General features: G+C 72.3%; 51 protein-coding genes (1 of these 51 running past the window's edge). 20 read left to right on the forward strand and 31 right to left on the reverse strand.

Annotation, left to right across the window (positions count from 1 at the left end; all coding sequences use genetic code 11):
- Positions 1 to 145 precede the first annotated feature (145 nt).
- Positions 146 to 673, reverse strand: a complete 528-nt coding sequence (locus V6V47_RS21780) for a M48 metallopeptidase family protein (RefSeq protein ID WP_334630144.1) — start codon at positions 671 to 673, stop codon at positions 146 to 148.
- Positions 674 to 1185: 512 nt separating this feature from the next.
- Here V6V47_RS21780 and V6V47_RS21785 point away from each other — a divergent pair.
- The 3 genes from V6V47_RS21785 (at position 1186) to V6V47_RS21795 (ending at position 4021) form a co-directional block, all read left to right on the forward strand.
- Entirely contained in the window at positions 1186 to 1356 is a 171-nt protein-coding gene (locus V6V47_RS21785) for a DUF5679 domain-containing protein (RefSeq protein WP_167457767.1), read from the forward strand.
- A 209-nt stretch (positions 1357 to 1565) separates the two neighbouring features.
- The gene (locus tag V6V47_RS21790; RefSeq protein ID WP_334630145.1) at positions 1566 to 2678 is read left to right on the forward strand and encodes a TOMM precursor leader peptide-binding protein; all 1113 of its coding nucleotides are present in this window, start codon (positions 1566 to 1568) and stop codon (positions 2676 to 2678) included.
- On the forward strand, positions 2675 to 4021 hold the full coding sequence (locus V6V47_RS21795; protein ID WP_334630146.1) for an ABC1 kinase family protein: 1347 nt from the start codon (positions 2675 to 2677) through the stop codon (positions 4019 to 4021). Before V6V47_RS21790 ends, V6V47_RS21795 begins: the two co-directional genes overlap by 4 nt.
- A gap of 303 nt (positions 4022 to 4324) precedes the next feature.
- Here the strand turns inward: V6V47_RS21795 and V6V47_RS21800 are convergent, their stop codons facing one another.
- The 3 genes from V6V47_RS21800 to V6V47_RS21810 all read right to left on the reverse strand — a co-directional run bounded on the left by V6V47_RS21800 (position 4325) and on the right by V6V47_RS21810 (position 7364).
- Positions 4325 to 4690 carry a WhiB family transcriptional regulator gene (locus V6V47_RS21800; RefSeq protein ID WP_334630147.1) on the reverse strand — a complete coding sequence of 122 codons (366 nt, stop codon included), beginning with the start codon at positions 4688 to 4690 and terminating at the stop codon, positions 4325 to 4327.
- Positions 4691 to 4824: 134 nt separating this feature from the next.
- Positions 4825 to 5079 (reverse strand): hypothetical protein, encoded by a 255-nt coding sequence (locus V6V47_RS21805; protein ID WP_334630148.1) that lies wholly within the window; start codon positions 5077 to 5079, stop codon positions 4825 to 4827.
- Between the two features lie 122 nt (positions 5080 to 5201).
- A complete protein-coding gene (locus tag V6V47_RS21810; protein WP_334630149.1) occupies positions 5202 to 7364 on the reverse strand; it encodes an ATP-dependent DNA helicase UvrD2 in 2163 nt (720 codons plus the stop codon).
- A gap of 93 nt (positions 7365 to 7457) precedes the next feature.
- Here V6V47_RS21810 and V6V47_RS21815 point away from each other — a divergent pair, with 93 nt between their 5' ends.
- Positions 7458 to 7700, forward strand: coding sequence for a mycoredoxin (locus tag V6V47_RS21815; protein ID WP_334630150.1), 243 nt, complete (start codon positions 7458 to 7460; stop codon positions 7698 to 7700).
- Positions 7701 to 7768: 68 nt separating this feature from the next.
- On the opposite strand, the gene V6V47_RS21820 is transcribed toward V6V47_RS21815, so the two are convergent.
- The gene (locus V6V47_RS21820) at positions 7769 to 9064 is read right to left on the reverse strand and encodes an MFS transporter (protein WP_334630151.1); all 1296 of its coding nucleotides are present in this window, start codon (positions 9062 to 9064) and stop codon (positions 7769 to 7771) included.
- 219 nt (positions 9065 to 9283) lie between these two features.
- On the opposite strand from V6V47_RS21820, the gene V6V47_RS21825 reads away from it, so the two are divergent.
- The 3 genes from V6V47_RS21825 (at position 9284) to V6V47_RS21835 (ending at position 11067) form a co-directional block, all read left to right on the forward strand.
- Positions 9284 to 10264, forward strand: a complete 981-nt coding sequence (locus V6V47_RS21825) for a helix-turn-helix domain-containing protein (protein ID WP_334630152.1) — start codon at positions 9284 to 9286, stop codon at positions 10262 to 10264.
- Positions 10265 to 10338: 74 nt separating this feature from the next.
- Positions 10339 to 10578, forward strand: coding sequence for a DUF397 domain-containing protein (locus V6V47_RS21830; RefSeq protein WP_334630153.1), 240 nt, complete (start codon positions 10339 to 10341; stop codon positions 10576 to 10578).
- A 213-nt stretch (positions 10579 to 10791) separates the two neighbouring features.
- Positions 10792 to 11067: a hypothetical protein gene (locus tag V6V47_RS21835; RefSeq protein ID WP_334630154.1), complete on the forward strand. Its 276-nt coding sequence runs from the start codon at positions 10792 to 10794 to the stop codon at positions 11065 to 11067.
- Positions 11068 to 11191: 124 nt separating this feature from the next.
- On the opposite strand, the gene nudC is transcribed toward V6V47_RS21835, so the two are convergent.
- The 4 genes from nudC to V6V47_RS21855 are packed head-to-tail and all read right to left on the reverse strand — an operon-like array spanning position 11192 to position 15979.
- On the reverse strand, positions 11192 to 12151 hold the full coding sequence (nudC, locus tag V6V47_RS21840) for an NAD(+) diphosphatase (RefSeq protein WP_334630155.1): 960 nt from the start codon (positions 12149 to 12151) through the stop codon (positions 11192 to 11194).
- The gene (locus V6V47_RS21845) at positions 12148 to 13488 is read right to left on the reverse strand and encodes a M16 family metallopeptidase (RefSeq protein WP_334630156.1); all 1341 of its coding nucleotides are present in this window, start codon (positions 13486 to 13488) and stop codon (positions 12148 to 12150) included. Before V6V47_RS21845 ends, nudC begins: the two co-directional genes overlap by 4 nt.
- Before the next feature lie 55 nt (positions 13489 to 13543).
- Positions 13544 to 14854, reverse strand: coding sequence for a M16 family metallopeptidase (locus tag V6V47_RS21850; RefSeq protein ID WP_334630157.1), 1311 nt, complete (start codon positions 14852 to 14854; stop codon positions 13544 to 13546).
- Between the two features lie 9 nt (positions 14855 to 14863).
- Positions 14864 to 15979 carry an LLM class flavin-dependent oxidoreductase gene (locus V6V47_RS21855; protein ID WP_334630158.1) on the reverse strand — a complete coding sequence of 372 codons (1116 nt, stop codon included), beginning with the start codon at positions 15977 to 15979 and terminating at the stop codon, positions 14864 to 14866.
- 174 nt (positions 15980 to 16153) lie between these two features.
- Between V6V47_RS21855 and V6V47_RS21860 the strand changes: the two genes are divergently transcribed.
- From V6V47_RS21860 to V6V47_RS21875, 4 genes are read left to right on the forward strand one after another with little or no spacing between them, the layout of a single operon-like run.
- Positions 16154 to 17218 (forward strand): ABC transporter substrate-binding protein, encoded by a 1065-nt coding sequence (locus V6V47_RS21860; protein ID WP_334630159.1) that lies wholly within the window; start codon positions 16154 to 16156, stop codon positions 17216 to 17218.
- Positions 17215 to 17994, forward strand: a complete 780-nt coding sequence (locus V6V47_RS21865) for an ABC transporter ATP-binding protein (RefSeq protein ID WP_334630160.1) — start codon at positions 17215 to 17217, stop codon at positions 17992 to 17994. The genes V6V47_RS21860 and V6V47_RS21865 overlap by 4 nt, the downstream gene beginning before the upstream one ends.
- A complete protein-coding gene (locus tag V6V47_RS21870) occupies positions 17984 to 18868 on the forward strand; it encodes an ABC transporter permease (RefSeq protein ID WP_334630161.1) in 885 nt (294 codons plus the stop codon). Before V6V47_RS21865 ends, V6V47_RS21870 begins: the two co-directional genes overlap by 11 nt.
- Position 18869: 1 nt before the next feature.
- Complete coding sequence (locus tag V6V47_RS21875; protein ID WP_334630162.1) at positions 18870 to 19307, forward strand: RrF2 family transcriptional regulator; 438 nt, start codon at positions 18870 to 18872, stop codon at positions 19305 to 19307.
- A gap of 109 nt (positions 19308 to 19416) precedes the next feature.
- Here the strand turns inward: V6V47_RS21875 and V6V47_RS21880 are convergent, their stop codons facing one another.
- The 7 genes from V6V47_RS21880 to V6V47_RS21910 all read right to left on the reverse strand — a co-directional run bounded on the left by V6V47_RS21880 (position 19417) and on the right by V6V47_RS21910 (position 30395).
- On the reverse strand, positions 19417 to 19617 hold the full coding sequence (locus tag V6V47_RS21880) for a hypothetical protein (protein ID WP_334630163.1): 201 nt from the start codon (positions 19615 to 19617) through the stop codon (positions 19417 to 19419).
- A 265-nt stretch (positions 19618 to 19882) separates the two neighbouring features.
- A complete protein-coding gene (locus V6V47_RS21885; RefSeq protein WP_334630164.1) occupies positions 19883 to 21205 on the reverse strand; it encodes a DEAD/DEAH box helicase in 1323 nt (440 codons plus the stop codon).
- Between the two features lie 227 nt (positions 21206 to 21432).
- Entirely contained in the window at positions 21433 to 21636 is a 204-nt protein-coding gene (gene cspE, locus V6V47_RS21890) for a transcription antiterminator/RNA stability regulator CspE (protein WP_007464836.1), read from the reverse strand.
- A gap of 226 nt (positions 21637 to 21862) precedes the next feature.
- The gene (locus V6V47_RS21895) at positions 21863 to 25279 is read right to left on the reverse strand and encodes an ATP-dependent helicase (protein ID WP_334630165.1); all 3417 of its coding nucleotides are present in this window, start codon (positions 25277 to 25279) and stop codon (positions 21863 to 21865) included.
- 37 nt (positions 25280 to 25316) lie between these two features.
- Positions 25317 to 28817, reverse strand: coding sequence for an ATP-dependent helicase (locus tag V6V47_RS21900; RefSeq protein ID WP_334630166.1), 3501 nt, complete (start codon positions 28815 to 28817; stop codon positions 25317 to 25319).
- 169 nt (positions 28818 to 28986) lie between these two features.
- The gene (locus V6V47_RS21905; protein WP_334630167.1) at positions 28987 to 29532 is read right to left on the reverse strand and encodes a TIGR00730 family Rossman fold protein; all 546 of its coding nucleotides are present in this window, start codon (positions 29530 to 29532) and stop codon (positions 28987 to 28989) included.
- Positions 29532 to 30395, reverse strand: coding sequence for a TIGR00730 family Rossman fold protein (locus V6V47_RS21910; RefSeq protein WP_334630168.1), 864 nt, complete (start codon positions 30393 to 30395; stop codon positions 29532 to 29534). Before V6V47_RS21910 ends, V6V47_RS21905 begins: the two co-directional genes overlap by 1 nt.
- A gap of 154 nt (positions 30396 to 30549) precedes the next feature.
- On the opposite strand from V6V47_RS21910, the gene V6V47_RS21915 reads away from it, so the two are divergent.
- Complete coding sequence (locus V6V47_RS21915; protein ID WP_334630169.1) at positions 30550 to 30723, forward strand: hypothetical protein; 174 nt, start codon at positions 30550 to 30552, stop codon at positions 30721 to 30723.
- 59 nt (positions 30724 to 30782) lie between these two features.
- On the opposite strand, the gene dapE is transcribed toward V6V47_RS21915, so the two are convergent.
- A complete protein-coding gene (gene dapE, locus V6V47_RS21920) occupies positions 30783 to 31856 on the reverse strand; it encodes a succinyl-diaminopimelate desuccinylase (protein ID WP_334630170.1) in 1074 nt (357 codons plus the stop codon).
- A gap of 101 nt (positions 31857 to 31957) precedes the next feature.
- Between dapE and dapD the strand changes: the two genes are divergently transcribed.
- Positions 31958 to 32917: a 2,3,4,5-tetrahydropyridine-2,6-dicarboxylate N-succinyltransferase gene (gene dapD / locus V6V47_RS21925; protein ID WP_334630171.1), complete on the forward strand. Its 960-nt coding sequence runs from the start codon at positions 31958 to 31960 to the stop codon at positions 32915 to 32917.
- Between the two features lie 51 nt (positions 32918 to 32968).
- On the opposite strand, the gene V6V47_RS21930 is transcribed toward dapD, so the two are convergent.
- A complete protein-coding gene (locus V6V47_RS21930; protein ID WP_334630172.1) occupies positions 32969 to 36265 on the reverse strand; it encodes a S8 family serine peptidase in 3297 nt (1098 codons plus the stop codon).
- A 159-nt stretch (positions 36266 to 36424) separates the two neighbouring features.
- Here V6V47_RS21930 and V6V47_RS21935 point away from each other — a divergent pair, with 159 nt between their 5' ends.
- Positions 36425 to 36982, forward strand: a complete 558-nt coding sequence (locus V6V47_RS21935) for a sugar O-acetyltransferase (protein ID WP_334630173.1) — start codon at positions 36425 to 36427, stop codon at positions 36980 to 36982.
- Between the two features lie 12 nt (positions 36983 to 36994).
- On the opposite strand, the gene V6V47_RS21940 is transcribed toward V6V47_RS21935, so the two are convergent.
- The 5 genes from V6V47_RS21940 to fdxA are packed head-to-tail and all read right to left on the reverse strand — an operon-like array spanning position 36995 to position 40833.
- Positions 36995 to 37642: a nucleoside/nucleotide kinase family protein gene (locus V6V47_RS21940; protein ID WP_334630174.1), complete on the reverse strand. Its 648-nt coding sequence runs from the start codon at positions 37640 to 37642 to the stop codon at positions 36995 to 36997.
- Complete coding sequence (locus V6V47_RS21945; protein WP_334630175.1) at positions 37642 to 38283, reverse strand: SIMPL domain-containing protein; 642 nt, start codon at positions 38281 to 38283, stop codon at positions 37642 to 37644. The genes V6V47_RS21940 and V6V47_RS21945 overlap by 1 nt, the downstream gene beginning before the upstream one ends.
- 10 nt (positions 38284 to 38293) lie before the next feature.
- Positions 38294 to 39388 (reverse strand): prephenate dehydrogenase, encoded by a 1095-nt coding sequence (locus V6V47_RS21950; protein WP_334630176.1) that lies wholly within the window; start codon positions 39386 to 39388, stop codon positions 38294 to 38296.
- 15 nt (positions 39389 to 39403) lie between these two features.
- Positions 39404 to 40510 (reverse strand): succinyldiaminopimelate transaminase, encoded by a 1107-nt coding sequence (gene dapC / locus V6V47_RS21955; protein WP_334630246.1) that lies wholly within the window; start codon positions 40508 to 40510, stop codon positions 39404 to 39406.
- Complete coding sequence (gene fdxA, locus V6V47_RS21960) at positions 40507 to 40833, reverse strand: ferredoxin (protein ID WP_007464872.1); 327 nt, start codon at positions 40831 to 40833, stop codon at positions 40507 to 40509. The genes dapC and fdxA overlap by 4 nt, the downstream gene beginning before the upstream one ends.
- Positions 40834 to 40930: 97 nt before the next feature.
- On the opposite strand from fdxA, the gene V6V47_RS21965 reads away from it, so the two are divergent.
- Positions 40931 to 42082: a GNAT family N-acetyltransferase gene (locus V6V47_RS21965; RefSeq protein ID WP_442934282.1), complete on the forward strand. Its 1152-nt coding sequence runs from the start codon at positions 40931 to 40933 to the stop codon at positions 42080 to 42082.
- A 153-nt stretch (positions 42083 to 42235) separates the two neighbouring features.
- On the opposite strand, the gene V6V47_RS21970 is transcribed toward V6V47_RS21965, so the two are convergent.
- From V6V47_RS21970 to mshB, 3 genes are all read right to left on the reverse strand, one after another.
- The gene (locus V6V47_RS21970) at positions 42236 to 42700 is read right to left on the reverse strand and encodes a hypothetical protein (RefSeq protein ID WP_334630178.1); all 465 of its coding nucleotides are present in this window, start codon (positions 42698 to 42700) and stop codon (positions 42236 to 42238) included.
- 78 nt (positions 42701 to 42778) lie between these two features.
- Complete coding sequence (locus V6V47_RS21975) at positions 42779 to 43159, reverse strand: hypothetical protein (protein ID WP_442934283.1); 381 nt, start codon at positions 43157 to 43159, stop codon at positions 42779 to 42781.
- Positions 43160 to 43230: 71 nt separating this feature from the next.
- A complete protein-coding gene (gene mshB / locus V6V47_RS21980) occupies positions 43231 to 44157 on the reverse strand; it encodes an N-acetyl-1-D-myo-inositol-2-amino-2-deoxy-alpha-D-glucopyranoside deacetylase (protein WP_334630180.1) in 927 nt (308 codons plus the stop codon).
- A gap of 86 nt (positions 44158 to 44243) precedes the next feature.
- On the opposite strand from mshB, the gene V6V47_RS21985 reads away from it, so the two are divergent.
- Positions 44244 to 46388, forward strand: coding sequence for a S9 family peptidase (locus tag V6V47_RS21985; protein ID WP_334630181.1), 2145 nt, complete (start codon positions 44244 to 44246; stop codon positions 46386 to 46388).
- Positions 46389 to 46672: 284 nt separating this feature from the next.
- Here the strand turns inward: V6V47_RS21985 and V6V47_RS21990 are convergent, their stop codons facing one another.
- The 5 genes from V6V47_RS21990 to V6V47_RS22010 form a co-directional block, all read right to left on the reverse strand.
- Positions 46673 to 48415, reverse strand: a complete 1743-nt coding sequence (locus V6V47_RS21990; RefSeq protein ID WP_334630182.1) for an ABC transporter substrate-binding protein — start codon at positions 48413 to 48415, stop codon at positions 46673 to 46675.
- A gap of 155 nt (positions 48416 to 48570) precedes the next feature.
- Positions 48571 to 49557, reverse strand: a complete 987-nt coding sequence (locus tag V6V47_RS21995) for an ABC transporter permease (protein ID WP_334630183.1) — start codon at positions 49555 to 49557, stop codon at positions 48571 to 48573.
- 10 nt (positions 49558 to 49567) lie between these two features.
- Entirely contained in the window at positions 49568 to 50575 is a 1008-nt protein-coding gene (locus V6V47_RS22000; RefSeq protein WP_334630184.1) for an ABC transporter permease, read from the reverse strand.
- The gene (locus V6V47_RS22005) at positions 50572 to 51597 is read right to left on the reverse strand and encodes an ABC transporter ATP-binding protein (RefSeq protein WP_334630185.1); all 1026 of its coding nucleotides are present in this window, start codon (positions 51595 to 51597) and stop codon (positions 50572 to 50574) included. Before V6V47_RS22005 ends, V6V47_RS22000 begins: the two co-directional genes overlap by 4 nt.
- Positions 51594 to 52649 (reverse strand): ABC transporter ATP-binding protein, encoded by a 1056-nt coding sequence (locus V6V47_RS22010; protein ID WP_334630247.1) that lies wholly within the window; start codon positions 52647 to 52649, stop codon positions 51594 to 51596. The genes V6V47_RS22005 and V6V47_RS22010 overlap by 4 nt, the downstream gene beginning before the upstream one ends.
- A gap of 277 nt (positions 52650 to 52926) precedes the next feature.
- Here V6V47_RS22010 and V6V47_RS22015 point away from each other — a divergent pair, with 277 nt between their 5' ends.
- The 4 genes from V6V47_RS22015 to V6V47_RS22030 all read left to right on the forward strand — a co-directional run.
- Positions 52927 to 53475, forward strand: coding sequence for a Uma2 family endonuclease (locus V6V47_RS22015; protein WP_334630186.1), 549 nt, complete (start codon positions 52927 to 52929; stop codon positions 53473 to 53475).
- Between the two features lie 33 nt (positions 53476 to 53508).
- Positions 53509 to 54945, forward strand: a complete 1437-nt coding sequence (locus V6V47_RS22020) for a TldD/PmbA family protein (RefSeq protein WP_334630187.1) — start codon at positions 53509 to 53511, stop codon at positions 54943 to 54945.
- Entirely contained in the window at positions 54942 to 56354 is a 1413-nt protein-coding gene (locus tag V6V47_RS22025; protein ID WP_334630188.1) for a TldD/PmbA family protein, read from the forward strand. Before V6V47_RS22020 ends, V6V47_RS22025 begins: the two co-directional genes overlap by 4 nt.
- A gap of 245 nt (positions 56355 to 56599) precedes the next feature.
- On the forward strand, positions 56600 to 57089 hold the 5' portion of the coding sequence (locus tag V6V47_RS22030; RefSeq protein WP_334630189.1) for a hypothetical protein. 317 nt of this gene lie beyond the right edge of the window; 490 of the gene's 807 nt are visible here — the first part of the coding sequence; it begins with the start codon at positions 56600 to 56602; the stop codon falls past the right edge of the window.

Genomic DNA, 57089 nt, shown 5'->3' on the forward strand with positions numbered 1-57089 from the left:
TCCCGCCCCGGCGGCGCGGCCCGGCCCGGCGGCGCGGCCCGGCCCGGCGGCGCGGCCCGGCCTGGCGGCGCATGATCGACTCCGCTTCGGCGATGTCGCGGTATCCCCGAGCCCAGACACCGCGAGATCGCCGATCTCGAGTCGATCAAGGAGATCCCGGTCCGGAGGCGGCGGCTACGCCTTCGAGATAGCCGCGGGCTCGTTCCGCCTTGGGGTAGCGGCCGACCAGCGCCCAGAACCGGGCGTTGTGGCTGGGCACGATGAGATGTGCCAGCTCGTGCAGCAGCACGTAGTCGATCACCCACTCGGGCATGTCCTGCACGCGGTGCGAGATCCGGATGCTGCGGTCGGCGGGCGTGCAGGAGCCCCACCGGCCGTTCTGGTTGGTGACCCACCGGACGCTGGCGGGCACCGCCTTCGCGCCGTACCCGCCGAGGTGCAGCTCGATCAGCCGGGTGGCCCGGGCCAGCAGGTCGGCGTCGGAGCGGGCCAGCCGGCCCTCCCGGGCGGCGAGGCGGGCCAACATCCGGTCGACCCACTCGCTCTCCTCGGCACGGGAGAACTGGTCCGGGATGAGGACGACGACCCGTTCACCGTCGCGGTACGCGGACACCGTGCGTCGTCGACGCTGGCTGCGCCGCACCTCGACGACCGGCTTGCGCGCTGCCGCCATCACTGGCCCGCGCAGCCTCGGCTACGTGTCACGAAGGAAAGCTAATGCGTACTGACCAGGGGTCCGCAAGGGTCAACCAGCCGACACACGCCCGGAAAATGGTGATTGGTCGCCCAGCGTCCCGAAAATTTCTTGGCCAGGGTGCCGCGAAGCCATCTCGTCACCCTTGGTGAACACCACCGGCGGCGCCTCGCGGTCCTCCCCCACCGTAGGTGATCACCGTGCCCGGCGCCGCCGTGGGGGCACCCGCACGGGTGGCTGAGGGCTTTTGGCCGGCGTGTCCCCGCCAAACTGACTTATCCGACCTATTTCGCCATGCACACTCTCGACGTCGACTAGCTCACAGTGTCGATGCACAGCTGACATGGAGCCGCCCAGACCTGGGTAGGGTCCGCGGACCAGCGGTCACGAGCGTGGCCGCGGAGTGAGACCAGCGCCGGAGCCCCTGGTGGCCCGCCGCCGGGCACCCCGCCGGGACGGCATTGACCGGCGGACGAGACGAGGAGGACACCGTGGCCGACCAGGCCCAGACGACCTACAACGGTTACTGCGTGAAGTGCAAGGAGAAGCGGGACTTCGAGGGGCACGTCGAGGTCTCGAAGACCGGTATGAACATGGCCAAGGGCAAGTGCCCGGTCTGCGGGACAACAGTGAACCGCATCCTCGGCAAGGCCAAGGTCTGACCCGTACGGGTGGACGGGGGCGGGATGGCCGTCGGCCATCCCGCCCCCGCCGCTCCAGCAGGGCGTAACCATCGCCTGTCGGGTGCCCGACAGTGTTACCGGCCGGTTGTGGATAACCCGCCAAATCCTGTGGACAGCGCTGGACAGCGGCCCGACCGCCTGTGGACAACGATCGACGCACCGCACGGACACGGTCACGATTCGTCATCATGAGCCGTACCGCGCTGCCCCGCCCCACGCTCCTGCCCGGCCTCAGCCGGCTCTGGCGGGACCGGCACACCCTTCAGCTCGGCGTCGGCCCCGGGCCTGCCGCGCTGCTGGAGCTGGCCAACCCACGCGCCGCCCACCTGCTCGACCTGCTGGACGGCACCCGCAGCGAACGCGCCGTGCTGACCCAGGCCGCTGCGGCCCAGGTGACCACCGACGAGGCCCGTGGCCTGCTCGACGCCCTGCGCGCGGCGGGCCTGCTGGTGCCGGCACACAGCCTGCTCCCCCGGGACCTGACCGGCCCGGTCCGCGCCCGACTCGGCGCGGAGGCCGGTGCGCTCGCCCTGGCCAGGGCCCGACTACCCGGCACCCCGGCGCAGGTCCTGCGCCGGCGCCGGGCCGCCCGGGTGCTGCTCACCGGCGCCGGGGCGCTCGGCGGGCCGCTGGCGGTGGCTCTGGCCCAGGCCGGCGTCGGGCAGGTGTTCCCGCAGCTCAACGGCCCGGTCCGCCCCGTCGACCTGATCGGCACCGGCATCACCGCCGACGAGCTGAGCCAGCCGCTGGCCCCGGCGGTGCGGGCCGCCGTCAGCCGCGCCGCGCCGGGCACCAGCACTCGTCCGGGCCGGGTCACCCGCGTCGACCTGGTGATCCAGCTCGGCACCGATCGGCCGCCCGCACTGGTCGCCGCCGGTCTCGCCCAGCGTCGCCAGCCGCACCTGCTGGTCACCGTGCGCGAGGGCGTACCAGTCATCGGGCCGCTGGTCCGCCCGCCCGCGGGGCCCTGCCTGCACTGCGTGGAGCTGCACCGGGCCGACCGCGACCCGGCCTGGCCGCGGCTCGCCGCCCAACTCGCCACCGCCGAGCCGGTGGCCGCCGGCGCGACCGGCACGCTGCTCGCGGCCACCGGGTACGCGCTGGCCGAGGCGCTGGCGCAGCTCGACGGCGGCAGCCCGGAGACGCTGGGCGGTGCCATGGAGATCAGCGATGCCGGCCGGTTCCGCCGTCGAGGCTGGCCACCGCACCCGGCGTGCGGGTGTTCGCGAAGCCGGGTGTCCGCACCAGCCCAGCCGCAGAGCAGCAGCGGGGCCCTCCGGTCGGTAACAATGACCGAGTGACCGACATCCCGCGCCGGGCCGTGTCCCGGACCGCCAAGCTCGCCGCTCTGCCGCTCGGCTTCGCCGGGCGGACCGTCCTCGGCATGGGCAAGCGCGTCACCGGGCTCGCCTCCGACGTGATCTCCGCAGAGATCCAGCAGCGTACGGCCGAGCAGCTGTTCAGCGTGCTGGGTCAGCTCAAGGGCGGGGCGATGAAGTTCGGCCAGGCACTGTCGGTCTTCGAGGCCGCGCTGCCGGAGGAGATCGCGGCGCCGTACCGCCAGGCGCTGACCAAGCTCCAGGAGGCCGCACCGCCGCTGCCGGTCGCCAGCGTGCACAAGGTGCTGACCGAGCAGCTCGGCCCGGACTGGCGGGACCGGTTCGTCGAGTTCAACGACACCCCGGCCGCAGCGGCCAGCATCGGCCAGGTCCACCGGGCGCGGTGGCGGGAACCGGGGCACGACTCGTCGGGCGAGCCGAACAGCCGCGACGTGGCCGTCAAGATCCAGTATCCGGGCGCCGGTGACGCGCTGCTCGCCGACCTCAAGCAGCTCTCCCGGCTGGGCGGAATGTTCCGGGCCATCCAGCCCGGCCTGGACGTCAAGCCGCTCCTGGTCGAGCTGCGGGAGCGGATCACCGAGGAGCTGGACTACGAGCTGGAGGCGGAGTCGCAGCGCACCTTCGCTGCCGCGTACGCCAATGACCCGGAGATCTACATCCCGGCGGTGATCTCCACGTCACCACGGGTGCTGGTCACCGAGTGGGTGACGGGCACTCCGATGGCCGACATCATCCGGGAGGGCACCGAGGAGCAGCGGGACGAGGCGGGCCGGCTGATGGCCACCCTGCACCTGTCCGCGCCGCAACGGGCCGGGCTGCTGCACGCCGACCCCCACCCGGGCAACTTCCGGCTTCTGCCGGACGGCCGGCTCGGGGTGATCGACTTCGGCGCGGTGGCCCGGATGCCGGAGGGCACGCCCGAGCCGATCGGTCGCATCGCCGCGCTCGCCCTGCGGGGCGACGCCGACGGGGTGGTCGCGGGGCTCCGGTCAGAGGGCTTCATCGGCCCCACCGAAGAGATCGACGCCGCGGGGGTGCTCGACTTCATCCGGCCGATGCTGGAGCCGATCGCAGCCGACGGGTTCCGGTTCACCCGGGCCTGGCTGCGGGCCGAGGCAGCTCGACTGGCCAGCCCTCGCTCCCCCACCTACCAACTGAGCCGGAAGCTCAACCTGCCGCCGTCGTACCTGCTCATCCACCGGGTGACGCTCGGGTCGATCGGGGTGCTCTGCCAGTTGGAGGCGAAAGCTCCGTACCGGGGCATCCTGGAGCGCTGGTTGCCGGGTTTCGCGTCGGTCGGCTGACCGCGGACGAGACACCGAGGGGCGGGTGGCCGGAGAACCGGCCACCCGCCCCTCTTTCGGTGGTACTACAGAACGCCCAGGTCGCGGGCCGACCGGTTACGGCTGGTCAGGGCGACGGTACGGGCGGATCGGGTTGCCTCAGTGCTCGTGGTGGTACGACCGGCCTGAGGCCGGCGCATTCGAGCCCGGGACAACGCTTCGTGGAGTAGTTGCATCTCGAAAGCTCCGTTCGGGACGTGCAGCATGGTCTTCTCACTCGCTGCCGGTGTGACACCGGCGTAGTTGGGACGGATCGGGAACATGTCAGGCCGCCAGCCGGACCGCACTACGCACCTCGGACAGCCCGGTGGCTGCCAGGCGCGCCTCGGCCTCGACCCGGAGCGCGGCGTCGCGGGCAACGTCCTCCTTGCGCGGACGGCCACGGGGCCGCTTGCGCGGAACGACCGCGCCACGCTCGAAGATCTCGCCGCCCCAGACGCCCCACGGCTCCGCTCGCTCCACCGCTCCGGACAGGCACTCGACGCGCAGCGGGCAGTCCCCGCATTGCGACTTGGCCATCTCGAGCTCGGCGGGCGAGTCGGAGAACCACAGGTCGGGGTCGAACTTCCGGCAGGGCAGGTTCGCCTCCATTTCGACGCTCACGTCGAGGGGGGCCAACGCCAGACTCATCGCCCGGTCACCTCTCTCTCACACTTCGATCTTGTGGATCGCATTCCGACGTACTTCGGCAGGGCAAAAAACTGAGGCCGCGGATCCCGGTAAGCGGGTTCCGCGGCCTCGAGGTGAGCCGGTTGGTCTGATGGTCAGACCGGTCTACCTCGAGGTGGAACGCCGCGGACATCCATGCGCTTCTTGGCGACCTGAATGCCCATGCCCGTGGAGCCACTGGTCCCCTCGACTCCGACTGGCGCGACGGTCAGATTCAGCTCGGCCTGAACCTGGACCTGGTGCACCTGCGGAACCGACGGTCGTGCGGCCGTAAGGGCCACCCGGACAGCCGACAGCGGAGCGTGGACAGCCGGCATCACCGCCAGACGCTCATAGGTGAAGATCTTCACGGGTGCCACCTCCCTCACGTTCCTCGAATCGACCGGACCAACCCCCGTGAGCAGCCGGAATGGCGCCGCTCGCGAGGTGTGTCCTGAGGTTATTCCTCGCGCTGGTGCGAGGGCAAACGAATTTACGACGAGATTTCGAAAGTTTTCTCTGGGCAGACGTCGTCCACCCCCGCGCCCCCCACGAGCGCCAGCACCGATTCGCCGTATAGGCCCAACTTGCGGGGACCGATGCCGGCGATGGCGATCAACTCCTCCGAGCGGCCGGGCCGCCGCTCGGCCAGCGCGATCAGCGTGGCGTCGGTGAAGACCACGTACGCGGGGACCTTCTGCGCCCCGGCCACCCGCTGCCGCCACTCGCGCAGACGTTCGTGCAGCTCATCGTCGATGTCCGAGGGACAGGTGGGGCAGCGGCCCAGCTTGCGGTCCGGACCGGCGAGCAGGGTGGCGCCGCAGATCCGGCAGGACACGATCTGGGTCCGCCGCTCGGGGCGACGGGCCGGGCCGGTGCCGCCGCTGGCCCGCTCGGTCCCGCCGGAGCGGTCGAGCTGGGGCAGGAACCGCGACGGACGCCGGGCCCGTCCGCCCGGCGAGCGCGCGGCGGCGTACGACAGCCAGAGCCACTGCCGGGCCCGGGTGATCCCGACGTAGAGCAGTCGGCGCTCCTCCTCGACCTGCTCGACGGTCTTCGCGTACGTGGTGGGCAGGGTGCCCTCGGAGAGCCCGACCAGGAAGACCGCGTCCCACTCGAGCCCCTTGGCCGAGTGCAGCGACGCGAGCGTCACCCCGTCCACCGTCGGCACGTGCTGCTGGGCCGCTCGGCGAGCCAGCTCCTCGGTGAAGTCGGCCAGGGTGACCGCGCGCTCCACCGAGGCCGCCTCGCCGATCGGCAGCACCTCGGGGGTCGCCGCGTACTCCTCGGCGAGCTGGACCAGCGCGGCCAGTGCCTCCCAGCGCTCGCGTGCGGCGCCGCCGGCCGGGGGCGCGTCGGGTGCCCAGCCGACCGCGGTGAGCGCCTCGACGACGGCCGTGGGCAGGGGCGTCTCCCCGGGGATCGACCGGGTGGCGGCGCGCAGCGCGACCATGGCCTGGCGCACCTCGGCCCGCTCGAAGAACCGCTCGGCCCCCTGCACCACGTACGGCACCTCGACCTCGGTGAGCGCCTTCTCGTACGCCTCGGACTGCGCGTTGGTGCGGAACAGCACGGCGATCTCCTTCGCCGGCGTGCCCGCGTTGATCAACGCTCGGCAGCGGGCGGCCACCGCGTTCGCCTCGGCGGGCTCATCGGTGAAGATTCGCAGATCCGGCTCGGGGCCGGCCGGGCGCTGCCCGCTCAGCTCCAGCCGGAGCCGGGCCTCGGTGCCCCGGGCCTGGGAGATCACCGCGTTGGCCAGCCCGACCACCTGCGGCGTGGAGCGGTAGTCCCGGACCAACCGGACCACGGTGGCGCCCCGGTGCCGACGCGGGAAGTCGACCAGGTAGCCCGAGGTCGCCCCGGTGAACGAGTAGATCGTCTGGCTGGCGTCACCCACCACGGTCAGGTCGTCCCGGCCGCCCAGCCAGGCGTCCAGCAACCGCTGCTGGAGCGGGTTGACGTCCTGGTACTCGTCGACCACGAAGTGCCGGTACTGGCTGCGGACCTGCTCGCCGACGTCCGGGTGCTCCTCGATGCCCCACACCGCGGCACGCAACATGTCCTCGAAGTCGATTACGCCGTTGCCGCGCTTGAGCTGCTCGTACGCGGTGAACACCTCGGCCACCTTCGCCGGCTCGTGCGGCGTGTCGCGCAGCGCGCGGGCGGCCCCGACCACGTACTCCCCGGGCTCGATCAGCGACGACTTGGCCCACTCGATCTCGCCGGCCAGGTCCCGTGCGGCGGCCCGGTCGGCGCGCAGGCCGACCCGGGCCGCGGCGAGGGTGACCAGCCGCACCTTGCTGTCCAGCAGCTCGGGCATGGCCCGGCCGGCCAACAGTCGGGGTGCGAAGTAGCGCACCTGGCGCAGCGCCGCGGCGTGGAACGTCCGTGCCTGCACACCGCCCACGCCGAGCAGGGTGAGACGACTCCGCATCTCGGCGGCGGCGCGCGCGGTGAAGGTGACGGCGAGCACGTGCCGGGGGGAGATCTCACCGGAGAGCGCCCGGTGGGCGATCCGGGAGGTGATCGCGCGGGTCTTGCCGGTGCCGGCGCCGGCCAGGATGCAGACGGGGCCGGCGGGTGCGGTCACCGCGGAGCGTTGCTCGGGGTCGAGCCCGGAGAGCACCCGTTCCGATGCTGAGTGAACCACCACAGCGAGGAATCATCTCAGCTCCCCCGGACGTTACAGCCACTAGCCTCGGCTTGATCCGCAAGCCGGCGGCCGGAGGAGTTGGAGGATCCGACCATGCTGACGATGTATTCCACCCCCTGGTGCGGCTACTGCCATCGGCTGAAGTCGCAGCTCGACCGGGAGGGCATCGGGTACGAGGTGGTCGACATCGAGCAGGACCCGAAGGCCGCGGACTTCGTGATGAGCGTCAACGGCGGCAACCAGACCGTGCCGACGCTTCGCTTCGCCGACGGCAGCGCACTGACCAATCCCTCGATCAACCAGGTCAAGCAGCACCTCGCGACTCTCGCCGCCTGACCGGCAGGTCACCCCTCGACGAACGGCCGTCCCACCCGGGGGCGGCCGTTCGTCGTGTCCGGTATCCGTCACCTCGGGGATGGCCGACGGCCTCCGCTCGTCACCTCCCGGTCGGCGACCTCGACCGGGCGCCGGGGCGCCGGAAGGATCGGGCGGGTCGGCGGCGTGGGCGGACGGGCACCGGACGGCGCGCTGAGGTGCCGGCCCCGCCAGAGGTAGCCGCCGGCGGCCAGGGTGGCGACTCCGACCAGCGCGAACAGTGCCCGATAGTCCAGGAGCCCCACCAGCAGGGCGCCCGCCCCGATGGAGAACGCCTGCGGTCCGCTCACCACGGCCGAGGTGGCGGCGGCGACCCGGCCGACCAGGCCCGGCGGGGTACGCCGCTGGATCAGCGTGTGCAGCCCCACCATCGTCAACGGGATCGAGACGCCGGCCAGCAGCACCGCCGCGAACCCGAGCCGGATATCGGGGTACGCGAGGGCGAGCGCGGCCGGCCCGAAGAACGCGACGCCGGCGGCCAGGGTGCCGACCTCGCCGAGCCGACGGATCAGCGTCGGCGAGCAGAGTGCGCCGAGCAGTCCGCCCACGCCCTGCACGGTGACCAGCACGCCCACGAAGGCGGCGTCCCGGTCCAGCCCTTGGTCGACGTAGGCGAAGATGAGCGACTCGGTGAAGCCCATCACCAGCGACCCGAGGCCGTAACCGAGCAGGACCCGGCGCAGAGCCGGCTCACCGGCCAGGTGCCGCAGCCCGGCGCCCAGCTCGGCCGGCCAGCGCAGCCGTACGGTCGGCGGTGCCGACTGCGGGGTGGGCAGCGCGGTGACCACCGCGGCCGCAGTCAGAAATCCGACCATGCCGACCCCGGCCAGCGCCCACCCGCCGATCGCCGCGTAGAGCGCCGCGCCGGCCAGCGGGCCGATCAGACGCAACCCCTGACGTACGGTCTGCAGCACGCCGTTCGCCTCGGCCAGCAACTCCACCGGCACCAGTTGCCGGATCAGCCCGCTGAGCGCCGCGCTGAGCGTGATGGACGACAGCCCGTACAGGGCGGCCACCAGGTAGACGAGCCAGACGTCAGCGGCGTCCCGGACCGTGAACAGCGGGGTGAGCAGCGCTGCGGTGACCAGGTTCGCGGCCACGAAGAAGGGCCGACGCGGGTAGCGGTCGACGAACCAGCCGACCAGCGGTGCCAGCGTCATCGGGGCGACGACGGCGAAGATCGTGCCGCCAGCGAGGCCGTTGGAACCAGTCAGATCCTTGACCCAAATTGCGAGTGCCAGCAGCAGGATCGACTCGGCGGTCATGCTGGCCAGTAGGCCGCAGAAGAGCAGGCGGAAGTCGGGTCGGCGCAGGACGGTGCGCATGGGGGTCCCTTCGGCGGGGAGGGCGCGCCCGGGTGGGCGTGGTCGACGGGGCAAAGGCCGCGGGTCCCCCGATGTCCCGGCGTACCCATGGTCCTCTTTTCTGCAAGACACGCCCCCGCCGGAACCTCCGGCGCCGGTCGCGCCGTCCATACTGACCGTGGGGGGCGAATTTCATACAGTTACCGTCGCGTTGCGGCGGTCGACGGGAAAGAGGACACCGTGCCTCCTGCCGCACCCAGCCCGATCCTGCGTCGTCGCCGGTTGGGCCTCGAGTTGCGCCGCCTGCGCGAGGCCGCGAGCCTCACCGGGGACCAGGTCATCGAGCGGATCGGCTGGGCCTCCGCGTCCAAGCTGTCCCGTTTGGAGAACGGCCGCAGCCGGCCGGACCCGCAGGACATCGGCACCCTGCTCGACCTCTACGGCGCCGACCAGGCGCTGCGGGAAGAGCTGCTCGGGATCACCGGCGCGGCCGGTGACATGCGGGGCTGGCTGAAGAACTTCCCGGCGATGACGGAGCAGCAGCGCGGCTTCGCCGAGCTGGAGACGGGCTGCGCGGAGATCTCCGAGTACAACCCGGTGCTGGTGCCGGGGCTGTTGCAGACCTCCGGGTACGCCCAGCTCCGGATCCTCTCGGCCCGTCAGGTCGACGAGGGCGCCGGTGAGCCGGAGCAGGGCGAGGAGCCCACGACCGAGGTGCAGGCGCGGCTGGCCCGCCAGTCGCTGCTGACGCGGGAGCCCGACGCGCCCCAGTACACCGCGGTGCTGGACGAGGCGGCGCTCGGCCGCCGGGCCGGCCCGCCCGATGTGCTGCGCGAGCAACTGGTGCAACTCTGCGAGCTCGCACTGCTGCCCAACGTGACGCTCCACGTGCTACTTCGGGACACACAGGTCGGAAATTGGTACCTTCCGCCGACCGCGTTCTCCCTCTATCGGTTCGCTGATCCGCTCGATCCGGAGACGATCGCCATCGAAGGGGGGTTCACCGACGTCATGTCGACCGAGTCAATCGCGCTAAATCGCTATAAAGTGGTGTTCGAGTGGCTATGCACGGCGGCACTGAGCGCCTCGGACACCCATTCGTGGCTGATCGAGGCGACGGGACGGCTGACCGAGGCGACGCCTCCATCCACAGTGACGTTCGGGCCGACAACGGCGCCGACCCAACGTCGCCGGGACTCGGGGCGACTGACGGACCGGTGATCCACGGGGGACCCTCCGTCGGGGCGTGCGGCACCACTCGTCCCATCGGAGCGGTTCACACCAGGAGCAAAACCATGAACGACATCCGCAACACACCGTCCGTCTCCGGACACCCGTTGACGGACGCCCCGTGGCGTACCAGCACCCGCAGCCAGACCTCGAACTGCGTGGAGTTCGCCCCGCTGACCACCGGCCCGACGGCAGTCGCGCTGCGCGACAGCAAGGACCGAAGCGGCCCCGTGCTGCAGTTCAACCGGGCGGGGTGGCTCGGCTTCATCGCCGGAGCAAAGAAGGGCCAGTTCGATCTGAGCTGATCTGGTGACCAGGGCGGGGCCGTCGGCGTACTGCCGGCGGCCCCGTCGCGTTATCCGCTGCCCGATGCCGCTGAGCAGCCATCAGTCGATCGGACAAGGCTCAGAACCGATAGGCGCGTTTCACTTGCTGGGACGAACACGGGGCGTAACATAACCATCGAGTTCGTGGAACTTCCACGATGGCTATCCGTCTCGGTTCATCCGGAGACTCCTATGCGGTTCCTGATCGTTCGCACCGACATCCGCACCGTCGCCGACGGGGACATCGCCGCCGCCTTGGCGGACGGCAACCGACTCCGGGACGAGACGACCACTCCCGAGCCACGCCGGCAGACCGTGCACGCCGAAGACCGGGACGCGGCGCTGCATCTGGCCCGGGCGCTGGCCACGGTCGGCGCGGTCCGCGCCGGCAGGCAACGGGTCAAGGTCCTGCCGCTGAGCGAGCCTCGACCCGCCTTCGGTCATCCGCCGCGCCGCACCGGCACCTGATCCACCAGACGTCCGTCGTGGTCGATCGGCTCCCCCGCCGTTCCACTCACTCCAACCGACCACGACGGGCCTGTTCCCGGCTCGTGACCGCCGCGGCAACGGCGGTCACGGGCCGGGACCGCGCTCAACGGTCGCCGTCCACCCAGCCGTCCAGCCAGCGGTGGATGAGGAACAGCGCGATCGACGAGGGTGGAGGCAGGATCAGTCGGGCCCCGTCGCCCACGTCCACGGTGCGACCGGCCAGCGCCTCCCCGATCTCCCGCCGGGAGAACCACCGGGCGTACGCGATCTCGGTCGGGTCGACCCGCACCGGATCGGCCGGGTCGGCGGTGGCCAGGAAGCCCAACATCAGCGAGCCGGGGAACGGCCACGCCTGGCTGCCCACGTACCCGATCCGCTCGACCCCGATGCCCACCTCCTCGTGGACCTCGCGCAGCACGGCGGCCTCCGCCGACTCCCCCGGCTCGACGTAACCAGCCAGGCAGGAGTAGCGCCGACCGCCCGGCGTGCCCGGCCAGCTCGCGTTATTGCCCAGCAGGCAGTGCCCCTCCGGGCCGGCGACACCGTCATGGACCAGCACGATCATCGCCGGGTCGGTACGCGGCCAGACCCGCTCCCCGTTGCGGTCCACCCGGGACCAACCGGCCTCATCCATCACCGTCGGCGCTCCGGTGGCCGCCGAGTAGCCGTGCCGGGTATGCCAGTTGACCAGCGCCAACGCGGTGGTGAAGATGCCGGCCTCCCGGTCGGCGAGCAGGTGGCCCACCTCCCGCAGGTTGACCGCCCGGGTGCCCGGCAGCGCCGGCAGCGGCGCGTCGACCGCGAAGACCGGCACCCCGTCCGGCTCGACACCGAGGAACATCGCGATCGACTCGGAACCCGGCGGCACGTCGGCCGCGCCGAGCAGCACCAGCGCCGGAGGCGTCGCATCGGTACGGGCCAACGCCCGCCCCCCGTCGGTGGAGTCGAGCAGCAGCACCCGGGCGCGCAGCCACGCCTCGGTCAGCCACTGCGGGTCCAGCCGCCGGTGCGCGGCCCGGTCGAGCGTGGACCGGGCCAGCGGTGGTGCGGTCTCGCCACTCATTGCACGGGCTCGGTGCGCAGCGGAGTCAGCGCGGCCAGCCCCGGCGTGACCCGCTCGGCGTCGCCGAGCACCACGACCGCCGCCCGAGCCGGCGCGAGGTGGTGCGCCGCCGCCCGCGCGACATCGTCGACGGTCGCCTTCGCCAGCCGCGCCGCGTACTCGGCGAGGAAGTCCAGGCGCAGCCCGTTGCCGGCGTACGCGCTGGTCAGCGCCGCCAGCCCGGCCTGGGTGGACATGCCGAGCTGGAGGGTGCCGAGGGCGTACTGGCGGGCCTGCTCCAACTCCTCCGGCTTCGGCGGCAGCGAGGCGAGCCGACCCAGCTCGTACGTCGTCTCGAGCAGCGCCGGACCGGTGACCTCGGTGGCCACCTCGGCGGCGGCGACCAGCACCGACCCGGCCACCGAGTGCTCGATCACCGAGTGCGGGCCGTAGGTGTAACCCTTGTCCTCGCGGATGTTCTCCACCCAGCGGGAGGAGAAGTAGCCGCCGAAGATCAGGTTGGCCAGTTGCAGCGCGGCGTGGTCGGGGTCGGTGCGCGGCACGGCCGGCAACGCGATCCGCAGCGAGGACTGCACCGAGCCGGGCCGGTCGACCAGCAGCAGTGGCCCGGGCTCCAGCGGCGGGGTGGGCGGCAGATCGGCGGAGCGGCCGGCGCCGGCCCAGCCGCTGAGCGCCCGCTCGGCCGCGTCGAGGGCCCGGTCCGGCTGCACGTCACCGACCAGCACCAGTTGCGCGCCGGCCGGATGCACCCGCTCGGCGTGCAGGTTGCGCAGCGCCGCCGGCCGGACGGCGCGGATCTGACCCGGCTCGGGGGTCTGGGTGGCGTACGGGTGCCGGCCGTAGATCCGCTTGAGCAGCGCCTCCCGGGCCAGGTGCGCCGGCTGGCTCTGCGCCACCTGGAGCCGGTCGACAAGTCGGTCCCGCTCCGTGGCCACCTCGTCGCTGGGGTAGCTGGCGGCGGTCAGCACCTCGGCCATCAGCTCCAGCATCCGGTCCAGGCCGCTCACCAGACCGGCGCCGGACAGCATCAGCCGGTCCGGGTCGACGCCCGCGGACAGCCCGCCGCCCACCTTCTGCAGCTCGGCGGCGATCTGCACGCTGGTCATCGACTCGGTGCCGGAGAGCATCGTCTGCGAGAGCATCGCGCCACGGGCCAGGTTGGCCCGGCCGAACGGAATCCAGAGCCGCAGCTCGACCAGGGGTACGGCGGGTCGGCGTACCGCGATCACGGTGAGGCCGTTGCGCAACGTGCGCTCAGCCTGCTTGGGCACCTTCAGCTTACGGTTGGGGCCGAGCGGGGGCAGCGTACGCAGCCCGGCGGGAACGGTGGCGGTCACTGATTCACCTTCGTTCGCGACTGCGGGGCTCGCAGGACCGGTTCACTCCTCGCGCTCACCGAGCACCTCCCGCGATGACCTCGACCGCGGCGCGGCGCTCCGGCCGCAGGGTGGCCGCGGCCGCTCGCACCTGCTCCTCGGTGACCTCGCCGACCAGCCGGGGCAGCTCGTTGAGCAGACCGGGATCGCCGCGCTGCTGTTCGAGTACGGCCATCGGCAGCGCCCGGCCGAGCACCGCGTCGGTGTCCCGTAGGAGGTGGGTCGCCATCCGCGCCTGGGTGCGGGCCAGCTCGCCCTCGGTCAGCCCGTCGGTGGCCAGGCGGTCCAACTCCTCGTCGATGGTGCGCAACACCTTGTCGACGTCACCGCCCGGCGGCAGGTGCGCCTGCAGCAGCAGTGCGGTGGGGTCACGCACGTCGAACGGGTCACCCATGAAACCGAGGTAGCCGCCGAGGCTGGTGACCACCCGGTCACGCTGGACCAGCCGCTCGACCAGTCGCGACGCGTCGCCGTCGGTGAGCACCTCGGCCAGCACCACGTACGGCAGGTAGCCGGCGAAGTCGGTGATCGGGTCGGGCACCCGCCAGGCGCCGGCCACCGCCGGCAGCGGCGCCAACGCGTCGGTGTACGAGGTGCGCCGCTCGGCGGTCAGGTCGGGCTCGGTGAAATCGGGCCGCTGCGGCGCCGGCCGGGCCGGCACGTCGCCGAAGTGGCGGGTGACCAGCTCGGTCGCCTCGGCCACGTCGATGTCACCGCTGACCGCGAGCACCGCGTTGCCGCTCGCGTAGTAGCGGCGGAAGAAGTCCGCGGCGTCGGCGACGGTGGCCGACTCCAGGTCGTCGAAGGAGCCGTAGCCGTCATGCGCGTTCGGGAAGGTGTCGAACATTACCGGCGGGAGGGTCAGCCAGGGGAAGCCGCCGTACGGCCGGTTGAGCACGTTGACCCGGATCTCCTCCTTGACCACGTCGACCTGGTTGCGCAGGGTCTCCTCGGTCAGCCGGGGGCCGCGCATCCGGTCCGCCTCCAGGAACAGCGCGCGTTCCAGCGCGTTGCTCGGCAGCGTCTCGAAGTAGTCGGTGTAGTCCAGGTGGGTGGAGCCGTTGAAGGTGCCACCCGCGCCCTGCACATGCCGGAAATGGGCCAGCTTCTCCAGGTTCTCCGAACCCTGGAACATCAGGTGTTCGAAGAGGTGCGCGAAGCCGGTCCGCCCCTCCGGCTCGGAGCGGATGCCGACGTCGTAGACCACCGCCACCCCGATCACCGGGGCACTGCGATCGGGGGTGAGCACCACCCGCAGGCCGTTGTCGAGGGTGAACCGCTCGACCGGGTACTTCGTCGCTGGAATTCTGGATCTCCGCGCCGCCACGGAACGACCCTAGCGCGTCGGCACCCCCGCCACCGGTGACCTCCGCGGAGCCGCCGCGACCGGGGCGCTGACCAGGGGCAGCACCTCGGCGCCGACGCGCTCGGCCTCCTCCCGGTGCGGCCAGCCGGAGAGGATGAACTCGTCGACGCCGAGCGCCGCGTACTCGTCGATCCGCGCAGCGACCTCGGCGTAGCTGCCGACCAGCGCGGTGCCGGCGCCCTCGCGGACCAGGCCGACCCCGGCCCAGAGGTTCGGTGCGACGGTGAGCCCGTCGGTGCGGCCGGCGTTCAGCGTCGCCATCCGGGCCTGGCCGACGGAGTCCATCCGGCGGAACCGGGCCTGGGCCGCCGCGATCCGCTCCGGGCTCATCCCGGCCAGCAGCCGGTCGGCCTCCGCCCACGCCTGCGCGCTGGTGGCCCGCGCGATGACGTGCAGCCGAAGCCCGGTGCGCAGGGTGCGGCCGCGCTCGGCGGCCAACGCCCGGATCCGGGCCACCCGGGCCGCGATCGCCGTCGGGGGCTCACCCCACATCAGGTACGCGTCGGCCTGCTGGGCGGCCACCAACTCGGCCGCCGGGGACGCGCCGCCGAAGTAGACCGGCGGCGGGTCGGTCAGCGGGCTGGCCAGGCCGCCGCCCTCGACCCGGTAGTGGGCGCCGGCGTAGTCGAAGGGTCGACCGGCCCAGGCCCGGCGGAGCACCTCGATGAACTCCCCGGTGCGCGCGTAGCGGTCGTCGTGCCCCAGGAAGTCGCCGTACGCGCGCTGCTCGGCGGGGTCACCGCCGGTCACGATGTTGAGCGACAGCCGGCCACCGCTGACGGCCTGGAACGCCTCGGCCTGCTGGGCGATCAGTGTGGGCAGCGCGAAGCCGGCCCGGACCGCGACCAGCATGCCGAGTCGCTCGGTGTGCTGCGCGACCGCCGCGCAGACGATCCACGGGTCGGGGCAGCCAGCGCCGACCGGGGTGAGCACGGCGGAGAAGCCGTGCTTCTCGGCGGCCCGGCCGACCTCGGCCAGATACGCCACAGTGGCGGCCCGATCGTGCCGGGCGGCGCCCGCGGTGACGGTGGCGGCGCCGACCTGGTCGCCGTCGCCGGAAGTGGGCAGGAACCAGTGGAAGGTCATCAGGGGGTTGCCTCTCTGCCGATCACCGAGGTGCCGCCTACCCTAGCAAGCCGGTAGGAATTGTCGACATGTCTAGGACCCGACATCCCGATATATGGATGGCTCTTGACGCTCATCCCGGCCTGGCCCAGTCTTCCTACCAACTAACTAGGAATACTGCGGATTGGATGGACGATGAGACGGCTTCCCCTGCGCCGGATGGTCACCCTGGCCACCCTCGCCGTGGTCGGCGCGGCGACCCTGGGCAGCACCGCCGCGTGCGGCGACGACAGCGAGGGCGCGGGCGGCAGCTCCGGCCCGGTGACACTGCGCCTCGGCTACTTCCCCAACATCACCCACGCACCGGCGGTCGTCGGCGTGGAGAAGGGCATCTTCACCGAGAAGCTCGGCAGCAACGTGACGCTGGAGCCGAAGACCTTCAACGCCGGCCCGGCCGCCATCGAGGCGGTCTTCTCCGGAGCGCTGGACGCCACGTACATCGGTCCGAACCCCACCGTCAACGCGTTCTCCAAGTCCAAGGGCGAGGCGGTCCGGGTCGTCTCCGGCGCGGCCTCCGGCGGCGTGGCGCTGGTGGTCAAGGCCGGCATCAACGGCGCGCAGGACCTGAAGGGCAAGAAGATCGCCACCCCGCAGCTGGGCAACACCCAGGACGTGGCGATCCGCTACTGGCTCAAGCAGCAGGGGCTGACCACCACCAAGGAGGGTGGCGGCGACGTCAAGATCGTCCCCCAGGAGAACGCCCAGACCATCGAGACGTTCACCAGCGGCGCGATCGACGGCGCCTGGGTGCCCGAGCCGTTCGTCTCCCGGCTGCTCAACGCCGGCGGCAAGGTTCTGGTCGACGAGCGCGACCTCTGGCCCGACAAGAAGTTCGTCATCACCAACCTGCTGGTCAGCACGAAGTTCCTCAAGGCGCACCCGGACGTCGTGCAGAAGCTGGTCGACGGCCAGGTGGCCGCGAACGAGTTCGTCAACAGCAAGCCCGACGAAGCGCAGCAGGCCATCTCCGACGCGATCGGCAAGATCACCGGCAAGCCGCTCGACCTGAAGCTGATCAAGCAGGCGTGGCCGACGTTGGAGTTCACCAACGACCCGATCTCCACCTCCCTCAAGGCCGGGCTCGACCACGCCGTCGACGTCGGGCTGACCGAGCCGGTCGACCTCAAGGGCCTGTACGACCTGAAGTACCTCAACACCGCGCTCAAGGCGCAGGGCAAGCCCGAGGTCACCCAGCCATGACGTCGACCACGACGACGCCGGGGAACGCGACCCCGGTGGGCGCGCTCCCCCGGGTGGCCCAGGGGGACGGGGGCGGGGGGAACGCCGTACTGGCCCTGGACGGCGTGTCCCTGGACGTGGCGCCGGGCGAGTTCGTCTGTCTGGTCGGCGCGTCCGGCTGCGGCAAGAGCACCCTGCTCAATTTGGTCGCCGGGCTGGACCGGCCCAGCGGCGGGCAGATCGACGTGGCCAGCGATGCCAACCCGGGGCTGATGTTCCAGGAGCCGGCCCTCTTCCCCTGGCTGACCGTCGACGGCAACGTGGAGGTGCCGCTCAAGCTGCGCGGCATGCCCCGGGCCGAGCGACGCGCGCGGGTGGCCGAGCTGCTGCGAACGGTGCACCTGGCCGACTTCGGCCGCAAGCGCCCGCACGAGCTGTCCGGCGGGATGCGGCAGCGGGTCGCGCTGGCCCGCACGCTGGCCCTGGACACCCCGGTGCTGCTGATGGACGAGCCGTTCGGCGCGCTGGACGCGATGACCCGCGACATCCTGCACGACGAACTGGAACGCATCTGGTCCGAACGCAAGCTCTCGGTGCTCTTCGTGACGCACAACGTCCGGGAGGCAGCCCGGCTCGCCGACCGGATCATCCTGCTCTCCAGCCGCCCCGGCCGGATCATCTACTCGACCGAGGTGAGCATCCCGCGGCCACGACGGATCGACTCTCCCGAGGTCGCCGCCATCGCCGCCGACGTCACCGAGCGGCTCCGTACGGAGGTGGGCCGCCATGGCCAGTGACACCCTCACCAGCACGGCGCGCTCCGACGCGGAGATCTCCGGCCTGGACGCGCTGGAGATCGCGGGTCGGGAGAAGGAGGAATCCCGAGCCAGGCGGATCTGGGCGGCGACCTGGCCCAAGCTGGCCGCGCTCGCCATCGCCATCGCCATCTGGCAGGTCGTCGTCTGGACCGGCTGGAAGGATCCGTGGGCCCTGCCGGGCCCGGTGCCCGTGTTCGAGGATCTCGCCGACTACGCCCTGAGCTCCGCGCTCTGGGACGGGCTGGCCACCACCGCACGCCGGGCGGTGATGGGCTTTGCCGCCGCGGTGGCCGTCGGGCTGCTGCTCGGCCTCGGCGTCTCCCGGTCGAAGGTGCTCCGCGCCGCCATCGGCTCCATGATCACGGCACTGCAGACCATGCCGTCGATCGCCTGGTTCCCCCTGGCGATCCTGCTGTTCCAGCTCAGCGAGCAGGCGATCTTCTTCGTGGTGGTGCTCGGCGCCGCGCCGTCCATCGCCAACGGGGTCATCCACGGTGTGGACTACGTGCCACCGCTGTTGAAGCGGGCCGGCCGCAACCTGGGCGCGCAAGGGCTCAACCTGTACCGGTACGTCATCGCGCCGGCGGCGCTGCCGGCGATCGTGGCCGGGTTGAAGCAGGGTTGGGCCTTCGCCTGGCGCAGCCTGATGGCCGGTGAACTGCTGGTCGTCATCGCCTCCCGGACCTCGATCGGCGCGCAGCTCACCTACGCCCGGGACTTCTCGGACGCCGAACGGCTGATGGCCATCATGATCGTCATCCTGGTCGTCGGCATCGCCGTGGACGCCGCGTTCGGTGCGGCGGACAAGGCGATCCGGCGCCGCTGGGGCGTGCTGGACCAGGCTGGTCAGTGACGTGTACGTCTCAGCGCGCAGCGACTACGCGCTCCGGGCCATGCTCGCCGTCGCCGCCTCCGGCGGTGGCGGCGAGCTCGTGAAGGCGGCCAGCCTGGCCGAGGTGCAGGAGATCCCGCTCAGTTTCCTGCAGAGCATCCTGCTCGACCTGCGCCGCGCCGGCCTGCTGCTCAGTCATCGCGGCACCGAGGGCGGGTACGCGCTGGCCCGCCCATCCGACGAGATCACCGTCGGGGACGTCCTGCGCGCGGTCGGTGGCTCGCTGACCACGGTGCGCGGGCTGCCGGCCGACCGGGCCGGTTACCACGGGGTGGCCGCCGGCCTGACCGACGTCTGGCTGGCGGTGCACGGGGCGATCGCCACGGTGGTCGACAGCACCACCCTGGCCGACCTGCTCACCCGCACCCAGCCGTCGGATCGCGCGTCCACGCCCTCCTGACCACGTCGGAGGCGGTGTGGTCGGGCCGGTGCCCCGCCCGCCCGACCACACCTCGTACCGATCCTGACCGGGTCTGCCCCCTTGCCGACACGGCCGGTCCGGTCGCTGCTCAGCCCACGCTCACGACCGTCGAGCCGAAGCTCGGGTCGCCGGGGCTGTGCAGCTCCACCAGGCCGGCGGGAGCATTACCCGCCGGCATGGCGTGCCAGGGCGCGAAAGCCGCGACCACAGCGAGCACAAGCCCGGCGAGAGCGAGCGCGACCACCAGGATCAATTCGCGTACCGCCCCAGAGCTGGCTTCGCCCGCCATGGTCACACCCCTCCCGTGCCGGGCCCCCGCCCGACTTCCCCCCACGGGTCAGCTTCGACCACGAACAGCCGGGGCGCAGTCGGCCAGCCGACCGAGCAGAGGCTGATTACCGACTCAGCCGGGCGGACCGGGCGGCCAACCGACCCCGCCGAGCGGACCACGCGGCGCGACGGACGGGCAGGCCGGGCGGAAATCCGGGTCAGCCCACAGACGGACCGACCCGCCCAGCTGACGCGGGGCGGGTCGGTCGGGACGTACCGAAAACTCAGACGGTGCGCGGGCGGCGCGGCCGGCGGGACCGGCCCGACGCGCGATGCGCAGAACGGGCGGCGCCGTCGGTGGACGTTGCGCCGGATCCACCGGCGGCGCGGACCCGAGCGACGGGCGCCGGCGGGGCGGCGATGGTCACCGGAACGCCCGACGGCTCGCGGGCACCGGTCACCCGGGCCAGCGCCCCGTCACCCGCGCGCACCTGGACCGACTCGGGCCGGATACCGGCGGTGGCCATCAGCCGGGACACGTCCCGGCGCTGCTCCGGCAGGACGAGGGTGACCACGGAACCGGACTCGCCGGCCCGGGCGGTCCGGCCGCCCCGGTGCAGGTAGTCCTTCGCCTCCGTCGGCGGGTCCACGTTGACCACCATGTCGAGGCCGTCGACGTGGATGCCACGGGCCGCCACGTCGGTGGCGACCAGGGCGGTCACCTGGCCGGTGCGGAACTGCTCCAGGATCCGGGTGCGCTGCGGCTGGGACTTGCCGCCGTGCAGCGCGGCCGCGCGTACCCCCTTGGAGAGCAGCTGGCGGGCCAGGCGGTCGGCGCGGTGCTTGGTGCCCATGAACAGGATGGTGCGGCCCTCACGGGCGGCGATCCGGGTCAGCGCGTCGGGCTTGTCCAGCGCGTCGACGTGCAGCACGTGGTGGGTCATCGCGGTGACGGTGGCGGTGCCCGGGTCGACCGAGTGGGTGACCGGGTTGCTCAGGAAGCGGCGGACCAGCCGGTCCACGCCGCCGTCCAGGGTGGCGGAGAAGAGCATCCGCTGCCCCTGCGGCGCGACCTGCTCCAGCAGCTTGGTGACCTGCGGCAGGAAGCCCATGTCGGCCATCTGGTCGGCCTCGTCCAGGACGGTGATCTCGACCTGGTCGAGTCGGGCGTCGCCACGGTTGATCAGGTCGTGCAGCCGGCCGGGGGTCGCGACGACCACCTCGGCGCCGGCGCGCAGAGCGTCCGCCTGCCGCTGCAACGACAGGCCGCCGACGACTGTGGTGCAGCGCAGCCCGACGGCGCGTGCGTACGGGGCCAGCGCGGTGGTGACCTGCTGGGCCAGCTCACGGGTCGGCACCAGCACCAGGGCGAGCGGGCGACCCGGCCGGGCCTTACGGCCGGCGGTGCGGGACAGCAGCGGAAGCCCGAAGGCGAGGGTCTTGCCGGAGCCGGTGCGACCCCGACCCAGCACGTCCCGGCCGGCGAGCGAGTCGGGCAGCGTCGCCGTCTGGATCGGGAACGGCTCGGTGATGCCCTGCGCGGTCAGCGCGGTGAGCAGCGCCGGCGCCAGACCGGTATGAGCGAACGACGGAATAACTGTGGTCATGCGGAAACGAGCCTTCCTCGACGCGGAACGTGTCGAGGGAGGGCGCCGAAGTCGGCGCTGTCAACCGGCGGCGCAAGGCAGCCAGGACTCACAAGCACGAACCGATTGGAGTACGGGCCGGCCCGCCGCCGGGCCGCCGCCTGCAAGCGCAGGCGGCGGCGGGGCGGGCCGGTCCCGTCACCGTCACACCCGGAGGGCACGACAGGTAATGCTGACCGATCCGAAGATCAGAGCGGGCGGATGTTCTCCGCCTGCGGGCCCTTCTGGCCCTGGGTCACCTCGAACTCGACCCGCTGGTTCTCGTCCAGGCTCCGGTAGCCGGAGGACTGGATCGCCGAGAAGTGGGCGAAGACGTCAGCGCCGCCGCCGTCCGGGGTGATGAAGCCGAAGCCCTTGTCAGCGTTGAACCACTTCACGGTGCCAATAGCCATGTGTTTCGTCTCCTTGACGGAACGTCGGACCCGCACTTGTTGCGTGCCCGAAGAGGAGCGCTCCGCGCGGGGATGCGCGAATCGCCTGTCGCTTCTGGTCGCCCCGCCCGGAGAACTCCGGACACAACAAAGAGCGCCTGGGGCCACAATCCCGCCAGGCGCACACAGAGTCTCTGGTAACCAAAACTGCAACGCGATCAACGTACCACGGTTTTCGGCCCTGCGGTCAATGTTGGGCGGAATCTTCGGGGAGCTGACCGATAAGCGCCGTGAGACCCGTCACGTCCAGCAGGTCAGCGGGCCGCACCGTCGCCCCGCCCCGGACGTAGTGGAACGCCGCACCCACCCGATCGACCGGCACGCCGGCCAGCTCCGCCCAGGCGAGCCGGTAGACGGCCAACTGGACCGCGGCCACGTCCGCCGCCGGGCCGGAGGGCTGCGCGCCGGTCTTCCAGTCGACCACGTCGAACCGGCCACCCGGCCGGGCGAAGACCGCGTCCATCCGCCCCCGGACCACCACGCCGGCGATCACCGTGGCGAACGGCACCTCCACCTCCACCGGAGCCCGGTCGGCCCACTCGCTGGCCAGGAAGCGCTCCTGCAGCTCGACGAGCGCCTCGTCCGGAGCGGCATCCGCGTCGGCCGCCCCGGGCAACTCGTCCAGGTCGAGCAGCCGGTCGGCGCCGAAGCGCTGCTCCAGCCAGGCGTGGAAGGCGGTGCCCCGCCGGGCGTACGGGTTGGGTTCGCTGGGCACCGGGCGACGCAGCGTCCGGGCCAACGCCGCCGGATCGCGGCGCAGCGCCACGAGCTGGGTGACGCTCAACTGCCCGGGCAGGGCCACCTCGACCGCGCCGGAGAACCGGCTCAACTCGGCCCGCTCGGCCAACAGCAGATCCGCCTCGCGTCGCCAGCGCTCCATCTCCGGGTCCGCCACCGGCTCGACCGACCCCGCCGGACCGGCCACGACCGGAGATTCGACAACGACCGGCGGAACGACCACCGCCGCCGCCGGACCGTCGCTCATCAGGCGGCGGACCAACGTGGCCGCCTCGGACAGCGCCGGCCGCCGGCCGCCCAGCGGATCGGCTGGCCACTCGGCACGCAGCACCACCTCGGCGGTCGGGTTCGTCGCATCCGGGGTGGGCTCCGGCGCCCAGGCGTCCACCAGATGCCCCGGGCCGCCGTCCAGGCAGGCGTCGTACACCTCGCGCAGGAAGACCGACGGGCCGCGCGGCCGCTTGGTCCCCTCCCCCCACCAGTACCCGGAGCAGAGCAGCAGCCGACGCGGCCGGGTGACCGCCACGTACGTCAGCCGACGTTCCTCCCGCTCGTCATGAGCCCGCCAGGCGTCGGTGAAGTCGGCCACCGCCCGGGCCACGCCCCGCTGATCCGCCGCCTCGTCGAGCGCCAGCTCGGGCAGCCCGTCGACGTCACCGCGCAGCGGGAACGGCAGCACGCCCAGCCCGCCCAGCCAGTGATCGGAGTTGCGCACCGGCCCCGGCCACAGCCCGCGGCTCAGCCCGGCGACCGCCACCACGTCCCACTCCAGCCCCTTGGCGGCATGTGCGGTGACCACCTGCACCGCGCCCTCCACCACCTCGACCTCGCCCGGGGCCAGGCCGCGCTCCTCGTCCTCGGCGGCGGACAGGTAGGACAGGAAGCCGGCGAGCGTCGCGCCCGGCGTCTCCCCGCTGAACCGGGCCGCCACGTCGCCGAGGGCGTCCAGGTGACCCCGGGCCAGGCCGGCGTCGCCGGCGCCGTCCCGGCCAGCCCGCACCGCGACCTCCACGTCCAGGCCGGTGGTTCGCTCGATGTCGGCGATCAGATCCGGCAGAGCCTGGTCCAGGCGGTACCGCAACAGCGCCAACTCCCGGCCGTACGCGCGCAGCCGCGCGAACCCCTCCGCCGAGTACGCCTGCGCCGGGCCGAGATCGGCCAGCGCCTCCACCAGGGTCGCCTCGTCCAGCAGATCGGGGGTGATCTCCGGGGTGTCGTCGGCGGCCGACTGTCGCCGCGCGTTGGCGATGGCCCGAGCCCGCCGGTGCAGCGCCACCAGGTCACGCGGCCCGATCCGCCAACGGGCGCCGGTGAGCAGCCGTAGCAGCGCCGGCCCGTCGGTCGGATCAGCCAGCACCCGCAGCGTGCACACCACGTCGCGTACCTCGGGGGTGTCCAGGAGGCCGCCCAGCCCCACCACCTCGACCGGTAGGCCGCGCTCGCGCAGCGCGGCCTCGATCGCCGGGATCTGGCTGCGGACCCGGACCAGCACGGCGGTGGTCGGCCGCTGCGCCACGGGGATGTGCTCGGGTGCCGCGCCCGGCATCCGGGCCGCGCCCCGCCAGGCGGCGAGCACGCTGTCGGCGATCCAGCCCGCCTCGTCTGCGTACGTCGGCAACAACGCGCAGTGCACGGTGCCACCGGCGGCCCCGCCGGGGCTGCGGTGTGGGATCGGGTCCCGAACGGTCAACGCCGAGCGCAGCTCGGGCACCCGGGCACCGGCCGCCCGCAGCGGGGTGGCCAGCGCGTTCGCCACCCGGAGGATCTCCGGACGGTTACGCCAGCTGGTGGTGAGCCCGAGGGCCGCGGCCGGACGACCGTCGGACCGGGCGAACTCGGTGGGGAACCGGTCCAGTGTGCCCGCGCTGGCCCCCCGCCAGCCGTAGATCGACTGACACGGGTCACCCACCGCGGTCACCGGGTGCCCGCCGCCGAAGAGCGCGTTGAGCAGCACCACCTGGGCGTGGCTGGTGTCCTGGTACTCGTCGAGCAGCACCGCCCGGAAACGACCCCGCTCGATCTCGCCGACCCCCGGGTGGTCCCGGGCGACCCGGGCCGCCCGAGCCAACTGGTCGGCGAAGTCCATCGCCTCGAAGTCCTCCTTGCGGCGGGCGTACGCCCGGACCAACGGCAGCAGGCGCAGCCGGGTCTGCTGGAGGGCGAGCGCCTTGCGGACGTCGGCATAGACGCGGCCCGGCCGGGACTGCACGTCGGCGAAGAACCGGCCGGTCCAGGCGGCCAGTTGGTCCGGGGCGACCAGGTGCTCGTCCAACTCCCCGGCGAGCGCCAGCACCGCGTCGGTGATGGTGCTCGGCATCCGGTCCACCTCGGACATGTCGCCGTCGTAGTTGCGCACCAGCAGGTCGACCAGTTGCCAGCGGGACGCCTCGGTGAGCAGCCGGGTGGACGGCTCGTAGCCGGCCCGCAACCCGTGCTCGGTGACGATCCGACCGGCGTACGAGTGGTAGGTGGAGACGGTGGGTTCGCCGGCGAGTGGGTCGTCCAGCGGGTCCCGACCCTGCCGCCCGAGGCGACGGATCAGCTGGTCGAGTCGGGTGCGCACCCGGTGGGCCAGCTCGCCGGCCGCCTTGCGGGTGAAGGTCAGCCCGAGAATCTGCTCCGGACGCACGTACGAGTTGGCCACCAGCCAGACCACCCGCGCGGCCATCGTCTCCGTCTTGCCGGACCCGGCACCCGCCACCACCAGCAGCGGCTCCACCGGAGCGGCGATGATCGCGGCCTGCTCCCGGGTGGGCGCCGGCAGCCGCAGCAGCTTGGCCAACTCCACCGGGGTGTACCGGGGACCGGCGTCGGCGAGCCGGGGCGCCGGCGCCGGGCCGGCCCCGAAGAGGGTCGGCTGGGTCATGACGGGGGCGTCGTTCGGGACTGCGGGGCTCGCAAGCTCACTCCTCGCCCTCCCGGGCGCGCCGGACGGTCGGCGGTTCGACGACCTGGCGCCCCTGCCCGGAGACCGGGCAGCTGGTGCGCACCGGGCAGACCCGGCACTTCGAATTGGCCACCGCGGCGAACGTGGCGGCAGCCATCGTATCGGCGGTCCGCCGCACCAGCGCGGTCGCCCATCCGGCCGCCGGCCCCTCGCCCGCCGCTGGCTGGTTCTGCTCGCGGGCATCCTTGGCGGAGGTGCCGAGCTGCACCAGCGCGGCGCCCCCCGACTCGGCACCGAACTCGGGGAATGCTCCCGCCTCAACCGCAGCCTGGTACGCGCCGAGCTGCGGGTGCTCGGCGAGCTCGGTGCCCGTGACCGCGGTGGACTTGCCGGTCTTCAGGTCGATCACGACCAGTCGCCCGGCCTCGTCGACCTCCAACCGATCGACCCGACCGGTCAGGTCGACCGGCCGGTGCGGGTCGTCGAGCCGGACCGCGAACTCGTGCTCGATGGCGAGCAGCCGGCGCGGGTTGGTGGCGAGCCAGCGCAGCAACTTGTCGACCATCGCCTCGGCGCGTTCCCGCTCCGGGCCGGCCATCCACCGGGCGGCCAGCTCGATCGCGTCGAACCGGGCCGCCACGTAGTCCAGCAGTGCGCCCCGGTCGGCGCTGGCGTCCTCGGCGAGCATCGCGGCGGCGTGCACCAGGTTGCCCACCCCCTGCGCGGTGCTGGTCGGGGCGCTGCCACCGTGCCGTTCCAGCAGCCAGCGCAGGCTGCACCGCAACGCGCTCTCCATCGCCGACGGGGTGACCCGCACCGGCGCCCCGTCCTCGACGAGCGGCCGGTCGTCGGAGAGCCCGCGCAGGCCCCACCAGTCGTCGGGGTGCGCGCCGGGCACACCGGCGGCGGCGAGCCGGGCCAGCTCGGTCGCCGCGGCGCGCCGCCGGGCCGCCGACGCGGCCGGGTCGGTGATGGCGGTACGCAGCTCAGCGACCAGCGCAGGCAGGGTGAGCGCCCGGGGCGGCCGGGTGACCGGCAGCGCGCCCGGCCGGTCCGGCTCACCATCGCCGGTCTCCCCCGCCACCTCGCCGTCGCTCCCGTTCGTCGGCGCGGCGCTCGGCGTGCCGCCGCCAGCGGGACCGCCGGTCGACGGGCCGGGCGGAGTGGCCGGTCCGGCGCCGCTCGGCGGGGTGGGCGGCGCGGTGGGACCCAGCTCGTACAGGAATCGGCTCGGTTGCTCCTCGTGGTCGTCGCCGCCCACCGCCGCCGACGCCACGGCGCTGACCAGCAGCCGGTGTCGGGCCCGGCTGACGGCGACGTGGAAGAGGCGGCGTTCCTCGTCGAGTAGCGCCGAGGTCTGACCCACCACGGCAGCCGTGGCGCCGCCGCCGACGGAGCGACCGGCCAGCACGTCCACCAGACGTTCGGAGCCGAGCAGGCTGCCGCGCAGTCGCAGGTCGGGCCAGATGCCCTCCTGCACGCCGGCCACCGCGACCAGATCCCACTCCAAGCCCTTGGCGGCGTGTGCGGTGAGCAGCCGGACCGCCGCGCCGCGGTCGGCGGTCGGGGCGATGGTGTCCGCCGGCAGATCCTGGCCGAGCACGTGATCGAGGAAGACCTCGGTGCGGGCGCCGGGCAGCCGGTCGGTGAAGCGGGCCGCCGCGTCGAAGAGCACCAGCACCGCGTCCAGGTCGCGGTCGGCCGCCTCGGCTCGCCGCTGCCGGGCCAGATCCCCCTCGCCGGCCGCCGGTCGCCCGTGGCTGATCGCGCCGGCCCAGCGTTCGGCCAGGCCGCTGGCGTCCCAGACGGCCCAGAGCACGTCCTCGGCGGTCGCACCGGGCTGGGCGGCGGCGTCCCCGGCCGTGGCCAGCAGCCCGGCCACCGCCTGGGCCGGCTCGGCCCACCGCCGTTCGATGCCGGCCAGCTCGTCCGGGTCACGCAGCGCCTCGACGATCAGCTCACCGGACGGGCGTCGGTCCCCGCGAGCGAGCGCCAGGGCGCGCAGGCCCTGCCGGAGCCGCCGCTCGGCCAGCGGATCGGCACCGCCCAGCGGCGAGTGCAGCAGCGCGACGGCGGCCTCCTCGTCGAGGCTGGCGGGCTCGAGTGCGCAGCGCAGCAGGAGCAGCAGCGGCGCCACCGCCGGTTGCAGGTGCAGGGGCAGGTCCTCCCCGTGCACCACCGTGGGCACGCCGGCCGCGTGCAGCGCCCGTTGCAGGGTGGGCAGTTGCAACGCGGTGGACCGCACCAGCACCGCCATCCGCGACCAGGGCACGCCCTCCAACAGGTGAGCGGAGCGCAGGGCGTGGGCCAACCAGGCAGCCTCGCTGGTCGCCGAACGGAAGGTGTGCACCTCGACCACGCCGGATGGGGCATCCGGCAGCGGGTGCAGCCGGCGGTGCGCCGCCGGACCCCGCAGCCGGCGGCCCAGCCGGGCGGTCGCGGCGAGCAGGCCCGGCCCGGCCCGGTAGGACGTGGTCAGCAGGACCTGCGCGGCCGGCGCCCCGGAGGCCGTCCGGAAGCGGTGCGGAAAGGTGGTCACCCCTGCCGGGTCGGCGCCCCGGAAGGCGTACGTGGAGGAATCCGGATCGGCGAACGCAACCAGTGGCTTGCCACCGCCGGCGATCACCGAGAGCAGGTCGAGTTGGGCGGGGTCGGTGTCGGCCAGCTCGTCGACGTACACGTGGGCGAGCCGGCGGCGCTCGGCGGCCAGCAGTTCCTCGTCGTCGCGCAGCAGCCCGGTGGCCGCCCGGACCAGCTCAGCGGGGTCGTACGCGATCGAACCCCGGTTGCTGACGTCGCGCAGCGCGAGCACCGCGACGTACTCCCGTAGGAAGCGGGCGGCGGCCGGCCAGTCGGCGCGGCCCAGCTTCTCGCCCAGCCGGGCCAGGTCGATCGGGCCCACGCCGCGCTCGGCGGCGCGCATGAGCAGGTCACGCAGCTGGCCGGCGAAGGCCCGCGTGCGCAGGGCCGGGCGCAGGTCGGTGGGCCAGCCGACCGGGTCGTCCTCGGGCTCCTCGCCCACCACGTCCAGCAGCTCGCGGATGATCAGATCCTGCTCGGGGCCGGTGAGCAGTCGGGGCGAGGGCTCGCCGCGGTCGGCGGCGGCCCGGCGGAGCAGCCCGAAGGCGTACGCCGGGAAGGTGCGCACCAGCGGCTCCCGCAGCACGCGGTGGCCGTCCTGCGCGATGCGGGCCTCGATCCGCTGGCGCAGCGCGGTGGCCCCTCGGCGGCCGAAGGTCAGCACCAGGACGCGCTCGGGGTCGACCCCCTCGGACACCCGGGCGGCGACCGCCTCGACGAGGGTGCTGGTCTTGCCGGTGCCCGGACCGCCGAGCACCAACATCGGCCCGTCGGTGTGCCCGACCACCTCGGTCTGCACCGGATCGACCCGCCGGACCACCGCGGAGGCCTCCGGTGCGTCAGCGCCCGCAGTGTTGTCGGCGCTGAGGGTGCCCAGCGGGCTCCCGTCCCCCCGCGCCGGCCCCCCGGACCGCCGCACCAACCGGTACGCCTGCATCAGCCAATCCCATCACGCCCATACGACATCAACCTGGCACCCCACCCCCGTCCCCACTCCACCCCACTCAGACCCGTCGATCATGGAGTTGGCGGCGCGACACGCCGACGGCCGCGCCGCCAACTCCATGATCGACGGGGTAGGGGACCCGAGAGGGGATCCCTGAGGGTCAGGTCAGGTGGGACTCCAGGGCGTCCAGGGCGGTGGGGACGTCTGCCGCCACCGTCAGCAGGTCTCGACCGGCGGGTTTGAGGAAGTGCTGGTCGGCGAGGGTGTCGAGCCAGTCGAGCAGCGGTCGGTAGAAGCCGTCGGTGTCGATCAGCACCATCGGCTTCGTGTGCAGGGCCAGGGTGGCGGTGGTCCAGACCTCGAACAGCTCGTCCAGGGTGCCCAGCCCACCGGCCAGGGTGAGGAACGCGTCCGACTTGTCGATCATCAGCGTCTTGCGGCTGGCCATCGAGTCGGTCACCAGCAGCTCGTCCGAGCGCAGGTCGGCGACCTCGAGGTCGACCAGGGCCTGCGGAATCACGCCGAGAGTGCGCCCGCCGGCGGCCCGGGCGCCGTCCGCCAGCGCGCCCATCATGCCGACGCAGCCGCCGCCGCTGACCAGCGTGTGCCCGCGCCGGGCCAACTCCGCGCCGGTCTCGGCGGCCAGGTCCAGCCAGCGCTGATCGAGGGTACGGGAGGAGGCGCAGAAGACACAGATCGCCGCCATCAGCCCTCCCGTGTGTGCTCGGCGGCCTCCGCCGCAGCGGCCTGCTGGTCGGCACCGGTGCGGGCGACCGCCTCGTCACGGACCGCTTCCTGCTCGGCGGAGAGCGCCGCCTCGGCCTCGACGATGTGCCGGACCGCCGCGTTGACGTCGTCGGTGAGGCAGATCAGGTCCAGGTCGACCGGCCCGATCTTGCCGTCGGCGGCCATCGTGTTCCGCAGCCAGTCGAGCAGCCCCTGCCAGTAGGCGACGCCCATCAGCACCACGGGGAACCGGGTGACCTTGCCGGTCTGCACCAGCGTGAGCGCCTCGAACAGCTCGTCCATGGTGCCGAAGCCACCGGGGAGCACGACGAACGCCTGCGCGTACTTGACGAACATGGTCTTGCGGGCGAAGAAGTAGCGGAAGTCGATGGCCAGGTCGACCCACTCGTTGATGCCCTGCTCGAACGGCAACTCGATGCCGAGCCCGACGGAGAGACCACCGGCCTCGCTGGCGCCCCGGTTGGCGGCCTCCATGACGCCCGGCCCGCCCCCGGTGATCACCGCGTAGCCGGCTCGGGCCAGCGCGCCGCCCACCTGCTCGGCGAGCTGGCACTCGGGGGTGTCCGGGCCGCTGCGCGCGGAGCCGAAGACGCTGACCGCCGGCGGGAGGTCGGCGAGGGTGTCGAAGCCCTCAACGAACTCGGAGAGGATGCGCAGCGCCCGCCAGGCGTCCTTGGTCTTCCAGTCGCCCCGCCCGCGCGAGTCCAGCAGCCGCTGGTCGGCGGTGCTACCCGAGGCCGCTCCCCCGCGCAGCGTGACGGCACCGCGATGCCGCTCCCGTCCCGGAACGCGGCCGGTCTCCCGCCCGTTGCTCTGGCTCATGGAGCAACCGTAGTGGAGCCCCACCTGCCGAGTGCGCGGGGCGCGGACGCGGAGAAATAGTTTGGGATCTTGGGCAACTATTTGGCTCGCCCGTACGTCTTACTATTCACATACCGGGTATGCCCCGGCGCGCGCCTTCGGGGGAGGAGACAGCGTGATCAGCAACAACGAGATGATCCGGATCCGTCGCCAGATGCAGCGACGGATCCGAGACGTGGTGGCCGAGCGCCGCCGCTGTCGCGAGCTGGACCCGGCCACCTACCCCACCGCAGCCGTCCCCTCCGGTGCTGATCAAGAGGTTTGCGTCGCCGACAACGGGCCAGGCTGACGCAAACCTCTTGATCACCGAGAGTCGGCCGCCGAAGGCGGGCGGCAGGGCAGGTCAGCTCAGGCTGGGGCCAGCCAGCGGTGCAGGGTTGCGGCACCGTCGCGGATCTTGGTGATCTCGACGTGCTCGTCGGGATGGTGGGCGAGGTTGGGGTCGCCCGGGCCGAAGTTGAGCGCGGGAATGCCCATCGCCGCGAACCTGGCCACGTCCGTCCAGCCCAGCTTGCCGATCGGCGCCGCGCCGACCGCCTCCAGGAACTCCTTCGCCGGGGCCGCCTCCAGCCCGGGCGGGGCACCGGCCGCGGTGTCGGTCACGGTCAACTCGAAGCCGGCGAAGACCTCGCGCAGGTGCGCCTCCGCCTCGGCGGGGGTGCGATCCGGCGCGAACCGGTAGTTGACCTCGATCTCACACCGGTCCGGGACCACGTTGCCGGCGACCCCGCCGTTGATCCGCACCGCGTTCATGCCCTCGCGGTAGTCGCACCCGTCGATGGTGACCCGGCGCGCGTCGTACGTCTGGAGCCGGCGGAGCACCTCACCGGCCGCGTGGATGGCGTTGACCCCGTGCCAGGAACGCGCCGAGTGGGCCCGTACGCCAGTGGTGGTGACCACCGACCGCATCGTGCCCTGGCAGCCCGCCTCGACGATGCCGTACGTCGGCTCCAGCAGCACCGCGAAGTCCGCCTCCAGCCACTCCGGGAATGCCTGGGCGACCAGGTTCAGCCCGTTGTACCGCGACTCGATCTCCTCGGCCTCGTAGAAGAAGTACGTCACGTCGTAGCGCGGGTCGGGCAGGGTCACCGCCAGGTGCAGCGCGTACGCGACGCCGGACTTCATGTCGGAGGTGCCACAGCCGTACATCAGGTCGCCGCGCATGGTCGACGGGAAGTTGTTGTTCAACGGCACCGTGTCGAGGTGCCCGGCCAGCACGACGCGCTGCGACCGACCCAGGTCGGTACGCGCCATCACGGTGTTGCCGTGACGGTGGGTGGTCAGGTGCGGCACGCCCCGTAGCACCTCTTCGACGCAGTCGGCGAGCGCCTTCTCGTTGAGGGACACGGACTCTATGTCAACCAGCACTCGCGTGAGCGCTACCGGATCGGCGAGGACCTCGGGGGTCAGCGGGTTCTCCATGGTTCGCACGGTACCTTCAGGTCTGGCGCGCGCGAGGAGTGAGTGCGCGACCCCCGCAGTGTGAGCAGAGGCCAGCCCGGCCACGCCCGAGAGGTGAAACAGTGACGTCCGCAGATTCCGCGTGGGGCATCGGTCTGGCCACGGTGACCGCAGACGATCAGGTGCTGGACACCTGGTACCCGACCGGCAAGCTGGGCCTGGGTGAGCTGCCGCTGGTTTCCGGCGAGAACAAGGCGGACGTGCTCGACCTGCCACCGGGGGCGCTCGGCGACCGGTCGCTGCCGGGCCTGCGTACCGTGCAGGTGGTCACCGTGATCGGCTCGTTGGACGACCCGATCAAGGACGCCTCGGACGCGTACCTCCGGTTGCACCTGCTGTCGCACCGCCTGGTCCGGCCCAACCAGCTCAACCTGGACGGCATCTTCGGCAAGCTGGCCAACGTGGCCTGGACCTCCGCCGGGCCGTGCCCGCCGGAGCGGGTCGACGAGCTACGGGTGATCGAGCGGGCCGCCGGCCGCCACCTCGCGGTGTACGGGGTGGACAAGTTCCCCCGGATGACCGACTACGTCGTCCCGTCCGGCGTGCGGATCGCCGACGCGGACCGGGTCCGGCTCGGCGCCCACCTGGCCTCCGGCACGACCGTGATGCACGAGGGCTTCGTGAACTTCAACGCCGGCACCGTCGGCACCTCGATGGTCGAGGGGCGGATCGTGCAGGGCGTGCTGGTCGGTGACGGCTCCGACATCGGCGGAGGCGCCTCGATCATGGGCACCCTCTCCGGCGGCGGCACCGACCGGGTGCGCATCGGCGAGCGGAGCCTGGTCGGCGCGAACGCCGGCGTCGGGATCTCGCTCGGCGACGACTGCGTGGTCGAGGCCGGCTGCTACATCACCGCCGCCTCGAAGATCACCCTGCCGGACGGCCGGGTGGTCAAGGCCCGCGAGCTGTCCGGCGTCAACGGCCTGCTGTTCTGGCGCAACTCGGTGACCGGCGCGCTGGAGGCCCGACCGCGCACCGGCCAGGGCATCGAGCTCAACGCCGCCCTGCACGCCAACGACTGACGGCCCCGCCGGGTCCGCGGCGCTCGGCCGCGGACCCGGACGGGGTACGCCTCAGCGCAACCGGTACGCCTGGATGATCCGTTCGGTCACCGTGTTGCCGGCGGCGTCCCGGGCCGTGGCCCGCAGCGACGCGTAACCGGCCCCGGCGGGATGCCGGACGGTGGCCGTCCAACCGTGCCCGCCGTGCTGGACCCGGGCGGGTTGCCAGCTGCGGCCACCGTCGTAGGAGACGTCCACGGTCAGCCCGGTCAGCCGCGACGCGGTGGCGCCGGGCTGCCGCTGCACCTGCACCGGGATGACCAGGCTCCGGCCGGCCGGAGCGGCATTGTCCCGGTCCAGTGGTGGCGTGAACCGGATGGCCGACACCGGCAGCTGCCGGTAGTCGTCGCCGGCGACGTGCCGGGACCGGAACGTCCACGCCGTGCTGATCTCGGTGCTGAGGTCGGTGAAGCTCCGCTTCGACGACACCTCCAACCGATAACCCGCGTCGCCGGGCGGCACCGTGAACTGCCCGTAACCCGACTCGGGCACCTCGCCGACCAGCACACCGTTGCGGTAGAGGGCCGTCCGGCCGGTGTCGGTGACCGACGCGCCGGCGTGCCCCTCCGCGTCGCTGTACAGCGAGAGCCCCACCTCGATCTGGTCGCCGATGCGGGTGACGCCCTCGCCGGGCCAGCGTGGCGCGGGGAAGGACGGCCCGTACGGCGCGCTGTTCCAGCTCTCCCGGGTGTGCCGGCCAGCTCGGTACGCCCGCGTTTCGGAGCTCAGCATCAGCTTCAGGTCGGTCCACCCCTCATCGGTGGGCGCCCCGACCATCAGCTCCGAGGACCAGCGGACTCCGCGGGTGTTGTAGTGCTCGACCCGCTGCCCCGGCACCGCGGTGGGCAGACCGATCGCCCAGCCGCCCACGTCCGGGTCGAGGTGGGGGTAGACCACCCGCTCCCCGACCAGGCCCGGATAGCCGCCGCGGAAGTGGTGCGTGACGGTGGCCAGGTCCCGGCTGCGGTAGGTCTTGTCGAAGCCGGTCGGCATCCGCCCCGGGAAGCCCTCGCTGAGCGCGTACAGGTAGGGGCTGGTGGCCACCTCCAGATCGGCCCACTGACTGCTCACGCTGGCGACGAACCGGTCACCGGACACCGGCCGGCCGAGCTGCCCGGTGGCCAGCCCGGTGAAGTCGAACGCGAGCAGGCCGAACCCGTAGAAGCCGTCGCCGGTGAGGAAGGTCGCCCCGATGTCCACCAGCGCCGGTGTGGCCGAGGGATCCGGCACGGCGCTGCGTACCGGACGGGCCCGCCGGGCGTCGACGGTGACCGTGGTGTCGCGTTCGACGATCAGCTCCGGTTGCGCCAGCTGCTCGACCCCCGCCTCCGCGAAGAAGACGGTGCCCAGCCCGTAGCGGCCCTTGGGCACCCGGGCCTCGACGGTGCCATCCGGGTCGTACAGGTCGTAGCTGGCGAGGTCGTCCAGCCGGATCAACGAGGTGCTGTAGTCGGTGGCGTCCGCGCCGGCGGTGTTCACGTGCCGCACCGTGACCTGGTAGCTCTCCACCTCCCGGTCGACCGCGACCGGGGTGACCGCGACGGTCGTCCCGGAGCGGGCCACGATCCGTCCGGTCCAGTAGCCGTCCGTTCCGAGCCGCGTGTCCGCGGTGACGGTCGTACCGGCGGTGCCGCCGGCCGGCACGATGACCTGGGCCGCGCCGAGGGCGAACATGCCGGCCGGCGCCGGTTGGCCGTCCGGGCCGGTCACCTCGATGGTCAGATCCAGGGTGAGCGGGCCGGGACCGTCGTTGTGCCACGCCACCTCCCGGGTGACCGGGGTGTCGTCGTCGTGCGGCCAGACCGTCCGACCGAAGGAGACGCTCACGGGGTTGCTGACCACCTGCTGGGTGATCGCCCGGGCCACGTCCACCCGGCCGGCGCCCTGCTCGTACGCGGTCTGCTCCGCGTGCGGCTTGGCGGAGGCCATCAGGGTGGCCTTGAGCTGAGCCGCCGCCCAGCCGGTGTGCTGCTGGGCGAGCAGTGCCACGGCGCCGGTGACGTGTGGCGCGGCCATCGAGGTGCCCGAGAGCGAGACGTACTCGTCCCCCACCGGCTCGCCGAGCAGAGTGCCGTCGCCCCGGGCTGCGACGATCTCCACCCCGGGTGCGGTCAGGTCCGGCTTGAGCCCGCCGTCGCCCACTCGAGGGCCCCGGCTGGAGAACTCGGCCAGCGCGTCGTCGCGGTCCACCGCGCCGACCGAGAGCGCGGCGTCGGCGGTGCTCGGCGAGCCGACCGAGCCGTCCGTGCCGGCGTTGCCAGCGGAGATCACGAAGAGCGCGCCGGTCTGTGCGGTCAGCGCGTCGACCGCCGCCTCCAGCGGGTCGACGTCCGGCGTGTCGGTCCCACCCAGGCTCATGTTGATCACGTCGGCATGCTGGTCGACAGCGGCCCACTGCATGCCGGCCAGGATCGCCGACTCGGTGCAGCCACCCTGCTCGCAGACCTTCCCGGCCAGCAGGGTGGCGTCCGGGGCGACGCCTCGGTACTTGCCGCCGGACGCGGCACCGCTGCCGGCGATGATCGAGGCGACGTGGGTGCCGTGGCCGACGATGTCACCGGCCGCGGGCTCCTCGGTAAAGTTGCGCTGCTCGGCGACCTTGCCGTTCAGGTCGGGGTGACCGGCGTCGACGCCGGTGTCCAGCACCGCCACGCGCACGCCCTGGCCGGTGAATCCGGCCTGGTACGCGGCCGGGGCGCCGATCTGCGGGACGCTGTGGTCCAGCGTGACGTGGCGGCGGCCGTCGAGCCAGATCCGGTCGGCGCCCTCCGCCGTACCGACCCGGGCGCCAGCGTTGGTGAGCGTCGCCCAGAGGGTGGCGGCGCGCTGCTTGTCCGCCGTCGCGGCCACCCCGCCGATGGCCGGCAACTGTGCGGTGACGACCAGGCCGGCAGGCGCGGCGGCGCGCTGTCGGGAACCGGCGCGGTTGGTGATCAGCACCGGCAGGTGGTCTCGGCGCGCGTCGTCGTAGCCGGCGTCGATCAACCCGGTGACGTCGAAGAGTCGCCGGTCGACCCGACCGGCCCGGATCAGCGGCAGAGCGTCCTGCGGCAGCACGGTGAGATGGCCGCGATCGCGGGTGGTGAGGAAGCGGATGTGCTTTCGCCCGGGGGCGGGACGGACCGCGGCGGACCCGGACGCGGTGACGGTGACCCGGTCGCCGGTGAGCAGCGTGACGGTGGTCGAGGCCGCGGCGCCGGTGCGGGCGGCGGGGTGCGGGGTCGGGGCGGGGCTGCTGGCAGCTGACGGGTTGGCTACCGCGACCGTGGGACTGCCCAGCACGAGAGCGACGACGGCGGCGATGGCCATTCTGCTACTTCGATGCAACGGATCCTCCTCGGTGGAGCGTCATTACCACAGGAGATGTTCTCGACCATCGATATGGTTGCATACCAGGTATGCAAAATGTGGTCCAGGAAATGACGGACCAGCCAACCCGCACCTGGTTTCAGCGGCATCATCGACCGGGTGACGTCGATGAAGGACCGCATGCTCGCCGGCGAGCCCTACCTCGCCGACGATCCCGAGATCAGCGCCGACCTGGACCGGGCCGCCCGGCTGATGGAGCGCGTGAACACCAGCGCGGCAGCCGACCCGGAGGCGCGTCTCGCGGCGCTCCGCGACCTGCTCGGCGAGCTGGGTGAGGGCACCTGGATCCGACCGCCGTTCTACTGCGACTACGGCTGGCAGATCCGCATCGGGCCACGCAGCTTCGTCAACTACAACGCGGTCTTCCTCGACGTCGCCCCGATCACCCTCGGTGCGGACGTCCAGGTGGGACCGAACGTGCAACTACTCACCCCGACCCACCCGGTGGAGCCCGGGCCACGCCGCGACAAGTGGGAGGCCGCGAAGCCGATCACCATCGGCGACAACGTCTGGCTCGGCGGCGGCGCGATCGTGCTGGCCGGGGTGACGATCGGCGTCAACACCGTCGTCGGCGCGGGCGCGGTGGTGACCCGGGATCTGCCCGCCAACGTGGTCGCGGTCGGCAACCCGGCCCGGCCGGTACGGCAGTTGGATTGATCCTGGTCTGACTCAGACCGCCGGCGGCTCGGTCAGTCGGATCACCAGATCGGCTTTCTCGGCGGTGCCCGCGACCAGGGCGGCGTTGGACTCGTCGCTGCCCAGCGCCCACGCCCGCGCCTGCTCGGGCGACCGCCCGTACGCCTCGTGCCGGGCGGTCAGCCGGCGCTGCCGCAGCTCCGCCGGCAGGTCGAGGAACCAGGACTCGTGCAGCAACTGCCCGACCTCCTGCCAGGGGAAGTCGGGCAGCAGCAGATAGTTGCCCTCGGTCACCACGAGGCGGACATCCGGTGCCACCTCGATCGCCCCGGCCACCGGCTCCTCCAGCTCCCGGCGGAACTCCGGCGCGTAGACCGAGGTCGGCTCCAGCCGGCGCAACCGGCGCAGCAGCGACACGTACCCGTTGGCGTCGAAGGTGTCCACCGCACCCTTGCGGTCGGCCCGGCCCAGCCGGACCAGCTGCGACTGCGCCAGGTGGAAGCCGTCCATCGGCACCAGCCGGGCCGTCGGCCCGACCTCGGCCACGATCCGCTCAGCCAGCGTGGACTTGCCAGCACCCGGGGCGCCAGCGATGCCGAGCAACTGTCGCGGGCCGGCCTCGGCCAGCGTGCGCGCTCTGGCCACCAGCTCGTCGACGGACAGCACCCGGGCCGCCGGCATCAGCCCAGGACCGGGTCGCTGATGGTGAACCGCGCTCGTACGGCCGCCCGGACGGTCTGCGTCTCCGGGTCCAATTCCAGCTCCGGTCGACCACCACCGCCACCGGCGAACGCCGCACGGGCGAACATCGGGTGCTCGTCCTGAGCGGCGTCGGCCAGCTCGAGCAGCGACGTGATCCGCGCGCCGAGCGCCTCGGCGTACTCCCGGCCCCGCTGCAGCGCGTCGGCGATCGCAGCGTGGCGCGCCTCGCGGTGGGCGGGGCTGTCCGGGCGCAGCTCCCACCACGGGCCGGACACCTCGACCTGATCCTGCTCGGCCAGCCGGAGCATCAGCTCACCGAGGGCCGTGAAATCGGTGACGGTGACCGTGGTGGTGACGCTGCCGAGCCAGCCCACCACCCGCTCGCCGGAACGCTTGGTCTGCGGCCGGACCCGCAGGTCGCCGGTCTCCCGCCGGGCCACCGCCGGCTCGGAGCCGTCCAGCAGCACCCGGACCGCGGCGGCCCGCTCGGCGAGCTGGGTCAGCGTCGCCTCCCGGTCCCGATCGCGGGCCGTCACGGTGACCGCGAAGCGGGCCAGCTCGGGCGGCACCTCCCGGTACGCCTCGCCGCGCACCTGCACCACCGGGCCGTCCATCGCCATGCCCCTCACCCTAGTCAGCCACAGGAAACCGCGCGCTGTAGGAGACGGTGTCCGGGCCGACCCCGCACCCGGTCAGGTGCCCACCAGCGTCGCCGAGCGCGTGCAGCCAGGCCACCTCGGCCGTGCGGTCGCCCCCCGCGGGGAACTCCCGGTCCCGCACCGTGAACCGCTGATTCAGCAGCGTCGACCGGGCCGCGCGGGCCTCCGCGTACCGTGCGGCGAGCGCCGCCGCGTCGCCAGCCCGCAAGGCGACGGCCAGTTCGTCCAGAAAGTCGCGGACCTCGGTCAGCTCGTGCAGCACCCGGGCCTGGTTGCCGAGCAGCATGTTCGCGATCTGCGTGCCCGGGGTGGAGGCGACCCGGCTGCCGTCGGAGAAGCTGCCGGCGGCCAGCGCCAGCACCGCGTCGCGCAGCGGAGCCCGCTGCGCCGCCCCCGCCAGCGCGCCGGCCAGCAGGTGCGGCACGTGCGAGGCGAGCGCGACCACCGAGTCGTGGCCCGTCGCCGACATCGGCACCACCCGGGCTCCGAACAACTCCACCAGCAGCCCGGTCAGCCAGCGGAAGCCGTCCGTCGCGGAGCCCGGCGCCGGGCAGAGCACCCAGGCGGCATTGGCCAGCAGCGTCGCGGAGGCGGCCGGCAGGCCGGCGGACTCCGCGCCCGCCATCGGGTGCCCGGGTACGAAACGATCGGTGAGCCCGAGCCGCTCGGCAGCCTCGGCCACCTGCGACTTGGTGCTGCCGACGTCGGTGAGCACGCAGCCCGGTGCCGTCTCGGCGGCCACCTGGGCCAGCGTCCGAGGCAGGCTCGGCAGCGGGCCGCAGAGGAAGACCACGTCCCGCCCCGACACGGCCTGCTCGATCGTGTCCGGAGCGACCACGCCACGGACCCGGGCCTGCTCGCGGGTCACCGGGTCGGGATCCCAACCGGCCACGTCCAGACCGGCGTCGGCCAGGCGCAGCAGCACCGAGCCCCCGATCAGGCCGGTGCCGACGACGGCCGCCCGCACGCCGGCGTACCGCCCGGTCGTGGCCAGGTCGGACCCGGCACCGGGGCGGGTGGTGTCCGCCGCTCCGCCGACGGGTACGCCGGACGCGCTGTCGGTCATCGTGGCGCGGCCGGGTCAGGCCCGCAGTCGGCCGGCGACCGCGGCGACGTGCTCGTCGGACTCGGTCAGCGCCACCCGGACATGCTGCCCGCCGGCCGGGCCGTAGAAGACCCCCGCAGCGACCAGGATGCCGCGCCGGGCCAACCAGTCGACGGTCTGCCAGCAGGCCTCGCCTCGGGTGAGCCAGAGATAGAGGCCGGCCTCCGAGTGCTCCACCGTGAAGCCGGCGCCGGTGAACGCGGCGGTCAGCACCTCGCGCCGTGCGCGGTAGCGCTCCCGCTGCTCGTCGGCGTGCCGCTCGTCCTGCAGCGCCGCCACCATCGCCGCCTGCACCGGGGCGGGCACGATCATCCCGGCGTGCTTGCGGACCCGCAGCAGCTCGGCGACCAGCGCCGGATCACCAGCCACGAAACCCGCCCGGTAGCCGGCGAGGTTGGACCGCTTGGAGAGCGAGTGCAGCGCGAGCACCCCGTCGTAACTGCCGCCGCAGACCTCCGGGGACAGCACCGAGACCGGCTCGGCGGACCAGCCGAGCGACAAATAGCACTCGTCGCTGGCGACCACCGCGCCGCGCTCCCGGGCCCAGTCGACGACCTTGCGCAGGTGCGCGGCGGGCAGCACCCGGCCGGTCGGGTTGCCGGGCGAGTTGACCCAGACCAGCCGGACCTTGGAGGTCGGCCCGACCGCGGTGAGCGAGTCGGCACGGACCACCGTGGCGCCAGCCAGTCGAGCGCCGTCCTCGTAGGTGGGGTACGCGATCGGCGGCACCACCACCACGTCATCCGGGCCGATGCCGAGCAGCGTGGGCAGCCAGGCGACCATCTCCTTGGAGCCGATGGTCGGCAGCACACCGAGACCGTCGACCCCGGCACCGCAGGCCCGGGCGACCCAGGCCGCGATCGCATCCCGGAGCGCCGGAGCGCCAGCGGTCAGCGGGTAGCCCGGTGCGTCGGACGCGTCGGCCAGCGCTCGCCGGATCACCTCGGGCACCGGGTCGACCGGAGTGCCCACGGAGAGGTTGATCAGGCCCTCTGGATGCGCTGCGGCCAGGGTGGCCGCAGCGTCCAGGGTGTCCCAAACGAACTCGGGCAGCCGTGCCGAGACCGGCGCGGGCCGGTTCAGTGGCCCTCGCCGCGCGGCGGCTGGGCGGCCACGAAGGTGGCGTCCTTCTCCACCTTGCCGATCTTCGAAGCGCCGCCGGGCGAGCCGAGATCCTCGAAGAACTCGTAGTTCGCGCCGGTGTAGTCCTTCCACTGCTCGGGGACGTCGTCCTCGTAGAAGATCGCCTCCACTGGGCAGACGGGCTCACAGGCACCACAGTCGACGCACTCGTCGGGGTGGATGTAGAGCATCCGGTTGCCCTCGTAAATGCAGTCGACCGGGCATTCCTCGATGCATGCCTTGTCGAGCACATCCACGCACGGCTCGGCGATGATGTAGGTCACCGGTCTTCTCCTCCGCAAGACACGCCGCGATCTCCCGCGACGGTAAGAGCCTAGTATCTCGCCGGGGAGGGGGTCGATCGTGCTCCGACAGCAGGATGTGGGACACCGGATCGTGGTCCGGCGGATTGTGGGGATTCGCGAAGGCCGCCCGCTCTTCTCCGACGCGCTCGGAGAGCTGGTCGAACTAAGCGAGACCCATCTCACGCTGGCCACGGCCCAGGGCCGCCTGCGGGTGCCGGTGGCACAGGTGCACCGGGCCAAACGGGTGCCGCCGACCCGCCGACCGACGGCCGCGGCGGTGCTGGCGCTCGAACGGGCCGCCGACGAGGCCTGGCCAGCGCCGACGCGCGGCCGGCTCGGCGATTGGCTGCTGCGAGCCGCCGAGGGCTGGACCGGTCGGGCCAATTCGGCGCTGCCGGTGGGCGACCCGGACCGACCGCTGCCGGCGGCGGTGGACGCGGTCGAGCGCTGGTACGCGGAACAGGGCCAGCCCGCGATGATCAACACGCCGCTGCCGCTCGCCGCCCCGGTCGGCGCCGAACTGGACGCCCGCGGCTGGGACAGCCGCCCGCCGACGCTGGTACAGACCACGCCACTGCCGCTGCGCGCATGGACGGACACCGGCGCATCCGGTGCACCAACGGGCGACCGGTCCGGGACGTCGGTCGAGCGACCCACCACCGCGCTCGAGCGGTCCTGGACGTCGGTCGAGCGACCCGGCCCGGCGATCGAGCCGCCCGCAACGGCCATTGACCCGCCCGGCCCGGCGATCGAGCGGCCCGCAACGGCCATTGACCGGCCCGGCCCCGCGCTCGAGCGCGCGGGCGCGACGGACGAGTTGGTCGGGCTGATGATCGAGCTGGTCGGCACGCCGAGCGAGGAGTGGCTGGCTATCGCCGGCGGACGCAAGGGCGGCCTACCGGATGCCGCCCGACACGTGCTCACGGCCGTGGACCAGGTGCGCTTCGCCCACGGGTACGCCGACGGCACGCTCGTGGCGATCGGCCGGGGCACGGTGACCGGGCAGGGCCGCTGGCTCGGGCTCAGCCTGATCGAGGTGCTGCCGGCGGCTCGCCGCAAGGGGGCGGCGCGGGCGGTGATCGCGGCGCTTGCCGACTGGGGCCGCGCGACCGGCGCGACGCACGCGTTCCTCCAGGTCGAGCAGCGCAACTCCGCCGCGGTCGCGCTCTACCAGCGGCTCGGCTTCACCACGCACCACACCTACCTGACCCGGGTCGCCCCACACTGACTCCGGCCGCCGCGAGACGCCTCAAGCCCGTTGATCGACTCGATTTCCCCGATCTCGCGGCATCCGATCGACCCGAACACCCCCAGATCAGCGAAACCGAGTCGATCAAGCGCGGCAAGCGCCGACGCGCGGGGGCGGCCGACGCGCGGGCGGTCAGCGGCGGACGACTCGGCGGGGCTTGGAGGCCTTGACTTCGGCGTACCGCTTGAGCTGCTGGGAGCGGTGGTCGAGACCCAACGCGGTGAGCACCAGGTACCCGATCAGGACGCCGATGCCGGCAGCGAGCAGGTAGAGCCAGATCTGGGCGAAGAAGGTGCCCGCACCGCCGGAGAACGGACTGTTGCCGACGAGCAGCGGCCCGACCAGCACGGTCAGCACCACCGCCACGAGCACCACGGCGGCGACGTCAGCCGCCCAGGCGGCCAGCGGCCGACTGCGACCCCAACGGACCGCCACCGAGGCCAGGATCAGCCCGATCACCACGAACATCACGAGCGACACTCGATCAGCGGCGGCGTCGTCGCCGTCGAAGCCGAATCGGGTGGTCAGCCGAGCGACCACGTTGACCGCGAACAGCACTCCCGCGATCACCCCGATGTCGCGCCACCGCTTGTCCATCGCACGACCTCCTGCCGTACGCCCCGCCTCGGGGCGCCCCTGGCAGAAATATCTACCACCCATACCTGGGTGGCGTCATCAGCCGCCCGGTACCGGTGGCGGGGCGAGCATCTGCCGGAAGCCCATCACCGCGAAGGTCATCGCCCCGGCCACGATAATCGCCAGGCCCACCCAGTTGTCGCCGGCGAGCAGCAGGTCGCCCTCGGAGGTCCGGACAGCGGCCACCGCCATCAGCGCGAACCACGGCACCGCGGGCAGCGCCACCGCCCATCGGCGGCCGACCGTCTCGTGCGCGAACCAGCTCAGCGCGATGTTGGCCCCGATGGCGAGCAGCGCCGACACGCCGATCAGCTGCCCGCCCACGCGGACCGTGGCGAGCAGCAGCTCCAGCACCCCGGTGAGCACCCCGGCGACCACCACGACGACGGCGCCGGCCAGCCGCACGCCGAGGTCCAGCATTCGCGGTGGCGGCCCCGCCGGAGGCGGGGATTCCTGATTTTCCACGACCGACATCGGCGCGGCGGGCAGAGTCACCGGGAACCGGCCGCCGCGACCGGCAACCGGTCCGGGCCGGTCAACCCGGGTAGACCGGCGAAGAGGTCGTCCTCCCAGCCGTACGGACCGGAGCCTGGGCCCTTCTCACCGACCGCGAGGGTGAAGAACTCCACGCCCATGAACTCACCGCCGAAGTTGCCGGCGATCGAGTAGAGCCACGAGGTGGCCGGGATCTGGGTGCCGTGTGCCCGCATGGCGGCCTCCTTGGCCGCGTGCTGGTCGGTGCCGTCGATCCGGGCGGCGATCTGGTCGTCCGGGGTGCCGAAGGGCAGATCGGCGAGATCGTCGATGCCGGCGAACGGATTGTCCGACGATTCGGCGAAGTGCGTCATGCCGGCCTCCAGCACGCTGACCGGCATGGCCGTGAAGTAGACCTTGGCCGGAGCGCAGCCCTCCGCAGCGGCCAACTCGACGGCACGCATCGCCACCCGGTGCGCCTGGATGTGGTCGGGGTGGCCGTAGAAGCCGTTCGGGTCGTAGGTGATCAGCACCTGCGGGCGTACCTCACGGAGGATCTCCACCAGGTGCCCGGCGGCCTCGTCGAGGTCGGCCTGCCAGAACGCGCGGGGGTGCTTGTTGGTGTCGAGCCCCATCATCCCCGAGTCGCGGTAGCGGCCGGCGCCACCGAGGAAGCGGTGGTCGCTGACGCCGAGCTCGGCGCAGGCGGCGGCCAGCTCGGCGACCCGGTACCCGCCGAGCTGGTCGGCCCCGGCGGCGGCAAGCTGGGCCAGCGCCGGAATGTGGATCTCACCCTCCTCGCCGAGGGTGCAGGTCACCAGCGTGACGTGCGCGCCGTTGGCGGCGTAGTGGGCCATTGTCGAGCCAGTGCCGATCGACTCGTCGTCGGGATGCGCGTGGACCAGCAACAGGCGGCGGTCGGGCAGCGTCGTCACGACGGTCACTCTAACCGGCGGTTCCGCCCGGCCGTCGCCAACGCGTCCACCCAGGTCGGCCACATCACGCCCGGCGCGGCTTTACGATCTGGCCTGTGGACTTTCCGGAGCTGGCCGCCCGTACCCGCCGGTTCAGCCACGGCACGCCGCGCGCTGTCTCCGTGGCCGAAGACGGCTCCCGGGTGATCTTCCTGCGCTCCGCCGGCCCGGAGGATCCGGCGGACGCTCTCTGGCTGCTGGACGTGGCCACCTCCGAGGAGCGGCTGGTCGCCGACCCGGCCACCCTGCTGGGTGCCGACGGCAACGCGGCGGCGCTCTCCCCCGGTGAGCGGGCGCTGCGCGAGCGGCTGCGGCTCAGCGCCGCCGGCATCGGCTCGTACGCGCTGGACGGCGCGGGCCGCGTCGCGGTGTTCGCGCTGGCCGGGCGACTTTTCCGGGCCGATCTGGTGCACGAGGACGTGGTCGAGGTGACCGCCGTCGGTCCGGTGCTGGACCCACGGCCGGACCCGACCGGGCAGCGGCTGGCGTACGTGACCGACGCGGCCGACGGCGTCCGCCGGGGTGAGCTGCGGCTGATCGAGGCCGATGGCACCGACAGCCTGCTGGCCGGCGAGGACGCCGGGGTGAGCTGGGGGTTGGCCGAGCACATCGCGGCCGAGGAGTTCGGCCGGTTCCGGGGCTACTGGTGGGCGCCGGACGGCCGCTCGGTGCTCGCGGCCCGGGTGGACGAGTCCCGGCTGGAGCGTTGGCACCTGCACGACCCGGCCGAGCCGGCGAGCCCGCCGACGGCCATCGCGTACCCCCGGGCTGGCGGGCCGAACGCGGAGGTGAGCCTGCACCTGCTCGACCTGGACGACGGCTGGGTCGACGTGCACTGGGACCGCGAGACCTACCCGTACCTGTCGGCCGTGAGCTGGACCGAGGGCAGTCCGCTGATCACCGTGCTGCGCCGCTCGCAGCAGCACGGGCTGGTGCTGGCGGTGGACCCGCGTACCGGGGAGACGCAGGTGCACGCCGAGCTGGCCGATCCGCGCTGGGTCGAGCCGATCGCCGGCACCCCGGCGCACCTGCCGGACGGCCGGGTCCTGGTCGGCGGGGAGCTGGCCCACGACGGGTACGACGCGCGATGCCTGTTCGCCGACGGCACCCTGCTCACCCCGCCGTCGCTGTACGTGCGGCGGGTGGTGGGCCGGCTGCCGAACGCGTCCGGCCCGGCCGACCTGCTGGTGGAGGCGAGCGACGGCGAGCCGAGCGAGCGGCACCTGTTCCGGGTGCGTACCACCATCGGGGGCGGCGTGGACGCCCGACGGCTCACCACCGACTCGGGCTGGTACACGGCCGCCGTCGGCGCGGACGTGCTGGCGATCGGCGTCGCGTCACTGGACCACGCCGGGGTCCGCTGGACGGTGCACCGCGGTGACCAGGAGCTGGCCGAGCTGCGGTCGCTGGCCGCCACCCCGCCGTACTCCCCGCTGCCGTTGCTGGAACGGGTGACCGACCGGCGGCTGCCGGCGGCGGTCCTGTACCCGGACAACCACGTGACGGGCCGGCGGCTGCCGGTGTTGCTGGACGTCTACGGCGGCCCGGGGCACCAGGAGGTGGTGGCCGCCCGAGCGGCGTGGCTGGAGCGGCAGTGGTGGGCCGACGCCGGGTTCGCGGTGGTCACGATCGACAACCGGGGTACGCCGGGAGTGGCCCCGTCGTTCGAGAAGGCGATCCACCGGCGGGTGGCCGACGTGGTCCTGGCCGACCAGGTGGACGCGCTGACCGCGCTCGCCGGCAAACACCCCGACCTGGATCTGAGCCGGGTGGGGGTGCGCGGCTGGTCGTTCGGGGGGTGGCTGGCCGGGTTGGCGGTGCTGCGCCACCCGGAGCTGTTCCGGTGCGGGATCGCTGGGGCCCCGGTGACCGACTGGGCGTTGTACGACACCGCGTACACCGAGCGCTACCTCGGGCTGCCCGAGGACGGGACGGACATCTACGCGCACCACTCGCTGATCGAGTTGGCGGCGGAGCCGGTGCTCGCCCCGGACCAGGCCCGGCCGTTGCTGCTGGTGCACGGCATGGCCGACGACAACGTGGTGGCCGCGCACACGCTCCGGCTCTCCGCGGCCCTGCTGGCCGCCGGTCGGCCACACGCCGTGCTGCCGCTGACCGGTGCCACCCACATGGCCGCGAACGGCACCGCCGAGCGCCTGCTCCCGTTGGAGCTCGACTTCCTCCGTACCCATCTGGGGTAGACGACATCGTGAATCTTGGACACTGGAAACTGTCCAAGATCTCCGCGCGCGGGCCGACCTCTCCGCGATCTTGCAGTTGTTGTCTCGGCACAGGGGACATTGCGCGCATCTCGGCGACCGAAACTGCAAGATCGGCGCCGCGGCGGCCGACACCGCCCACTGCGCTCGGCCCCCAGCGTGGGCACCCTGTCCACGTTTAGGTGCTCGATCACGACCGGGGAACGGCAAGGGTCCCCTCCCGACGACGTTGTCGGGAGGGGACCCTTGCCTGCCTGCGGTGTGACTTACGGCTTGACGTGCGCGTTCACGAACGACGGGTAGCCGAAGACGCTGGAGATGAAGATCCCGCCAGCCTTGGACCCGTGCACGTTGTAGGCCACGTCGACGTAGAGCGGCACCACCGGGGCGTGCTCCTTCATGATCCGCTCGTCGAGCTTGGCCCACTCGGGACCCTGGGCGGCCGGTTCGAGCGCGAGAATCCGGTCGATCTCCGTGTTGATCGCCGGGTCGTTGAAGTACGCGCTGTTGCTGTTGCCCTCGGCCTTGATGGTGCGGCCGTCGTAGAGCACCGGCAGGATCGACGCCCCGCTCGGCCAGTCCGCCGCCCAGTTACCGATGTACAGGTCCCAGGGGTTGTTCTTCTTCTTGACCTCGTCGAGCTTCGAGTCGTCCGGGATGTTCCGGACGGTGATCTTGAAGCCGGCCCTCTCGAGGTTGGCCTTGAGCTGGGCGCCCTGCTGCTGCTCGGTCGAGTTGTCCGCGACACCGAGGACCAGCTCCGGCGTCTTGCCGCCGAGCAGTTCCTTGGCCTTCTCGACGTTGCCGTTGGCACCGGCGGGATACGCGTCGTACGCCTTGAAGCCGATGGTGGCCGGCGGCATGAGCGTGGTCAGCGGGGCGGCGATTGTCTGCCCGCCCATCGCCTTGATCAGGCCCTCGCGGTCGATGGCGTAGTTGAGCGCCTGGCGGACCTTCAGGTCGGTGACCCGCTGGTTGTTGATCACGAGCTGGTTGCTGGCCGGCGTCGGGGAGAGGATGGCCCGCGACTTCAGCGCCGCATCCCCGGCCACCTTGGCGACCAGCGAGGCCGGTACGAAGTTCCAGGCCAGCGCGTTCTGATCGGTGCCGTTGTCGGCGATCACCCGGTTGACGGCGGCGTCGGCGGTCGGGCCGAAGCTCCACACGAACTGGTCCGGGTACTGGTGGCGCACCGCGTCGGTGGCCGGGTCCCAGTTGGGGTTGCGGTCCAGGGTGAGCTGGACGCCGGTCTGGTTCTTGGCGATCTTGTAAGGGCCAGAGGAGAACGGCTGCTGGTCCAGGTTGACGCCGGTGTCCTTGTCCGGAGGCAGCGGGGCCGTGGTCGGCAGCGAGACCGCGAACGGCAGGTCACAGCGGGGCTTGGCGAACTCGAAGCGCAGCGTCTTGGCGTCCGGCGTGCTCAGGCCGGGCGGCAGCGACGTCTTGTTCTTCTTGAAATCCCACTTGGTGTCGAACTGGGCGGTGTCGGCCAGCCACTCCTGGATGTAGGTGGGGCCGCCGGAGAGGTCCGGGTCGAAGGACCGGGCGATGCCGTACGCGATCTCCTTGGAGGTGATCGGCCGGCCGTCCTCGAACTTCACCCCGTCCTTGATCTTGAATTCCCAGACCTTGCAGTCCTTGTTGACGTTGGTGCCCGGCGTCTCGGCCAGGTCACCGACCAGGACCAGGCCGCCCTTACCGTCGTCCTTCCAGGTGGTCAGGTAACGGGACCAGAGGGGGTTGGCCATCAGACCGGCGAACGAGTAGGTCCGCTGCGGGTCCAGGTGGGAGATGGCCGTCTCCCGGATGATGGTGAAGGTGCCGCCCTTCTGGGCGCCGCTCACCTCGGTTGCCGGCCCCTGCGAGTCCTTGGGGTCGGTCGCGATGACACCGGTCTGCTGCCGGTTGGTGTCCACCGTGGTGCCCTCGCCCGTGTTCTCCGAGCACGCACCCAGCGCAACAACCAGTGCGATCGCGCCGCCTGCGGCGGCTGCTATACGTGGTCGCATGAAGTACCTCCTTCACCAATGTGCCGTGCGGTCCGTCGGGGCGAGAACCGCCGACGTCCCGAGGATCGTAAGGAAGAAAACCTACGAGTTGTGTAACAGTTGTCGATAAATTTCACCGCCCGGCGGGTGCTGGACACGCCGACCGTCCAGCCGGCTCAGCGCAGCCGCACCCGAGGGTCGATGGCCGCGTAGAGCAGGTCCACCAGCACGTTCGCCAGCACCACGAAGACGGCGGCGATCAGCACGGTGGCCATGATGGTGGGCAGATCGCCCGAGCGCACCGCGTCCACCGCAGTACGCCCCAACCCCTGGATGCCGAACGTCGTCTCGGTGATCACCGTGCCACCGAGAGCCCCGCCGACGTCCAGGCCGGCGATCGTCACCACCGGGGTGATCGCCGCGCGCAGCGCGTGTCGCCCGTACACCGTGCGTTTGGCCAGGCCCTTGGCCCGCGCGGTCCGGACGAAGTCCTCCGACAGCGTCTCCAACATCTGCGCCCGGGACAGTCGGGCGTAGATGGCCGAGAAGAGGAAGGCCAGCGCCACCCAGGAGAGCACCAGCCCACTGGCCCACTTCGCCGGATTGTCGAAGATCGAGGTGTAGCTCGGCACCGGCAGTAGGCGCAGGTTGTAGACGAACACCAGCAACAACACCGCACCGACGAAGTAGAGCTGCAACGAGGCGCCGGTCAGCGAGAAGCCGATCGCCGCCCGATCCAGCCAGGTGCCACGGCGCAGCGCGGAGATCATGCCCAGGCCCACCCCGAGCAGCAGCCACAGGATGGCCGCCGGGATCACGATGCTCAGCGTCACCGGCAGCACTCGGCCGATGGTGTCCGAGACGGCCTCGTTGGTGACGTACGACCAGCCCAGGCAGGGCGCGTCACATCGGCCGCCCTGGGCGCTGCCCAGGTCCCGTCCCGTGACGATGCCCTTCATGTAACCGGCGTACTGACTGATCAGCGGGTCGTTGAGGCCCAACTCGGTGCGGACCCGCTCCAGCCGCTCCGGGTTGCAGTTCTTTGGGCACATGCCGGTGACCGGGTCACGTGGCAGGGCGAAGAACATCAGGAAGGTCAGCACGCTCACCGCGAACAGGGTCAGCGCCGCGGAGAACATGCGCTTGAGCAGAAATCGCGCCATGGCGAACCCCCTACCGGGAGGACTTCGGGTCGAGCGCGTCACGCAACGCGTCGCCGAAGAGGTTGAAGGCGAACACGAGCGCGAAGATCATGATGCCGGGAAAGAACACGTAGGCCGGGTCGGTCTGGAGATAGTCCAGACTGTCGTAGATCATCCGGCCGAAGCTCGGGGTCTCGTCACTGAGACCGACGCCGATGAACGAGAGCGCGGCCTCGCTGGTGATGAACTGCGGCACGGCGAGGGAGAACGAGACCAGGATCGGCGCCCAGATGTTCGGCAGCAGTTGCCGGAAGAGCATGTGCCCCAGGCCGGCGCCGCTGGCCTTGGCGGCCTCCACGAACTCCCGCTCGCGCAGCGCGATGACCTGCCCGCGGACCAGTCTCGCCGTGCTCGTCCAGCCGAAGATCGCGAAGACCGCGATGAGCACGCCGACCCCGAAGGCCGCGGACACCTGCCCTCGCTCGCCGTAGAAGCGCAACGTCAGGGTGGGGGTGAGCGCCAGCGCGATGATCAGGAACGGCATGGCCAGGGTCAGGTCGGTGATCCAGTTGATCACCGCGTCGAACCAGCCGCCGAGGTAGCCGGCGAGGGCACCGAGCACCACACCGAGCGTCGCGGTGATCAGGGCCGCGGCGAACGCGATGAAGAGCGACGTTCGCAGCCCGTAGATCAGCCGGATGAAGATGTCCCGTCCGAGCCCCGGCTCCAGGCCGAACCAGTGGTCGCCGGTCACACCGCCGGCGTAGCCCAGGGGCATGCCGAAGTTGTCCAGCAGGCTCTGGAACTGCTCCCGCGGACCGACCCCGTAGGCCATCTCGATCAGCGGAGCGGCCAGCGCCAACAGCATGAAGAGGATCAGCAGTACGCCGCTGACCATGGCCGTACGGTCCCGGCGCAGCCGGAGCCAGGCGAGCTGACCGGGCGACCGGCCGACGACACCCTTCATCCCGGGCGCGCCCGCCTCCGGGCCGGACTCGATCTCGGCCAGCGCCACACCCTCCACGGGGGACAGGCTCACGACGACACCTCCTCGACGATCGCGTCGGTCGACCTGACCGCCTCCCCCTCGGGGACTTCCGGGAAGTGACACGCGGTGGCCTGGTTGCCGCCGTCGCGCGGGACCAGCGCCGGCTCCTCGGTCGCGCAGACGTCCTGCGCCTTCCAGCAGCGGGTCCGGAAGCGGCAGCCCGACGGCGGGTCGAGCGGAGTGGGCACATCGCCGGTCAGCCGGATCCGGCCGGCCGGGCCGAGCTGGGTGACGTCCGGAATCGCCGAGAGCAACGCACGGGTGTACGGGTGCTGTGGGCGCTCGTAGATGTCCGCTCGGTCGCCGATCTCCACGATCCGGCCCAGGTACATGACCGCGACCCGCTGGCTGAAGTGCCGCACCACGGCCAGGTCGTGGGCGATGAACACGAACGCCAGGCCGAGGTCCCGTTGCAGGTCGCGCAGCAGGTTGACCACCTGCGCCTGGATCGAGACGTCCAGCGCGGAGACCGGCTCGTCGGCGACGATCAGTTTGGGTCGCAGGGCCAACGCGCGGGCGATGCCGATGCGCTGGCGCTGACCACCGGAGAACTCGTGCGGGTACCGGTTGTAGTGCTCCGGGTTCAACCCGACCAGCTCGAGCAGCTCCTGCACCCGGGCCCTGATGCCGCCCGGCGGCTTGATCCCGTTGACCTGCAACGGCATCGCCACGATCCGGCCGACGGTGTGCCGGGGGTTCAGCGAGGCGTACGGGTCCTGGAAGATGATCTGCAGGTCCTGGCGCAGCGGGCGCAGCTCACGCCGACCGGCGTGGGTGATGTCCCGTCCGGCGAACTCGATGCTTCCGGCCGTCGGCTCCAGCAACCGCACCAGCATCCGGCCGGTGGTGGTCTTGCCGCAGCCCGACTCCCCCACCAGACCGAGCGTCTCGCCCGGACGCACGTCGAAGTTCAGCCCGTCGACGGCCCGCACCAGGCCGGTGGCGCGCAGACCCTGGCGTACCGGGAAGTGCTTGCTCAGGCCACGGACCCGCAGCAGCGGCTCATCGGTCATCGGGCCACCCCCACGGATGCGATGTCTTCGGCGTAGAGCGCGGAGCGCTCCTCGGCGGCGAGATGGCAGGCGACCAGGTGGCCGTCCGAGCCGGCCTCGCGCAGCTCGGGCACCTCGGTCCGGGACCGGTCGCCGTTACGGTCCGCGTACCGGCAACGTGGGTGGAAGGCGCAGCCGGGCGGCAGGTTGATCAGGCTGGGCGGGTTGCCCCGGATCGGCAACAGGTCCGCGTCCGCGTCGCCGTGCAGCGACGGCACGCTGGAGAGCAACCCCCAGGTGTACGGGTGCTGAGGCTGGCGGAGCACCTGCTCGACGCTGCCGCGCTCGACGGCCCGCCCGCCGTACATCACCAGCACGTCGTCGGCGACCTGGCCGACCACGCCGAGATCGTGGGTGATCAGGATGATCGCGGAGTGGAACTCGGCCTGGAGGTCCGCGAGCAGGTCCAGGATCTGCGCCTGGACGGTGACGTCCAGCGCGGTGGTGGGCTCGTCCGCGATCAGCAGCGCGGGGTCGTTGACCAGCGCCATGGCGATCATCGCCCGCTGGCGCATGCCACCGGAGAACTCGTGCGGGTACTGGTCGAAGCGGCGCGCGGGCTGCGGGATACCGACCCGGTCCAGCATGTCGATCGCCCGCTGGCGGGCCTCTCGCCGGCTGGCCTTCGGGTGGTGCACCCGGTACGCCTCGGCGATCTGTCGGCCCACTGTGTAGTAGGGGTGCAGCGCCGAGAGCGGATCCTGGAAGATCATCGCCAGGTCCCGACCGCGGAGCCGGCGTACCTCGTCGTCGGGTAGGCCGACCAGCTGCCGGCCACCGACGGAGATCTCGCCGGTGATGGTGGTCCGCTTGGGATCGTGCAGGCCGAGGATGGCCAGCGAGGTGACGCTCTTGCCGGAGCCGGACTCACCGACGATGCCGAGCGTGCGGCCCCGCTCGACGGCGAACGAGACCCCGTCGACCGCGCGCACCACGCCGTCCTCAGTGTCGAACCGGACCCGTAGGTCGCTCACCCGCAGGTAGGCGTCCTGCTCGGAGCGCTGCTCCGGCACGGTGGGACGGTCGTCCGGTTCCCCGGACGGCGCCGGATCCGAAATGTCCACGGCCGCCTCCCTCAGTGACGAAGAGAACTTACAGGAAAGTCCTGAGGGCGAAAATAAGCTACAAAGTCCGTACCTGTCAGCGGGCCCGAGCGTAACGAGTCCGCATCAGCCCTGCATACCCGTCACCTCGCCATCCACGGCTATTCATGCCGTGCCCGCACGTCAAGTGCAACCATGGCAAGCGCAACCCGCAGAGGATGCCCGTGGCACGAGGTGGAGGTGACCCATGACCGCGGCGCTGTTCGATCACGAAGGTCCGTGGACCGAAGAGGAGTTCCTCGCCCTCGGCGAGACGCAGCAACGCGTCGAACTCTTCGACGGGAGCCTCCACGTGACCCCAGCCCCCACCCCACGACACCAGAACATCTCGGGCGAGCTCCGAGCAGCGTTGAGGGCTCCGGCTCGTGAGGCCGGCCTGCATGTGCTGGAAGGGGTGAACGTCCGACTCAGACCCGGCCGGATCCCGATTCCCGACCTCGTGATCACCGGCCCGATCGACTTCGACGAACTCAACGTCGAGGCGGGTGACGTTCGGCTGGTGTGCGAGATCATCTCGCCGAGCAACGCGTCCACGGACAAGGTGCTCAAGATGCACTACTACGCCACAGCCGGGATCGAGTGGTATCTGCTGATAGAGCAGACGGATGGCACAGTGCACCTCTATCGACGGCAGGGCAGCCACTACAGCGAACAGTCCGTAACCAGGCCAGGCGACCTGCTCGTGCTCACCGAGCCGGTGAAGGCCACGATCAGGCCGGAGGAGCTGCTCCCCTGACGGGTGTTGGCCTCCTGGCCTAGGGTCGATCGCATGACCGAGTTCGATGCGGCCACCGCCGCCGTGCAAGCCGCCCTGGACGCGGGCGCGCGGTACGCCGACGCCCGGGTGATGCACCGCCGCTACGAGTCGATGACCGCGCGCAACGGCGACATCGAGGAGCTGACCCAGGACGAGAGCATCGGGCTCGGCGTCCGGGCACTGGTCGGATCGAGTTGGGGCTTCCACGCCGTACCCGATCTCTCCGACGCGGCCGCCCGCGACGCCGGCCGGCACGCGGCCCGGACCGCGATGGCGAGCGCGCGGGTGCCCGGCCCGCCGGTCGACCTGGTGCCGGTCGAGGCGGTCAGCGCGAGCTGGGCCTCGGGTTGCCAGATCGACCCGCTCGGGGTGCCCCTGTCGGCCAAGGGCGACCTGCTGGTCGGCGCCACCCGCACGATGGCCGAGCACGGCGCCGACCTGGCCGAGGGGCTGTACCAGATCTGGGACACCACGAAGTGGTTCGTCTCCAGCGAGGGCCACCGGATCGACCAGCGGATCCGCGAGTGCGGCGGCGGCATCTCGGCCACCTCGATCGGCGACGGCGAGACGCAGCGACGGTCCTGGCCCAGCTACCGCGGTCAGTACGGCACCACGGGCTGGGAGCTGGTGGAGTCGCTCGACCTGGCCGCGCATGCCGCGCAGATCGCCGAGGAGTCCCGGGCGCTGCTCACCGCGCCGCTCTGCCCCGCCGGCGAGACCGACCTGATCCTCGGTGGCGAGCAGTTGGCCCTGCAGATCCACGAGTCGGTCGGGCACGCCATCGAACTGGACCGGATCCTCGGCTGGGAGGCCGCCTTCGCCGGCACGTCCTGGCTGGACCTGGCCCAGCTCGGGTCGCTGCGCTACGGCTCCGAGCTGATGAACATCACCATCGACCCGACCATCCCGGGCGCGCTGGGCAGCTTCGGCTTCGACGACGAGGGCTCGCCGGCGGTCAAGCGGGACGCGGTCCGCGACGGGCGGTGGGTGGGCGTGCTCGCCGGTCGGGATTCGGCCGCCGTGGCCAGCCTCGACTACGGCGGCAGCGTACGGGCCGACGGGTGGGCTCGGCTGCCGATGGTGCGGATGACCAACGTCGGCCTGGAACCCGGCCCGCACACGTTGGAAGAGATCATCGCGGCGACCGACGACGGGGTGCTGATGGACCTCAACCGTTCCTGGTCGATCGACGACAAGCGCCTCAACTTCCAGTTCGGCTGCGAGGTCGGCTGGGAGATCAAGAAGGGGCGGCGGGGGCGGATGCTGCGTAACCCCACCTACACCGGGATCGGCCCACTGTTCTGGCGTTCGATGGACATGCTCTCCAGCGAAATGGTGTCCTGGGGGACGCCGAACTGTGGCAAGGGCCAGCCCGGCCAGACCGGGCACACCGGCCATCCGGCCGCGCCAGCCCGCTTCCGCAACGTCCGGGTGGGGGTGTCGGCGTGAGCACCGGCGGCTCGACGGAGAAGGAGCTGGCCGGGCAGGTCATCGAGCTGGTCCGGCGTCTCGGCGGTCCGGCCGCGCAGGCCGAGGCGGTGGTGACCCGTTCCGACCTGGCGCTGACCCGGTTCGCCAACTCGTCCATCCACCAGAACGTCGCCGAGTCGACGGTCGGGGTCCGGCTGCGACTGCACGTCGACGGCCGTACCGCCGCCGGCAGCGGCAACGTGGTCACCGCCGACGGGCTGCAAGCGCTGGTCGAGCGCACCCTGGCCGCCGCGCGGCTCTGCCCACCCGACCCGAGCTGGCCGGGGCTGGCACCGCCCGCGGCCACACCGGCCGCGCCGCCCGTCGACGAGGCGACGGCCCACGCCGAGCCGGATCAGCGGGCCGCCCGGGTCCGTGCGTTCGTGGCCGCCGCCGGTGACCTCAGCACGGCCGGCTACTGCCGCACCGCGCACCGATCGTCGGCGTTCGCCAACTCGGCCGGGCACACCGCGTACGGCCGCTTCGCCGACGCGGCGATGGACGGCATCGCCCGCCGCGACGGCGCGGACGGCGTGGCCCGGCTCTGCGCCGACCGGCTGTCCGACCTCGACGGCGCCGACTTGGGCGCCCGCGCGGCGGCGAAGGCCCAGGCGGCGGTCGACCCGGTCGAGCTGCCGCCCGGGCGGTACGAGGTCGTGTTCGAGCCGGCCGCCGTGGCGGACCTGCTGCAAAACTTCTCCTGGTACGGCTTCAACGCCAAGCTGTACGCCGAGCGGCAGTCCTTCGCCGAGCCGGGGGCGGCCCAGTTCGACCCGGCGGTGACCCTGGTGGACGATCCGCTGAGCGCGTCGGGGCTGCCCTTCGACATCGAGGGCACCGGCCGTCGGGCGCTGACCCTGGTCGAGGCGGGCACCACCCGGGCGGTGGCACACGATCGGCGGACCGCCGCCGAGGCGGGCGTCGAGTCCACCGGGCACGCGATCGCGGGTGGCGCCACCTGGGGCCCGATGGCCCGCAACCTGCGCCTGTCCGGCGCGGCGGCCGGCCCGGCCAGTGCGGTGGGCCGGAGCACCAGCGGCCCGGCGGCCGGGGCGGTGGTCGACCCGGACACCGCGGCGCTGGTCGCCGGGGTGCGCCGAGGGCTGCTCGTCACCGACCTCTGGTACACGCGGGTGCTCGACCCGAAGAGCCTGGTCGTCACCGGTCTGACCCGCAACGGAGTCTGGCTCATCGAGGACGGCACCGTCGTCCGCGCGGTCCGTGATCTGCGGTTCACCGAGTCGTACCCGCGGGCACTCGGGCCGGGGGCGGTCCTCGGGCTGGGCGCGCGGCCGGTCCGCCAACCGGATCGGGTGGACGGTGCCTGGTGGGCGGCACCGCCGGTACGGCTGGCGTCGTGGCACTTCACCGGGGGTGCCTCCGGCTGAACGAGGCCAGCTCCCATTCATCACCGTGACAGGGCTTCCGCCCAGCCCGAACACACGGGACACTCCCTTGCGCGGACGGCTCGCAAAGATCGGCGTAACGTGTGTCACTTAGCTGCGCCGATCGATCTGGTGTGGTCGTTGGTGTGCGCATGACGTGGCAGCGGGTGCGGGTTCGCCGGTCCGCGTGCCGACCGGAGATAGATCAGCCCGCCCGTACGGGCCCCGTCAGGGAGAGACGACTCGACATGACATCAACGGCAACGAAGCCGCGGGGAGCGCGGGCGCGCGCCGCCATCGCGGCGAAGACGTTGCGTACCGACCGCTGGTGGATCGCACCACTGGTCACCGTGATCGGGCTCAGTGCCTGGGTCGCGTACGCGACGGTCCGGGTCTTCATGCACGACTTCTACTGGGTGGACGAGTACCACTACCTGACCCCGTTCTACTCGCCGTGCGTCACCGAACGGTGTGTGGAGGGGTCGTCGCACTTCGGCTCGTTCCTGCCCGGCTGGTGGATCATCCCGGACGCAGCGTTGACCCTGCCGTTCCTGCTGCTGTTCCGGCTCACCTGCTACTACTACCGCAAGGCGTACTACCGGTCGTTCTGGCTATCCCCACCGGCCTGCGCGGTTCCGGACGGGCACGCCTCGTACAGCGGAGAGACCCGGTTCCCGCTGCTCGGCCAGAACCTGCACCGGTACTTCTTCTACGCCGCCGCGATCATCTCGCTGATCA

The sequence above is a fragment of the Micromonospora sp. CPCC 205539 genome (assembly GCF_036906815.1).
Lineage (GTDB): Bacteria > Actinomycetota > Actinomycetes > Mycobacteriales > Micromonosporaceae > Micromonospora.

Excerpts from the sequence above, each read along its gene's own strand:
- V6V47_RS21780 (WP_334630144.1), bottom strand. The coding sequence starts at position 673 with ATGGCGGCAGCGCGCAAGCCGGTCGTCGAGGTGCGGCGCAGCCAGCGT.
- V6V47_RS21790 (WP_334630145.1), top strand. The coding sequence starts at position 1,566 with ATGAGCCGTACCGCGCTGCCCCGCCCCACGCTCCTGCCCGGCCTCAGC.
- V6V47_RS21800 (WP_334630147.1), bottom strand. The coding sequence starts at position 4,690 with ATGAGTCTGGCGTTGGCCCCCCTCGACGTGAGCGTCGAAATGGAGGCG.
- V6V47_RS21815 (WP_334630150.1), top strand. The coding sequence starts at position 7,458 with ATGCTGACGATGTATTCCACCCCCTGGTGCGGCTACTGCCATCGGCTG.
- V6V47_RS21820 (WP_334630151.1), bottom strand. The coding sequence starts at position 9,064 with ATGCGCACCGTCCTGCGCCGACCCGACTTCCGCCTGCTCTTCTGCGGC.
- V6V47_RS21830 (WP_334630153.1), top strand. The coding sequence starts at position 10,339 with ATGAACGACATCCGCAACACACCGTCCGTCTCCGGACACCCGTTGACG.
- V6V47_RS21835 (WP_334630154.1), top strand. The coding sequence starts at position 10,792 with ATGCGGTTCCTGATCGTTCGCACCGACATCCGCACCGTCGCCGACGGG.
- nudC (WP_334630155.1), bottom strand. The coding sequence starts at position 12,151 with ATGAGTGGCGAGACCGCACCACCGCTGGCCCGGTCCACGCTCGACCGG.
- V6V47_RS21855 (WP_334630158.1), bottom strand. The coding sequence starts at position 15,979 with ATGACCTTCCACTGGTTCCTGCCCACTTCCGGCGACGGCGACCAGGTC.
- V6V47_RS21860 (WP_334630159.1), top strand. The coding sequence starts at position 16,154 with ATGAGACGGCTTCCCCTGCGCCGGATGGTCACCCTGGCCACCCTCGCC.
- V6V47_RS21865 (WP_334630160.1), top strand. The coding sequence starts at position 17,215 with ATGACGTCGACCACGACGACGCCGGGGAACGCGACCCCGGTGGGCGCG.
- V6V47_RS21870 (WP_334630161.1), top strand. The coding sequence starts at position 17,984 with ATGGCCAGTGACACCCTCACCAGCACGGCGCGCTCCGACGCGGAGATC.
- V6V47_RS21880 (WP_334630163.1), bottom strand. The coding sequence starts at position 19,617 with ATGGCGGGCGAAGCCAGCTCTGGGGCGGTACGCGAATTGATCCTGGTG.
- V6V47_RS21885 (WP_334630164.1), bottom strand. The coding sequence starts at position 21,205 with ATGACCACAGTTATTCCGTCGTTCGCTCATACCGGTCTGGCGCCGGCG.
- cspE (WP_007464836.1), bottom strand. The coding sequence starts at position 21,636 with ATGGCTATTGGCACCGTGAAGTGGTTCAACGCTGACAAGGGCTTCGGC.
- V6V47_RS21895 (WP_334630165.1), bottom strand. The coding sequence starts at position 25,279 with ATGACCCAGCCGACCCTCTTCGGGGCCGGCCCGGCGCCGGCGCCCCGG.
- V6V47_RS21900 (WP_334630166.1), bottom strand. The coding sequence starts at position 28,817 with ATGCAGGCGTACCGGTTGGTGCGGCGGTCCGGGGGGCCGGCGCGGGGG.
- V6V47_RS21905 (WP_334630167.1), bottom strand. The coding sequence starts at position 29,532 with ATGGCGGCGATCTGTGTCTTCTGCGCCTCCTCCCGTACCCTCGATCAG.
- V6V47_RS21910 (WP_334630168.1), bottom strand. The coding sequence starts at position 30,395 with ATGAGCCAGAGCAACGGGCGGGAGACCGGCCGCGTTCCGGGACGGGAG.
- dapE (WP_334630170.1), bottom strand. The coding sequence starts at position 31,856 with ATGGAGAACCCGCTGACCCCCGAGGTCCTCGCCGATCCGGTAGCGCTC.
- V6V47_RS21930 (WP_334630172.1), bottom strand. The coding sequence starts at position 36,265 with ATGGCCATCGCCGCCGTCGTCGCTCTCGTGCTGGGCAGTCCCACGGTC.
- V6V47_RS21940 (WP_334630174.1), bottom strand. The coding sequence starts at position 37,642 with ATGCCGGCGGCCCGGGTGCTGTCCGTCGACGAGCTGGTGGCCAGAGCG.
- V6V47_RS21945 (WP_334630175.1), bottom strand. The coding sequence starts at position 38,283 with ATGGCGATGGACGGCCCGGTGGTGCAGGTGCGCGGCGAGGCGTACCGG.
- V6V47_RS21950 (WP_334630176.1), bottom strand. The coding sequence starts at position 39,388 with ATGACCGACAGCGCGTCCGGCGTACCCGTCGGCGGAGCGGCGGACACC.
- V6V47_RS21970 (WP_334630178.1), bottom strand. The coding sequence starts at position 42,700 with ATGGACAAGCGGTGGCGCGACATCGGGGTGATCGCGGGAGTGCTGTTC.
- V6V47_RS21975 (WP_442934283.1), bottom strand. The coding sequence starts at position 43,159 with ATGCTGGACCTCGGCGTGCGGCTGGCCGGCGCCGTCGTCGTGGTGGTC.
- V6V47_RS21990 (WP_334630182.1), bottom strand. The coding sequence starts at position 48,415 with ATGCGACCACGTATAGCAGCCGCCGCAGGCGGCGCGATCGCACTGGTT.
- V6V47_RS21995 (WP_334630183.1), bottom strand. The coding sequence starts at position 49,557 with ATGGCGCGATTTCTGCTCAAGCGCATGTTCTCCGCGGCGCTGACCCTG.
- V6V47_RS22005 (WP_334630185.1), bottom strand. The coding sequence starts at position 51,597 with ATGACCGATGAGCCGCTGCTGCGGGTCCGTGGCCTGAGCAAGCACTTC.
- V6V47_RS22015 (WP_334630186.1), top strand. The coding sequence starts at position 52,927 with ATGACCGCGGCGCTGTTCGATCACGAAGGTCCGTGGACCGAAGAGGAG.
- V6V47_RS22020 (WP_334630187.1), top strand. The coding sequence starts at position 53,509 with ATGACCGAGTTCGATGCGGCCACCGCCGCCGTGCAAGCCGCCCTGGAC.